The sequence below is a fragment of the Labrys sp. WJW genome (assembly GCF_001676615.1).
GTDB lineage: Bacteria > Pseudomonadota > Alphaproteobacteria > Rhizobiales > Labraceae > Labrys > Labrys sedimenti.
In genome coordinates this window covers 1-56735 of sequence record NZ_LYXZ01000017.1, presented here as the reverse complement: position 1 = coordinate 56735, position 56735 = coordinate 1, and the positions used below count along the sequence as shown (strand labels likewise).

Here is a 56735-nt window from a genome sequence, read left to right as displayed (position 1 = left end):
GACGAGCTTGGCGCCGGCTGCCTTGGCGGCGGCCTCCGCGCCTTCGTTGATCTGGTTGAAGAACAGGGCCTGCTGGTTGATGGTGACCAGGGCGAAGGTGTCGGCCAGGGCGGACACCGATCCGAGGGACAGCGTCAGGGCTGCCGCTGCCGCGCATCCGGCGAGATATTTTGAAAGCCGCATTTCAGTTCCCTTCATGGATGGCCCGTGCCGGGCTCATTCTCAGTTCTGACATCCACATCATTCAAGAGACTTGAATTCATGTCAAGTTACTTGAATGGCGGTTTCAGGGATTCTTGAAACGCCGATGGCGGAGGGCTTTGGAGAGGCTAGAGAAGAAACGCTTCAGTCATCCCCGGCGGGGCCAGAGGCTCCGGGAAGGGGAACCAGAGCAAGGGGCTCCGTTTGCCCCTGGATTCCCTTCCCGCCGCCTTCGGCGGCGCCGGGAATGACAGAAGCGTCTTATTTGCTCCTCGAGGTTTCCTCAGAAAGTGGCGGGCGTGTTGACCCAGAAGATGCTGGCGCGCTCCGTTCCGGTGTTGCGATACCAGTGCGGCAGTTCCGACTTGAACACGAAGGTATCGCCGACGGAGAGCTTGAAGGTGCGCTCGCCGACCATCAGCTCCACGGTTCCGGCCAGCACATAGCCGACCTCCTCGCCCTGATGCTGGATCGGCCCGGCGCTCTCGCCGCCGGCTTCGATGTGGTGAATGTTGCACTGAAGGAGATGGCCGGAGGAATAGGGGATCACCCGTTCCAGCGAGATGCCTTCGCCGCGCCGGAGCGGGTCCAGCGAGATCAGCGGGCGCGTGCCGGCGCGAAAGACGATGCCCTCCTCGCTGTCCGTCTCCTCGAACATCCAGCCGATATTGGTGCCCAGCACCTCGACCAGGCGGTGCAGCATGGGCAGGGAGGGGGAGGCCTTGCCATTCTCGATCTTGGACAGGAGGCTTTCCGAGCAGTCCGCGGCCGTCGCCAGGGCCTTCAGCGTCAGCCCCCTTGTCTGCCGCGCCAGGCGAAGGCGCGTGCCGAGGCGTACCGGATTGGCCTGTTCCAGGGGATCGGGCTGATCGCCGGCGCGCCGTTTGAGATCGATCTTGTTCATTTCGCGATTGCCAGGATGCTGCATTGCCCGAAAGCCTAGCGCGCGATTCTAGGGCACAAGGGCGCGTGCTGTCCACTTCGCTGCCGCAATCGGCGTCGGAACTGCTCGCGCGAGGCTGGGCAGCCGCCACCTCCCATGCTACATCCGCAAGACCTTCGGTGCCCGCTTGCGGGAGAATCGGGAACGCGGTTCGAAGCCGCGACGTGCCCAACGCTGTAAGGGGGACTATCCGGGCAGGTTTCAGGCCACTCGCTCTGCGGGGAAGGCGTCCGGATGGGTGGATCCCAAGTCAGAAGACCGGCCGGAGGCGATAGATCGGCGTGCGCGGACGGCGCGGCGATTGCCATCGTAAGGGGAACAGCGATGGAGCCTTCCAAGCAGGCGCTTGCGCCTTCGGGTCCGTTTTCGCCGGCCGAACGCGAAGCCGTCTATCGCGCCATCTTCACCCGGCGCGACGTCCGCAGCCAGTTCAGTTCGCAACCCGTGCCGGACGACGTCCTCGCCCGCATCCTGTTGGCCGGACATCACGCCCCCTCGGTCGGCTTCATGCAGCCCTGGAGCTTCCTGGTGCTGCGCTGCCCCGAGACCCGCCACAAGGTGCAGGCCCTTTTCGAAGAGGCCAATGCCGAGGCGGTGGCGATGTTCCCGCCCGACAAGCAGGCGCAATATCGTTCGCTGAAGCTGGAAGGCATCGTCGATGCCCCGGTCAATCTGTGCATCACCTGCGATCCCGACCGGGCCGGCCCCGTGGTGCTCGGCCGCACCCATGACATGGCCATGGACCGCTACTCCACCGTCTGCGCTGTGCAGAACATCTGGCTGGCAGCGCGGGCCGAGGGGATCGGGGTGGGCTGGGTCAGCATCGTCGATCCCATGCGCCTGCGCGAGGCGCTGGGCATTCCCGAACGCGTGGTGCCGGTCGCCTATCTGTGTCTTGGCTATGTGCACGAAGCCTATGCCCGGCCGGAGCTGGAGGTGAAGGGCTGGCGCCAGCGTTTGCCGCCGGAGGCCGTACTGAGCTTCGATGGCTGGGACGGGCGGCAGCCCGACCATCCCTTGCTCGCCGCCATGCGGGCCGCTATGGGAGATGCAGCTTCATAGAGCAAAGCGCAAAATGCTTTGGAGTGGCCGGCGCAGATAAGCGCCGTCCCGATCGGATGATACGGGCGATGGATTTCCTGCGTAAGAATGCGATCTGGATCATCGCGCTGCTGATTGCTAGCCTGGTTCTGCTGGAGGGGCCGAGGGCGATCCTGATCGGGGCTTTCGTGGCCGCTGTGGTCGGCCTGTTCTGGCTTTTGCGTGGCAAGGCCCGCAAGCCGGCGGCTGCCCGCCGGCTCGAGGCCGGGCCGAAGGTGGTTCCCCTCCCGCTCGACCGCGGCGCCGATACCGTCCGCCCCCAGGCGCTCGAGCGCGTTTCTCTCAAGACCATCGACGATCCCAGGCTCGCCGCCGTCGTCCTGATGATCCAGCTCGTCCGCACCAATGGCCTGCTGACCCAGGCCGAGCGGGACACCATCCTCGCGCTGATGGCCGATCCGCTCGGTGTCGACGACCGCGAGCGTGTCTATGAGCAAGCCCTGCAACTGACGGATCGCGGCTGGGTGTTCACGCCGGTCGCCGAGGAGTTGGTACCGCTTTTCCGCGCCCGCCTGTCCCTGTCCGAGCGCCAGCAACTCGTCGACATGCTGGGCGAGGTCGCCAATGCCTATGGCGAGGCCAGCGATTTGCAGCGCGAGGCGATCGTCCGGCTGAAGCGGCACCTTCTGGCGCCGGATGCCGCGGCCGGGCGCTCGCTCAATTGAAGTAGAAGGCGTAGCTCGCGACGTCGCCGCCGAAGATGCGGGTGGCCTGTCCCCAGGCCTCGGCGTCCATCACCTTGCCATCGTCGAGGTAGGGCAGGGCACCCGGGCCGGTGATCCACAGCACCAGGTCGAAATTGCCGGGCCGCTCGAACACCCCGGCGAGATTAACGCCCTTGGTGAAGCGCCAATGCGGCATCAAGAGCTTGCCATCCAGCACCTCGTCGACCTGGCCGAGCAGCGCGAGCCATGAATCGATGCGCTCCTGTGTTACTTCCATGGAAGGCAGGACGCCGCTCTTCTGCCGGGGGCCGGGCAGCCATTCGTGGTCGTCGTCGGTTTCCTTGGCGATCAGCGCCCAGGTCTCGCGATTGAGCTGGATCACCGTCTTGAAATGGCCGCGGACTTCCAGCCACATCGCCTTGTCGGCCACCGGCCAGTCGATGGTGTGCACCAGGCTGATCAGGTCGGCGATGGCGTCGGTGTCGCGCTTGCTGGTACCGAACAGGGTCGTGCCCAATCCGTCGCCGTCTTCAGCGCCATTGGCCTTGGCAAGACCGCTGACGGCGCGCGGAAACAGGCTGCCGAAGCCTGCGTCCCAACTGCGCGACATGTCGTGCGACAAGAGGGTCTTGGTCAGGGCCATCAAGAAGTTGCAATAGCCGCGCAGCCATTTGGCGTCCGCCGTGTCGAAGGCGACTATGAAGGGCTTGGGCTTGCCGGCATCGTCGAGGTCGGAGATCGCGGCGCCGATATGGTCGCGCTCGTCGATGATGCCGTCGCCGTTCCAGTCGAAGCGGGTGACGGAGAGATCGACCGTGAGCTTGGCCTCGATGTCGCCGACCTCTGCCAGGGTTTGGTCCGCCTTTTCGAGGTCGGCCACGAAGGTGGTGAGGATGCCGCGAAAATCCTGATAGGTGATGGGCTGCGGATCGGGATTGGTGCTGAAGACGGTACCTGACAGGCCGAGCAGGCGCATTGCCGGGATTTCGGTTGCAAAGCCATATTTGTAGAGGGCTTGCGACAGATGTTCGAGCGCCCGTGCCGTGCGTACCATGCCGAGGCCGAGTCTGGCGTCGGCATTGCCGCTGGCCTTGGTGGCGAGGGCCAGCATTTGCTCGTCCGCCTCGCTGATGCGGCCCTTGCCGAGATAGCTCTGGAACAGGGCCGAGGCCGCATTGTCGGCCCTGGCCGGCGCGAGAGAGACCGCCACCGTCAGCGCGGCGGCCATGGCCCATGTCAGCAGATAGCGCATCGTCATTCCCGTCGGGGCACGGCATACACCGGGAATCGGAGGGAGCCTGCCTGAAAGATCGTTGGATAGGGCATAGGCCGCGAACGCCGCAACGACTTTACGGCGCCGAGGAAAGAGCTCCCTCAGTACAGGTCTCAGTCGAACACACCAGCCACGCTGCCGGTCAGGTCGACGCCATCCTTGAGTACCCGCAGGCGATAGGCGGCAATGGAATAGACCCCGATCAGCCACGAATACATCAGCGGCAGGACGAGCAGCATCATGATCAGGGCTGCGATGCCGCCACCGGGCCCGAATATCCGTGCCAGAACATTCACGACCAGGAGATAGGCGAACCAGATCACCCAGGTGAGGAGCATCATGCCGAACAGAGGCCAGCGATACCCCGCGCTGAGATAGCGGCTGCGGCCGAGTGCGCGGATCGGCCCGACATCCTCGTTGATGCAGATGACGAAGGAAAGCAGATAGGGAAAGACCAGATAGAGCGCGAAAATACCGGCGATCAGCATGGCGACGATGACGAAGCCGGGCGGGGCGCCAATGCCGAAGAAGACCAGGCCGAGCAAGGCGGCAACCAAATAGAGCGCGATATAGGCAAGCAAATAGATCAGCAGCAGGCCGAGGGCTGGCAAGAATCTCTTGGCACCGGCGATACAGGCTGCCAGCACGGGTTTGGCCGGATCGACGTGGCGATCATGGATCAGACGGATCAGTGCACAATAGAAAGCGAGCGACAGGAAACATGCCGCGAGGAGCAAGAGGTAAAATATGCCGATGCTTCTTGCGATGGCCGACTCGACAGCGAGCTGATCGCCATACAAGGCGGACCAGAAGAACGAGCCAAGCAAGCCGAAGAATATGGCGAAGACCGCCAGCTGCAGCAGGAGAGACCAGCCGTAGTTGCGCAGGCTGACGCCGAAGGCATCGGAGATGATCTGCCCGATGCCCAGGGGGCTGCTTCCTGGATGTTCGGATGATGGCGAGGCGACTGACATGAGAGCTCCCCCTTGCTCATGATCAACACAATCGGATCTTCGATCCGGCCGGCACGATTGAAAGGTCAAGGCTCCAACAGAAATGGCTATCCGTTTCGGCAAGTAGAGTGCAATGACGCACGCTATCCTAGCGGCTTCGATTCAGAAACGGAGTCCCGTGCGTCACACCTGATACTGCGGGGAAAACCGATCCATGTCGTCATGGCAAGACGCGTTCGGGCGTCCGAGCCTATCTGTTCCAACGCCTTGTTTGGCTATGCCTTTGCGTTTCTCATGGAATCCGCCAGATCGCAAAAGGTCCTGATGCGGGCCTGGATTGACCTTTGTAGCCCGATCCGCCACAAGGTCCGGCAATCTCTCCTGCCCCATCCGGACAACGCAGCATGGCCGCCGAAGCAAAGTTGAAGAAAGCCGTCGAGCATCATCGCGCAGGCCGGCTCGATGCCGCCGAGGCCGCTTATCGCGAGATCCTGGCCGGTCGCGCCGGGGACTTCAATGCCCTGAACCTGCTCGGCACGCTCCTGCTGCAGCGCGGCGCCAATGACGAGGCCGAGAAGGTGCTTCGCCGGGCGGTCGAGGTCAATCCCGGCAGCGCCGACGCTCAGATGCGGCTGGGGCTCGCCAATCGTGGCCTCGGCAATGAGTCGCGTGCGGAATATTGCTTCCGCTCCTCCCTGAAGCTCGACCCCAAGGCGGCCGATACCCATTATAACTACGGTAATCTGCTGGCTTCGCTCGAGCGCGGTGACGAGGCGCTGCAGGCCTATCTGACCTGTCTGAAGCTCGAGCCGAACCATGTCGAGGCCCATATCGGCCTGGGCGACCTCCTCCTGCACAACCAACGGGCCGAGCCGGCCGCTGCCCATTACCAGCAGGCCGTGGCCTTGAGGCCCTCCTCGCCGGAGGCCCTTGTCGGCCTTGGCCGTTCGGCCCGCGCTCTCGGTAAAACCGAGGAGGCCCGCAAGATTTTCGAAAGACTGGTCGAGCTCGATCCCGAGCATGCCGAGGCCAGGCAGACCCTGGCCGAACTGGGGTAATCGTCGTTCCTCACCCTCCCTTTCAGGGGAGGGTGAGTTCTCATTTTACAGCTCGACAGAACTAGGCCTGTGCCGCCTTGAATTCGCGCCGGCGCGCGTGGAGCAGCGGTTCGGTATAGCCCGATGGCTGCGAGCGGCCCTCGAAGACCAGATCGCATGCCGCCTGGAAGGCTATCCCGTCGAAACCAGGAGCCATCGCACGATAGTGGGGATCGCCGGCGTTCTGGCGATCCACGACCTCCGCCATACGCCGCATGATCTGCCTGACCTCATCTTCGCTCACGATGCCGTGGTGGAGCCAGTTGGCGACATGCTGCGCCGAGATGCGGCAGGTCGCGCGATCCTCCATCAGTCCGACGTCGTTGATGTCAGGCACCTTCGAACACCCGATGCCCTGGTCGATCCAGCGCACCACATAGCCGAGGATGCCCTGCGCATTGTTCTCGACCTCGCGGCGGATCTGCTCGGGCGTCCACTTCTGGTAGCTTGCGACCGGGATTTCGAGGATCGTCTCGACATAGGCCCGCCTGCCGCCTTTCGCCAGCGCGGCCTGCACCGCGAAGACGTCGACCTTGTGGTAATGCAGGGCGTGGAGCGTGGCAGCCGTCGGGCTGGGGACCCAGGCGCAATTGGCGCCCGCCTTGGGATGCTCGATCTTGGCTTCCAGCATGGCCGCCATCTTGTCCGGCATCGCCCACATGCCCTTGCCGATCTGGGCCTTGCCCGAAAAGCCGCATTGCAGGCCGATGTCGACGTTCTGGTTCTCGTAGGCGCCGATCCAGTCCTTGCGCTTGATGAAGTCCTTGCGGCTGAACGGGCCGGCCTCCATCGAGGTATGGATCTCGTCCCCGGTACGATCGAGGAAGCCGGTATTGATGAAGACGATGCGATGCTTCGCCGCCCGAATGCACTCCTTGAGGTTGACGCTGGTGCGGCGTTCCTCGTCCATCACCCCCAGCTTGACGGTATGCTTGGGCAGGCCCAGCACCGCTTCGACATGAGTGAAGACCTCGTCGGCGAAAGCGACCTCGTCGGGACCGTGCATCTTGGGCTTGACGACATAGACCGAGCCGGTGACCGAATTGCGCAGGCCCTCGGACTTTTTCAGGTCATGCATGGCGATCAGCGTGGTCACCATCGCATCCATCAGGCCTTCGAAGATCTCTCCGCCATCCTGGTCGAGGATGGCCGGATTGGTCATGAGATGGCCGACATTGCGCACCAGCATCAGCGCCCGGCCCTTGATCGAGACTTCGCCGCTATTCGGTGCGGTGAAGGTCAAGTCCGGGTTGAGCTTGCGCGTCATTTCGGCACCATCCTTGCGGAAGGTCTCCGTCAGCCCGCCCTGCATCAGCCCCAGCCAGTTGCGATAGGCGACCACCTTGTCCTCGGCATCGACGCAGGCAACCGAATCCTCGCAATCCATGATCGCCGAGATGGCGCTCTCCAGCCGGATGTCGGCAAGGCCTGCCTGGTCGCGGCTGCCGATCGAGTGGGCCCGATTGAAGATCAGCTGGACGTGCAATCCATTGTTGCGAAGGAGCACGGCGTCGGGCGCGCGCGGGTGGCCGCGATAGCCGATGAATTTCTCCGGTTGGAGCAGCGGCAGGTCGTCGACCAGAAGCGCGCCGTTGCGGATATGATAGCGCCGGGCATCCGCATGGCTCGTACCCTCGAGCGGGAAGGCCTCGTCGAGGAAAACCCGCGCCCTTGCCACGACGCGCGCGCCGCGGCCTCGGTTGTAGCTGCCGGCGGGCGGCGGGCCACCGCCTGCGTCGGTGCCGTAGAGGCTGTCATAGAGGCTGCCCCAGCGCGCATTGGCGGCGTTCAGCGCGAAGCGCGCATTGGTGATCGGCACCACGAGCTGGGGACCTGCAACCGTGGCGATCTCGGGATCCACATTCTCGGTCGCGATGGTGAAATTGTCGCCCTCGGGTAAGAGATAGCCGATCTCGGTGAGGAAAGCCTTGTAGGCTTTGCGGTCATGCGGCTGGCCGTGATGGGCGAGGTGCCAGGCATCGATCTGGGCCTGCAGTTCGTCGCGCCGCTGCAAGAGCGCCTTGTTGCGCGGTCCGAAGTCACGGACCAGCGCAGAGAAGCCATCCCAGAAGGTCTGTGCCTCCACTCCCGTGCCGGGCAGTGCTTCCTGCTCCAGAAAGGACGCAAGCTCGGGCGCGACGAGCAGGCCGCCGCGTGCCACGCGTGTGGCCGAGTGTCCGGCTTCAGCCTTATCGTTCATGGTGATCCCTTATCAGTCAGCAATTGTCTTGATCATGGCGAGTCTGGTTGTGGATACGCCAAACATCCCCGGTTGGGTATCGAATTTCCATCTGATGGCAATGCTGAGACGGTCACACTCTCCCAGAGCCAGAACAGCGAGCGTTGCGGCGAAACCGCAGTTTGGCAACGGATTCGAGGAGGGCTTCATCCAGGCTGCCCGCCCTTTTCTCAAGGCTTGCCGGCGCGGCGGGACGCTCGCCGTCGCACATGCCTGGAGTCTCCTTATGGCGTGGGCATTCGTTTGATGCACGACGCGCCGAGCAGCAGGGCGACGAAGAGACCGAAGGCGGCGACCCACATGGCCGTGCTCATGCCGGACAGGGAACTGCCGCCTGCACCGATCACGCCGAACACCGCAACGCCGACCGCGCCTCCGGTCTGGCGGAGGGCGTTGAGAACGCCGGAGGCGATACCGGCACGGGTCTTTTCCACCGTGGCGAGCAGGGCGCCGATCATGGCGGGCACGGCGAGTGCCATGCCGAAGCCGATGAGCAGCAGCGGCCACCAGATATGGGCGTAGCCGGCATCCCCCCGTAGCTGCAGTGCCAGGGCGACGAAACCGAAGGTGTCGATGGCGAGGCCGAGCACGATGGGCAGCCGATTGCCCCAGCGCACGGCCACGCGCCCGGACATGATGTTGGTGATCGCGATGAGGCCGGTCATCGGCAGGAAGGCAAGTCCAGCGCTCAGGGGAGACATGCCGAGCCCATCCTGGAAATACAGGCTGAGCAGGAAGATGGCGCCGTAGAAGCTGACATTGAGCAGGGTGCCGATCAGGGCTGCGGCCGTGAAGATCGGGTTGCGGAACAGGCTGAGCGGCATCATGGGCTCTGCCGTCCGGGCTTCCACCGCCAGGAATAGCGCGCCTGCCAGGAGAAAGACGGCGATGGCGCCGAGAATGGCGGGATGGCTCCAGCCCAGGGGCTCGCCTTCGATGATGGCCGCCGTCAGCGCCACCACGGTCAGGATGCCGAGGATCTGGCCCGGCAGGTCGATGGCGCGCGCATGGCGCTCGGTCGTCTCCTCGGTGAAGCGCAGTGCCATCCACAGTGCGAGCAGGCCGACGGGCAGATTGATCAGGAAGATGCTGCGCCAGCCGAACAGGGCGATGAGCAGGCCGCCGAGCACGGGACCTGCCACCATGGCCAGGCCGCCGACCGAGCCCCAGACACCGATGGCCTTGGCGCGTTCGGACGGGTCGCGATAGGCATGCACCACCAGGGCCAGCGACGGCGGCATCAGCAGGGCGGCGCCGATGCCTTGCAGCACGCGCGCGGCAATCAGGGCGGTGCCGCTCGGCGCAAGGCCGCAGGCGAGCGAGGCGAGGGTGAACAGCGCCAGGCCGAGAAGGTAGAGACGCTTGGCTCCGAAGCGGTCGCCGAGCGCGCCACCGGTGAGGAGCAGGCCGGCGAAGGCGAGGGTATAGCCGTTTACCACCCATTGCAGCCCGGCGACGCCGTCCGCCATCAGGCCACGTATCTGGTCGAGCCCGACATTGACGATGCTGACGTCGAGCTGCACCAGCGCAACACCCAGGCTGAGGGCGGCCAGGCGAGCCGCCGGACGGACCGGCCTTCGCAGGCCGGAACCGGCCGGTTCCGTTGCGGATGCCCAAACCGGCTCGCTTCCGGTCCCGCATGGTTCCGGTACAGCAGGCTGCAGACTGGTCATGATGAAAATCTCTTCTTGAATAATTATCGCGTCGGCGATGTCATTTGAGTATGATATTATTCATACCTAGAAGTGGTTCGATTGGCAATCGACCAATGCGGGATCCAGTCTCCTCAGGGGGCGGATTGCAAGGGAGGCGATAATACTCGACCAGGACGATCACCCCAGCCGGGAGGAGATCACTCTCGGCCCCATCTTGGCAGCGCTTGCCGATCCGCATCGGCGCCGCGTGGTGGCGACGCTCGTGCTCGCCCCCGACGGCACGGAGATCGGCTGCTCGTCCTTCGGCCTGCCGGTGACCAAGGCCACGCGCACCTATCATTTCCGCATGCTGCGCGAGGCGGGCCTGATCGGCATGGTCGACTACGGCAATTGCCGCAAGACCTATCTGCGTCGGGCGGATATCGAGGCGAAATTCCCGGGCTTGCTCGCCTGGGTGGTTGCCGAAGCGGAAGCCGCATCGGGTTGAGAGTTCGCCTTCGAGTGCCGGACAGAGATTTGAGATTTGGTCATCCATGGGCAGCTCCGAGAGCATGATGCTCTTGAGACACCCAATTTTAGCGGCATGAAGACCAGGATGTTTCGGCGGCAGCCGAAACATGCCTGTCGTCAGGGCGAGCCCTTCGCCGTCGGGCAGCCCGGCAGGTCGAACAGGGCGGCGAGCCCGCAGGACGAAGTCAGCATCTTGTCGCCGTTATGGCCCACGCCCTCGACCAGCCACAGGCTGTGGCGGGGCGTGCCGCCGTCACGCTGGCGCATCGCCGAGACATAGGCCTCACCGCGGGCCAGGCGGTAGGGGCCTTGGGCTTCGGCCATGCAGGTCTTGTCGAGCGCGGGGTGGTTGGGATCGGTGTCGGCGGTGCCGAGCAGGTAGATCACGCGCCGGGCGGTATAGGTCCTCTCCAGCGCATCCGGTGAGGGCGAGGCGAGGTAGGACGGGCGGGCCTGCATGCCATATTTCCAGTCGTCGAAGCCCTGGCAGGCGGCGGCGATATCAGGCGTTGGTCGCTCGGCCGAGAAGTAGGCATAGGAAGAGGGATTGGCGACGACATAGCGCACGCCGATGCCTGCGGCGGCCAGCGTGCTTTCGCCCTTGCCGGCGATGGCGTAGCGCTGCACGACCTGCCCGCCACCGGAATGGCCGGCGACCACCACTTCCCGCAAATGCGGGAACAGGCGGCGATCGGCAAGGCGGGCCAGAATGGCATCGAGGGCGGCAAACGAACTCACCGGCTTGGGACCGAGGGCATTCTCGCCCCCCTGCCAGCTCGTCAAAGTCCAGCGCAGGATGCCGGGCGGCAGGTCGAAGGCCTTCGCGTCCACCTTGGCGAGGAATTGCGGCGCGATCATCAGGCTGGTTTGCCCCGCGGTGCCTGCAGCGGCCTGGGCCTTGAGGGCCGAGCGGAAATAGACGTCGGCGTCGCGCAGCCTGCCATGCAGCACCAGGACGGCGCGATCGACCTGCGGCAAAGGCTTGGACCAGTCGGCGGAGACATAGAGCGGCAGTTCGCCGCCACCGGGAACGGCGATGCGACCATCGGCGATGACCTTGACCGGCTTCTCGTTGGGAGCCCGCTCGTCCTGGGCAAGGGCCGGGTTCGGTAGCGCGAGGAACAGGGCCAAGAGCAGGCCGGTCCATCTTGTCATTGCATTCTCCATCGTTGCCGGGAGTATGCTGGGATCGCAGGCATCCCAGCCCATAGGCGCTAACTTAGCGAGTGGAGGCGCCCGAAACGCGGTGTGCCGATCTCCAGATCGGCATCTTCCTGCCAGCAAGCACGGCGTTTCCAAGATGGTCGATCTGGAGATCGACCCACCAAACGAGCATCAAGCCCTGCAAAGCTGGCGCCTATGGGCAGGGATGCTTGCGATCTCAGAACCTGCCATCCCTGGACTACAATCCTCCTGGTTTCGGCCCTCCGGTTGCCCAATCCAGGAGTTCCACCGTGTGCACGATCGGCGTCGTCGTTCCCTGCGCCAGCTGCGTCATGCAGCCGATATTGCCGGCGGCGATGATGTCGGGCCGGGTGGCGGCGATATTGCCGAGCTTGCGCTCGCGCAGGCGCTCCGAGATCTCGGGCTGCAGCATGTTGTAGGTTCCGGCCGAACCGCAGCACAGATGGGCTTCCGCCGCCTCCTTCACCACGAAGCCGGCGCGCTTGAGCAGGGTCTTGGGCGCGGTCTTGATTTGCTGGCCGTGCTGCAGCGAGCAGGCGGCGTGATAGGTGACGGCCTGGCCCGTTGTCACCGTCACCGGCAGCGGCGGCAGGGTCTCCAGATATTCGCTGATGTCCTTGGCGATGGCGGAGACGGCGGCGGCCTTGTCGGCGTAGGCGGGATCGCCGCGCAGCATGAAGCCGTAATCCTTGATGGTGGTGCCGCAGCCCGAGGTGGTGATCAGGATGGCATCGAGCCCTTTTGCCATTTCCGCCGTCCAGGCGTCGATATTGGCCTTGGCATAGGCGAGTGCGGCATTCTCCTTGCCCATATGGTGGACGAGGGCGCCGCAGCAGCCTTCGCCCTTGGGCAGCACAACCTCGATGCCATGGCGATTGAGCAGGCGGATGGCGGCCTCGTTGATGCCGGGGGCCAGCTCCGCCTGGGCGCAGCCGGTCAGCAGGGCGATGCGGCCCTTCCTCGCCGTCTTCGGCGCGAAGCTGCCGGGGCGCGTGGCTGTTGAAGCTGATGGCAGGGAGGCGGGTGCGAGCGCCAGCATGGCGGCAAGGCGCCTGCCCTGGGGCAGCCGCGCCGCCAGGCCTGCGAAGGGGCGGCCGAGCCGCGCCAGCGCCATGCTCCAGCGAAAGGCTCGCCGATTGGGCAGGACCTTGGCCATCAGCGTGCGCAGCAGGGCCTCGCTGGCCGGGCGGCGATAGGTCTTGTCGATGTGGGCTCGGGCATGGTCGACCAGATGCATGTAGTTGACGCCCGAGGGGCAGGTCGTCATGCAGGACAGGCAGGACAGGCAGCGGTCGACATGCTTGACCACCTCTGCCGTGGCCGGCTTGCCGCCTTCGAGCATGTCCTTGATCAGGTAGATGCGCCCGCGCGGGGAATCGAGCTCGTCGCCGAGCAGCACATAGGTCGGGCAGGTGGCGGTACAGAAGCCGCAATGCACGCAGGTGCGCAGGATCTGCTCCGATTCCTTCATATGCGGGTCGGCGAGCTGGGCCGGGGAGAAATTCGTCTGCATGCGTTGATCCGGTCCAGTTATGCCGTCATTGCGAGCGTAGCGAAGCAATCCACAGGCCTGCAAGCACCGTATCTGGGACTGCTGGATTGCTTCGCTGCGCTCGCAATGACGCGACACAGATTGTGTTGTTGCTACTCAATCCAGCCGCCCGGTATTGAGGATGTTGGCGGGGTCGAAGGCCTGCTTCACCCTGGCACTCAGGGCGGCGAGCGGCCCCTCCTGCGCACCGAAATGAAAGGAACCGGCCCGGAAATCGGCGCTGGCCTTGATCAGCATGGCATGACCGCCCTCGGCTTTGGTGGCCGAGACGATCGCCTTGGCGAATTCTGCCGTCTCGGGTGCCAGCAGCCAGATCAGGCCGCCGCCCCAATCGTAGAACAGCCTGATCTCGCCGAGCCAGCGCAGCGAGGCGCCCAGGGCGGCGGCCTTGGAAGGCGCCACTGAGAGACGCCAGATCATGCCGTCCTGCTGGGCCAGCGGCGCGACGTCGGCGATGTCGAACCAGAAGCTGCGGCAATCCTGCTGCCCGAGCGCGGCATGGTCGCCGAAGCGCTTGAGCAGGCTGCCGAGCTGTTCCTGCCGATAGGCGATCGAGCTTTCGAAATTTTCCAGCCGCAGCACCGTCAGGGCCGTGCCGGAGGCAAGATCGGCCGGCACATGCGCGGCCGCCGAAACCTCGAAGGGACTGCCGAGGCCCGCGGACATCAGGGCGACGGCCTGGCCATCGTCGAGGCCCTGCCAGACCAGGCTGGTGCTGGCCTCGGGCTTGGGCAGCACCTTGAAGATCGCCTCGGTCAGGATGCCGAGCGTGCCCCAGGAGCCCGCCATCAGCTTGGTCAGGTCGTATCCGGTGACGTTCTTCATCACCCGTCCGCCATTCTTGATGGTCTCGCCCTTGCCGTTGACGAAGCGCACGCCGATCAGGCTGTCGCGGCAGGCCCCGGTGACGATCCGGCGCGGCCCGGAGAGATTGGCGGCGACCAGGCCGCCGACCGTGGGCTCGTGCGGAGCGGTATCGAGCAGTCGCCGCCAGTCGCCCGGCTCGAAGGGCAGCATCTGGCCGCGGGCGTCGAGGGTTGCGGTGAGCTCCGCCAGGGAGGTGCCGGCCCGAGCACCGATCACCATCTCGGCTGGTTCATAGAGCGTGATGCCGGTGAGGCCCCGCGTCTCCAGGGTGGCGGTGGCGGCCACGGGCCTGCCGATGCCCGCCTTCGAGCCGCCGCCGGTCACGGCGAGGGGAATCTTGTTCCGGAAGGCTTCGCCGACGATGCCGGCCATTTCCGCTTCGCTGGTGGGGGAGAACAGGGTCATGCCGCCCAGCCTCCGGGCTTCATGTCGAGCGGGAAGACCTTGGCCGGGTTGAGCAGCCATTTCGGATCGAAGGCGAGCTTGAGGTCGCGCTGCTGGTCGAGATCGATCTCATTGAACTGTTCGCGCATCAAATCGCGCTTCTCGATGCCGACGCCGTGCTCGCCGGTCAGGCAGCCGCCGGCCTCCACGCACAGGCGCAGGATGTCGAAGCCACAGGCCTCTGCTTTCTCGCGCTGGTCGGCATCATTGACGTTGTAGAGTACCAGGGGATGCAGATTGCCGTCGCCGGCATGAAAGACATTGGCGACGCGCAGGCCATGGCTTTCGGTGATCTCATCGATGCGCTTGAGCACCATCGGCAACTGGCCGGTCGGGATGGTGCCGTCCATGCAGATATAGTCGGCAATGCGGCCGGTGGCACCGAAAGCCGATTTCCGCCCCTTCCAGATCGCGGCGCTTTCGGCTTCCGATTTGGAGATCTTGATCGTGGTGGCGCCATGCTGGCGCGCCATGGTGGAGATCAGGCCGAGCAGCCGGTCGATCTCGGCATCCGAGCCCTCGACCTCGATGATCAACATGGCGCCCGCATCGAGCGGATAGCCGGCATGGGCAAAGCCCTCGGTGATCTCGATGGCGAGCTTGTCCATATATTCGATGGCGACGGGAATGATGCCCGAGGCGATGATGGCGGCGACGCACCGCCCCGCTTCCTCCGGGGTGGCGAAGCCCACCAGCATGGGGCGAGCGCCCTCGGCCGTCGGCAGGATGCGCACCACCGCCTCGGTGACGATGCCGAACTGGCCCTCCGAGCCGATGACGATGCCGAGCAGGTCGTAGCCATCGGCATCCATGGCGTCGCCGCCGATGTCGAGGATCTCGCCCGCCATGGTCACCAGCCTGACGCCGAGGATGTTGTTGGTGGTGACGCCATATTTCAGGCAATGCGCCCCGCCGGAATTCATGGCGATGTTGCCGGCGATGGTGCAGGCGAGCTGGCTGGAGGGATCGGGTGCGTAGAAGAAGCTCTCATGCGCCACGGCACCGGAAATGCCGAGATTGGTGATGCCGGCCTGCACGCGCGCCAGCCGGTCCTCGAAACGCAGCTCCAGCACCTTGCTCATCTTGGAGAGGCCGACGACCACGGCGTCCGCCTGGGGCAGGGCCCCGCCGGCAAGCGAGGTGCCGGCACCGCGCGGGATGACGGGAACGCCCTCCTGGTTGAGGAATTTCAGGATCGCGGCGACTTCCTCGGTGGTCTCGGGCAGCACCACGGCGAGCGGCACCGCGCGATAGGCGGTGAAGGCGTCCGTCTCATAGGCGCGGCGCTCGTCCTCGCTGACGATCAGATTCGCCGCAGGCACTAGCCCGGCCAGCCCGTCGACGATCGCCTGCCGCCGCGCCAGGATGGCAGGGTCGGGAGGCGGCATCGGAATGCCGGTGGTCGATGGGGTGCCTTCAGGCATGGTCGGTTTCCTCCTGCAGCGCCGAATCCCGCACCGCGCCGATGCACTCAGCCCTACCAGGGGCCATTTTTACGGCCTCAAGGTAGTAATCATGCATGTCCTATTGAATTTTTGCCGCCATTATCGCGCGAGCCGCATGAAATTTCGATAGACAATGGCGGCGTTGGCCTCGAAGCCCTCGGCATGGGCGGCGATGTCGGCCTGCAATCGCTCCATGGCGCCTTCGCCATTGCTCCGCTCCAGGGCGGCCTTGTATTCGGGCACGCAACCCCATTGCTGCACGGCGGCGTTTTCCGCCTCGACATGATATTGCATGCCCCAGGCGCGCGGCGCGGCACGAATGGCCTGGACCGGGCAGAGGGGCGAGGAGGCCAGCACGTCGGCGCCCTCGGGTGGCTGGGCCACGCGTACAGAATGCCATTGCAAGGCCCGAAAGCGCGGCGCGAGGCCCTCGAACAGCGGGTCCGCCTGGCCGGCTTGCGTCACATCAACGTCGAAGACGCCGACTTCGGAAGGGATCTGCGGCCCGCAGGTGCCGCCGAGCGCGTCGGCCAGAAGCTGATGGCCGAGGCAGATGCCGAGATAAGGCCTGCCAAGCTCGCGTACCCAGCGACGGATGACGCGCTTCTCCTCCACCAGCCAGGGAAACTGGTCGACGTCCCAGACATCCATGGCGCCACCCATGACCCAGAGCGCGTCATAGGGCTCGAGTGCGGGAATGGTGCTGCCCTCGTCGAGCTCGACCGCATCCCATTCCACGCCGTCGCGGGCGAAGAAGGAGCGGAAAATGCCGGGATGCTCGGAAGCGAGATGCTGGAGGACGAGAATACGCATGGCGGTGTGAAAGCCGTCGCTAAACCAATGGTCAGACCATCCGACAGGCAATCATCGCTTCGTGCAAGCCCTATTATCGCCCGCAAACCCTCATCCCGCCGGCAGGGGACCCGAAACGGGCGCGGTGCGTCGCCGCAGGCCGAGCCAGAGGGCGCCGCCGATCAGAAAGGCGAGGCCGCCGAAAGTCGCCAGGCTCGGCGGATGTGCTGGCACTTCGCTCCAGCGCGGAGACACCACGTCGGCGGTGTTGAACGCCTCGCTGCTGAAGCGGCAGAGCACCAGTGCGGCATTGTTCCGGATCATGTCGAGCCCGACCTTGTCGACGAGCGCGCGCACCTCCGCGCGGTCCCCACGCGTCTGCCTGAGCTCGAGGAGCAGGGCCTGCGTCCCGGCGAGATAGGCGTGGCTGCATTCGTTGAAGGGGCTTTCCTCGTCCTTCAGGCTGCCCGGCACCAGGCCGCGGAAGCAGAAGAAATACTGCCAGTCGACGAAGGCACGCAGCCGGCGCGCGGTTTCGTCGAGGCCGGTCTGGCGATCGGCCACGGCGAGAATCGCGGTCATATTGTCGGCGATGACGGCCATCTGGCCGTGGGTGAGATTGGGAATGGGGATCCCGGCCCCGCTCCCGTCGCCGCCGGAGGACTGGCGATGGGCGTCGGCGGAGGTCACGAACAACAGCACTGCGAGCAGCAGGGCGCCGATCAGACGACAGGCGAAACCAGCTCCTCCGCTCCTTGCGCTGATGCCCGGCATTCCAGCCCCGCCTTTGCTCGATCCTGCCCACGGATATCCGTTTGGGAAGGCAAAGCGCGGCGCGGGCGCTCTGTCAAGCCGGCTCGATAATGCCGAACAGGCTGACGAGCCCCAGCACGCCCATACCGAGCAGGAGTTCCAGGCAGGTCAGGCTGGCCAGCAGCCGCAGGGTCTGGGTGCGGGCGAGGCGGATCCGGGGCACGAGCCAATAGCGGTTGGCCGACGCGGTGGCGATCATCGCAGCGACCAGTCCGATCTTGGCTGCGAGCAGCGCCTGATAGGGCGAAGACCAATCAGCCGGCGGATGCCCGAGCACGAAGGCCGTGTTGGCGATGCCGGTGACGACCACGAGCGAGACGGCGACGTGGCCGGCGGTCGAGAAGCGGCGCAATGCCCGGCCGGCGCTGGCAGAGGGAGGCGCCTCTCCGAGCATGGCCAGGCAGGGCAGAAGCGGGATGAGGGCGCCGAGCCACGCGCCGGCGGCCAGCAGGTGAAGCATGTGATTGCCCCTCTGCAGAAAGCCGGGCCAGCCGCTGAGCATGGCGGCATGGCCGGTCAGGGCCAGGCTGGCGAGCAGCAGGCCTGAACAGCAGGCGATAGCCGGCAGGCGACGTTCGCCGAGAAGGAACGCTGCCGGCAGGCACACCGCGAAGGCCAGCCGCCATTGCCAGGCCCGGCCGAAGCTGCTGTCGGCCAGCACCGAGGCCAGCAGGGACGGATCGAGCGTATCGGCCCAGCCATCGCCGATCTCGCCGGTCTTCAGCATGAGCCAGGCCAGCGTGGTCGCGGCGGCGAGGCCTGCCGCCGCCGTCAGCAAAAATCTCAACCGCACCTCGAGCCGGCCGGCCAGCTCCTTCGGCGCCAGCACGGCGAGAAAGGCGCTGGCGCCGAACAGGACCATCGCGGCGGCATAATGCAGGAAGCGACAGGCCTGGAGGGCGGTTTCGAGATCCATCAGGGCTTCACGTCGAAGGAATAGCTGCCCTTGACCTTGTGGCCGTCCTTGGAGAGGACGTGCCACTGCACCGTGTATTTGCCCGGCGCGAGCTTGGCGGCGACCGGTACGGAGAGGCTGGCCTCGTCATTGCCGGCATGGGCGGCATCGCCGGTCACGATAGCCTTCTGGTCGGGGCCTGTCAGGCTGACGCCCGAGAATTTGAGATCGACGCCTTCGCTGAAATGCAGCTCCAGGTTTGCAGGCGACGCGACTGCGCTGTCGCCGGCCGGGGCCGAGGATTTCAGATGGGCATGGGCGAGGGCCGCGCCGGTCGCTCCGAGGCCGAGGGCCAGGGCGAATGTGAGGGACGAGACCTTGCGGGTGACGGACATGATTGGAACCTTCATGGATTGCTCCGCCCGGAACGGCGGAAGGAAAGGAAGTGGCGTTGGTCGGCCGGGGCGGGGAGCCGCCTCGAACCCGGGGCGCTCGCCGGTCAGGCAAAAGCGCGGCGCAGAGGCGGCACGGAGCGGATGACGAGAAGATCCAGCGCCACCATCGCGACGATGGCAAGGCCGGTGATCGGGAAGGCGAGGCCAACGGCGATGGCGACGATCCACAGGCCTCGATAGATGCCGGGATCGCTGGGATAGGGTGGCACGCCGAGCCTGCCGGTGGGGCGGCGCTTCCACCACATCATCACGCCGGAAACGCTGGCGAGGATGATGGCAAGGCAGGTCGCCAGCATGACGAGCTGGTTGGCAAGGCCCCATTGCTGGCCCTGATGCACGTTGATGCCGAACTCGATCGCCTTGGCGATACCGCCGAAATCCTCGAATTTGAGATCGATGATCGGCTTGCCCGAATATTGGTCGATATGAATGGTGCGCTCCTTGGACAATTCGTCCGGGAAGATCGCCGCGGTGTAGACGCCGTTTTCTTCGGTCGGCAAGGCCATCTCGAAGCCGGGCGCAATGCCGAGGTCGCGCGCGACGGCGACGGCGCGGTCGAGCCCGATCGCATGGGTATAGGGCTGGGCCGATTGGGGCACCGGCGAATTCTCCACCGTCCAGCCCGCCTTGCTGACGACGTCCTGCAGCGGGACGGTGGAACTCGGCGTCTCGTCCCAGAGCTGGGTCGGGTAGCCAAGGCCCGCCTGCGTCGCGAACCCGTTGAGCTGCTTGCCCCAGAAGCCGGCCCAGGGCAGGCCGCTCGCGGCCAGGAAGAAGATCACCAGCCCGGCGAAGGCGCCGGTGACGGCATGAAGGTCGCGCCACCACACCCGGCGTGCCGGCGTGCCGCGGACAGTCACCACGCCGCCGCTCTGGCCGCGGGGCCACCACAGATAGATCCCCGTCGCCACCAATATGAGGGCAAAGCCGCCGATGGCCTCAATCAGCCGGTTGGTGAAGGTGCCGAACAGTTCCAGGCTGTGGATCTTCTTGATCAGCCACATCGGTTCGCGGTCGGCGCGCAGCGTATCCAGCACGGCGCCGCTATAGGGGTCGAGGTAGACGTAATGTTTGCCGCTGTCGTCCTTGTAGGTGACCTTGGCCGAAGATGTGGCGTCGGCAGGTTCGGCATAGGCGGTTGCGGCGGCCTCGGGCCGGCCGTCGAGGGCCCTGTCCACCAGCTCTTCCGGCGACAAGGCCGGCGTGCCGGGATTGGCGACGACGGTTCGATGGGCAAAGAGCGTGTGGTTGATCTCGTCCTTGAACAGATAGAGCGAGCCGGTGACGGCCAGCAGGATCATGAACGGGACGCAGAGGAGGCCGGCATAGAAATGCCAGCGCCAGATCGCGCGCTGCAGCGACAGGCGCGCGGGCGGAGCGACCGCAAGGGTTTCCGCGCCGTGGGAGATGGTCATGGCTGTGTCCTGAATTGCCCTACGCCCGCGCAGGGATGCGCGTGCAGCGTTAGGCCGAAAACAAAAGAGAGGTTGTTCTCAGGTCATGCCACCGGCGGACCGCGCGGCTGGGCGGCTGCGCGATGGAGGGAAGGAGGAATGCGGGTATCCGCCGTCCGGTTGGCGAGAGCTACCGCGACGGCCAGGCGCCGCGGCAGGTCGATACCGGAAGGCGCGGCAGGCCCGCCGAAGCCGGGGCAGAGGATGCAGCACTCGGCCTCATGGCCACGATGATCTGCGGGCGGGCCCGATCCTGCATCGGTGATGCCCATGCCGTTGCCAGCACAGACGATTTCGAGCGCGGCGAGGTTGCGGTCGAGCGTGTCGGCCCGCAATTGCGGCGCCATCAGCACGCCCATCAGCAGGGTGTTGACGAGCAGCGCATAGACGGCGAGGGCCGTGATGGCGGCCTTCGTGATGTCCCTGCCTATGCGCGAAACGTGCACCGTCGCTGGTTCCTGATGGGTCTTATGGAAGCGCGCCCGGTGGAAGCCGGCGCGATGATCATCTTGTCATTGCCGGGCTGGGCCCGGCAAGAAACAACATTGTCGCGATTTTGGACCTGCCGATGCGATCGGTCCGGAAAGCGGCAGGCCTGTTTGTCAATCCCGCAGCGCCGGCAGGTCCTTGTAGAGGGCCAGCGCCTCGGGGTTGGCCAGGGCCTCCTGGTTCTTGACGCTGCGGCCGGCGACGATGTCGCGCACGGCAAGCTCGGTGATCTTGCCGGACTTGGTACGCGGGATGTCGGCGACGGCGATGATCTTGGCCGGCACGTGGCGCGGCGAGGCGCCGGTGCGGATCTGGCGCTTGATGCGATCGACGAGGGTGTCGTCCAGCGCCACGCCCTCGCGCAGGCGTACGAACAGCACGATGCGCACGTCGCCCTGCCAGTCCTGGCCGATGGCGAGCGATTCCAGCACATCCGGGATCTTCTCGACCTGGGCGTAGAGCTCGGCGGTTCCGATGCGCACCCCGCCTGGATTGAGTGTGGCGTCGGAGCGGCCATGGATGACCAGCCCGCCATGGCGGGTCCATTCGGCGAAGTCGCCATGGTGCCAGACATTGTCGAAGCGCTCGAAATAGGCGGCCCGGTATTTGTGGCCGCCTTCATCGTTCCAGAACTTTACCGGCATGGAGGGGAAGGGCCGGGTGCACACCAGCTCACCCTTCTCCTCGCGCACGCTCTGGCCCTCGTCGTTCCAGACGTCGACCGCCATGCCGAGGCCCGCTGCCTGGATCTCGCCCGACCAGACGGGCGAAGTGGGATCGCCCAGCACGAAGCAGGAAACGATATCGGTGCCGCCGGAGATGGAGGCAAGGTGGAGATCGGCCTTCACGTCTTCATAGACCCAGCGGAAGCCTTCCGGCGACAAAGGCGAGCCGGTCGAGGTCATCAGCCTGAGCGTGCTGAGATCATGGGTCTCGCGCGGCGTCAGCCCGGCCTTGTGGGCGGCATCGATATATTTGGCCGAGGTGCCGAACATCACGCCCTTTTCGCGGGTGACGAAATCGAACAGCACGCCGGCTTCAGGATGGAAGGGCGAGCCGTCGAACAGCAGCAGCGTCTCGCCATTGGCGAGGCCTGCGACCAGCCAGTTCCACATCATCCAGCCGCAGGTGGTGAAGTAGAAGCTGCGCTCGCCCGGTCTGAGATCGCATTGCAGGCGGTGTTCCTTGACCAGCTGCAAGAGCGTGCCGCCGGCGCCATGCACGATGCATTTGGGAACGCCGGTGGTGCCGGAGGAATAGAGGATGAACAAGGGCTGGTTGAAGGGGAGAGCCTCGAATGCCACCGGCTTGGCCCGGTAGGGCGCGGTGAGAATGGCCAGCGTCGTGCCTTCCGGGATCTTGGCCGCCACCGCCTCGGCCTCGCCGAGATAGGGTACGACCACCGTCTTGCAGCCGAGCTCGGCGGCGATGGCGATCACCTTGGGACCGTTGTCGATGCGCTTGCCGGCATACCAGTAGCCGTCGATGGCGAAGAAAAGCTTGGGCGCGATCTGGCCGAAGCGGTCGAGTACGCCGCGCTCGCCGAAATCGGGCGAGCAAGAGGAGAAGATCGCGCCGATCGAGGCTGCTGCCAGCATGATCGCCACCGTCTCGGGCCGGTTAGGCATCATGGCGGCAACGCGGTCGCCCACCTGCACGCCCTCGGCCCGCATCGCCTGCTGCAGCCGGGAGACGAGGTCGGTGAGCTCGCGCCAGCTCAAGGTGAGGCTGGCCTTGTCCTCACCCTGGAAGATCAGGGCGGGTTCGTCGTCGCTGCGCGGCAGCAGGTTCTCCGCGAAGTTCAGCCTGGCGTCCGGAAAGAAGCGGGCCTCGAGCATGTCGTCGAGATCGCTGGCGAGACGCTCGCCTTTCTCGCCCTTGATGCCGCTGTCATCCCAGATCAGGTTCCAGAAATCGGCAGCGCTTTCGACCGACCAGCGGTGCAGGTCGCGATAGGTCTTGAGGGAAAGGCCGTGCCGGGCGTTCGCAGCCGCGATGAAGGCTGCAACCTGCGTCCCAGCGACACGCGCGGGCGAGGGGACCCACAAGGGCTTGTCATCGGCCGGCTCGGCAGACCCCTTGGTGGCCTCCGCCGGCGCCTCGCCGGACGTGGGGTTCTTGCGGTCCTTGGCGGTCTTGCCGGCGGTTTCCTTGGCAGTGGCTTGGGCAGTGGTTTCCTTGGCCATGTCCTGGGCTGTTTCCCTTTGCTTCGGCGCTTCCCTTTGCAGAGTTTCCGGCATTGCCGCATCGCTCTTCGCAACTGCAGTATGACGATTTCGCGCTCTAAGGAAGAGGGTAATGCACCAACGCGTCTCAACCGGGATCTGCGCTTCGGTTCGAAAGCGGCCGGTCATCCGGACGATTGCAGCCCCTTGGAAAGGCCGAAGCCTTTGCCGGCGCTCTGCTATAAGACCGTCTCGTGCGTGAGGGAGCGGGGGTGATGGAGATCTGGACGGAACTCGACAGCCTGGTGACGGCGAATGGCGACCAGATCGCCTTGCGCCGGCGCGGCGATCTCTTCGACATCCGCTTCAACGGCTGGGAACTGATGTCGAACCAGGATCCCCGCTCGGAGATCGTACTGGCCGAGACCGTCTGCCGCCATCTTGATACAGCAGCGCCGCGCATCCTGATCGGCGGCCTCGGCTTGGGCTATACGCTGAGGGCGACGCTCGATGCCGCCGGTCCGCAGGCACGCATTCTCGTCAGCGAACTCCTGCCCGAGATCGTCGCCTGGAACCGGGGCGTGCTCGCCCCGCTCGCCGGCCACCCGCTTGCCGACCCGTGCGTCGAGGTCCGCACCGGCAGCGTTGCCGAGATCATCGCCGCCGAGCCCGGCGGCTTCGACGCCATCCTGCTCGATACCGACAATGGCCCCGATTATGTCGTGCACGCGCCGAACCACTGGCTCTATTCGGGCGAGGGAATTGCCCGCATCGCCGGCGCTCTCGCGCCAGGTGGCGTTGCCGGCCTGTGGTCGGCCACCCAATCGGAAGCCTTCGAGGCCAATCTGATTGCCTCGGGGCTGCCCTGGCGGCGCGAACGAGTATCGCTGGGGGAGCCGGGACAGGAGCCGTTTCATATGGTCTATCTGATCGGGGGGCCCGCAGGATAACAGCCGAGAGATTTCACGGAAGGTTGGGCGCCGGCCTCTTCCGGCTTTCTTAACCATGACGGCCCATGGTAGGGGGACTGGAGGCACGCGATTGTATCGTACCCGTCATGGCTGGCGACCGCCGCTTTTCCCGCATGGCGGCTTTGCCACAACCAAGCCTCGCTTTTACCATGATGGACTGCCATTTATAATGGATCGAGTTTGTGATTCAGCTCCGTCGCCCGGGCGCATGGCAGAGGTCACCAACCACCTTTTGATCGAGCGAGGCGCGGAAACGGCATGAAGCGTATTGGGCTATCCCTGGCCGCTATCGCCGCTGCGCTCATCGCACTGGTGCTTACCGTGCCATGGCTGACGCCGGAAAGCGTGCTGCGCGATACCTTCACCCGTGAGATCGTCGTTCTGACCGGCCGCACGCCTGTCATCGAGGGGCAGGTGCATCTGGCCTGGGCGCCGCTGCCGACGCTGATGATCGAGAAGGTGACCATTCCCGCCGCCGAAGGCCTGCCGCCGCTGCTGGTGGCCGACAAGATGCAGGGCACGCTGCGCCTGGCGTCTCTGGTGATCGGGCGCATCGAGATCTCGGGCCTGATGCTCAAGCGCGCCAGCATCGGCCTCACCGCCGGCAAGAATGGTATTCGCTCGTGGGACTTCAAGGAGGGCGTGCTGGCCGAGGCCGCAGCCGGGCGCTTCGACAAGCCGATGCCGGTCAAGACCATCCGGCTCATCGATGGCACCATCCGTTATGACGACAGCGCGCTCGGCCGGGCCACCTCCGTTTCGGTCGACGACGTCACGTTTGCCTGGGCCGGTCGCAGCGACGCGATGTCGGCGGCCGGCGTGATCAATTGGCGCAACCGCGAGGCCGAGATTGCCGTCGCACTCGCCGATCCCGCCAGCTTGATCGCAGGCGGCAAGTCGGACATGCGGGCGCGCATCAAGGGCGATACGCTCAACCTCGCCGCCAGCGGCACGCTGGATGGGGCGGGGCGGCTGGACGGCAAGGTCTCGGCCAGCGGCACTTCGCTGCGCGACACGCTGCGCTGGTTCGGATTTGGCCTGCCGGCCGGGCGCAGCCTTGCCGCCTATGACCTGCAGTCGCCTCTTACGCTCGATCACAGTGCCATTTCCCTCAACGAGGTGCAGCTCTCGCTCGACGGCAACGAGGCCGAAGGCTCGCTCACTGTCGAATTCGGCAAGGAGCGTCCCAAGGTCAGTGGCACGCTTGCCGCCGATGCGCTCGACCTCAGCGCCTATTCCAATGAACTCCAGCTTGCCGATGGCCGGCCACGTAAATGGCGTGCCGATCATATCAGCATCAACAGCCTGCTGGTCAGCGACCTCGATCTGCGCATCTCGGCTGGCGAAACTACCATCGACAAGGTCCGTCTCGGCCGTGCCGCGGCAACCGTTTCCACCCGCAACGGTCAGCTCGAACTCGCCCTCAGCGAGGCCGTCGCCTATGGCGGCACGCTCAAGGGCAATATCGCGCTCAAGCCTTCCGACAAGATGACCGAACTCGCCGCCGCCGCCAGCTTCGAAGGCGTCGACATGGGCAGCGCACTCGGCGATCTCTTCGGCTTCCGGCGACTGGAAGGAACCGGCACGGGGACGATAACCGTAAGCGGCACCGGTGCTTCTATCGCTGATCTGTCGCGCTCGCTGCAGGGGAGAGCCGATATCAGCGTTGCCGGCGGCTCCCTGGTCGGCATCGATCTCGCCAGCCTGATGCAGAAGATCAAACGGCGGCCGCTCGCGGCGCGTTTCGAATCTTCCTATGGCGGCCGCACCACCTTCGACCTCGCCAAGGCCGGCTTCAAGATCACGGACGGCATGGCCAAGACCGCCGACTGCCGCATGGAGAACGGATCCCTTTCGGTTTCGCTGACCGGGGATGCCAATATCGCCCTGCGCAGCCTCGACATGGCCGGGGTGGCCAATTGGAATGACTCCGATGTCGCCAACCCCTTCCGGCTGCCCTTCCGCGTTTATGGGGGCTGGGAGGTCCCGGTGATCGAGCCCGACACCGAGGCCTTGATCCGTCAATCGGGTGCCGCCGCGCCGCTGCTGCGCAGCTTCATCCAGCCGGGCCGTGACGTCACGCAGGACACCGGCAAGGCTCCGCCGGCCTCGGCGGCGCAGTAGGGCGGTTTAGCGTCCGCTTTCACCGGCCTGCGAGCGTTCCAGCACGGCAAAGAAGATCACCGTGAGAGCGAGCACGATCACCAGGAGCACGAAGGCTGCCGCCGCTCCCTCATTGAGCGACAGGCCGAGAAAGGCCCGGCGATAGGCGAAGAAGCTCAGCACCTCCGTGGCATTGCCGGGGCCGCCTTTTGTGAGCACATAGGGCAGGTCATAGGTGCGGAATTCGTTGATCAGCTGGATGATGATGGTGATGGCCGCCACCGGCCGCAGCATAGGCAGGGTGATATAGAAGAATTGCTGCCATGCCCGCGCGCCGTCGACCTCGGCAGCCTCGTAGGGGTCGCGCGGCAGGGCGGCGAGGCCAGCGGCCAGGATCAGCACAACGAAGGACATCTGCTGCCAGATGTCGATGGCCGCCATCGTCCACAACGCCATGCCCGGCGTGCCCAGCCAGTCGAGCCGGGGCAGGCCGAAGCTCTCCATCAGATGGTTGGCGATGCCGAGATTGGGCTGCAGCAGCATGCGCCAGATCAGGGCGACCGAAATCGGCGACATTGCCATCGGGATGGTGAGGATGGCGAAGTAGACCGGCTTCATGTGCACGGTGCGGTTGAGCATCAGGGCGATGCCGAGGCCAATAACGAACTCGCCGATCACGGTGATGGCCGAATAGCGTACCGTAAGCCAGAGGGCGTTCCAGAACAGCGGGTCGGCCAGCATCGATGCGAAGTTCTTGAAACCCACCAGCGGCATCAGGCTGGGCTTGATCAGCGTCATCGACGAGATCGACAGGATGCAGGCATAGACCAGCGGAAAGCCCATCACGATGGCGAGCAGCACGAGGCCCGGCAGGGCGAAAGCCCATCCGATCCGCCATTCCCGGCTGCGTCCTGCCAATCCCATCACGCTCATCTGTTGCACCGCTGGTTTCTAGGGCAGAACCGGCGCGGCCCGAAGACCGCGCCGGGGCAAATTCACTTGTCGAGCAGTTGCTGCAAGCCGTCCGAGGCTGCCTTCAGCGCCGCCTCGGAGGTCGCCTGGCCGCCGGCAGCGAGCGAGAGCTGCGTGCCGAGCACGTCTTCGTACTGGGCCGAATAGGTGAAGATCGGGAAGGACTTGCCGCTCGCCACCACGGATTCGGCCGTTGCGTAGAAGGGGTACTTCTTCAGCACCTCGGCATCCTTGTAGACGTCGGAGCGCACGGGTGCGTGGCCCTGCAAGGCGCGCTTCACCGAGATCTCCTTGCTCTGCACCCACTGGATGAAGGTCCAGGCCGCTTCCTGCTCCTCCGGCGTGGTGTTCTTGGGAATACCCCAGCCCCAGCCGCCACTCTCGCCATGGCCGCCGGGCATCACCGCAAGGCCGACCTTGCCGGCGACAGTCGGGCATTTGGCGGCATCGTCCATTTGCGGCAGCATCCACCAATAGGTCACCATGGAGAAGGCCGCGCCCGAGCACATCAGCCGCATGGTGTCGTCGAGCGTGGCCGAGGTCGCGCCCTGCTGGGCGCCGTTCTGGATGTTGTCGACATAGAGGTCGAGCGCCTTCTTGGCCTCCGGCGTGTTCAGAGAGGCCTTGCCGGAGGCGTCGCGATAGGCACCGCCCGCCGAGAACAGGTAGTTGGAGAATTCCATGCTGTTGGGATCGCCGCGCTGGCCCTGCATCGCCGCGCCGGCGACCTTGGCGTTGGCCTTCATGAATTTGGAGATCGCGACATAATCCTCCAGCGAGGTGGGCAGAGCGAGTTCCTTGCCGGTGGCACTCTTATAGGCAGCCTTCAGCTTCTCGTCGGCGAGAAGGTCCTTCCGATAGAGCAGACCCATCGAATAATTGTACATCGGCACTAGGTTGAGCTTGTCCTGGCTGCCGCCGAGCAGCTCGATGGTGGAGGGGATGAAGGCTCCGAGGTCGTATTTGCTCTTCTCGGCCAGAGGCTTGAGATCCAACAGCCAGTTCGCCGCCGGGAACTCGCCGGCCCAGAGGAAGTCGACTTCGAGCAGATTGTAATAGCTTTGCGGCCCCGTGAGCTGGGCGACCAGCTTGTCGTGCATGTCGGGATAGCCGATCTTCTCGAACTCGACCTTAATGCCGGTCTTCTGCTCGAATTCCGGCAGCAGTGCTTCGATGATCTTGGTCTCCGGCACGTCCTCCATCAAAGCGCGCAGGGTGACCGTCTCGGCGGCGGCCGACGACAGCGACGCCCCCAGCAGCATCGCCGTGCCGGCAGCCGCCAGCAGGGTTCTTTTCAAGCGGTTCTCGTTCCAGATCATGGCTCTATCCCTCTCTCATAATGCGCGGCTTTGTCGCCGCTCTGCGTATTGCCAGCCTATTTGACGCTGCCGAAGGTCAGTCCCTGGACGATGAAGCGCTGGATGAAGCGCGAGGCGACCACCAAAGGCAGGATGGCGAGGATGACGCCGGCCGAGACCTTGGCGATCTGCACACCGTTGGAGGTCTGCAGCGCGGCGAGCGCCACCGGTATGGTTGCCGTGGTCGGGCCGCTCAGCACCAGGGCGAACAGGAATTCGTTCCAGGCCAGGATGAAGCCGAGCACGCCGGCGGCGGCGATGCCGGGCAGCGACACCGGTAGCACGATGCGCCAGAACGCGCCCCAGGCTGTGGCGCCGTCGGTCATGGCGGCCCATTCGAGATCGATCGGCACGCCTTCGAAGAAACCCATCAGGATCCAGGTCAGGAAGGGCAGGTTGAGGGCGGCATAGACGATGATCAGCCCGGTCAGCGAGTTGGAGAGTTCCAGGCTGCGGAACAGCGTGAAGGTCGGCAGCACCAGCGCCACCGGCGGCAGCATCTGGGTGGCCAGCACGATGAAACGCGCCCAGCGCCCGCCGGTACGGAAGCGGGCGAAGGCATAGCCGGTGGTGGCCGCGAAGGGCAGGGCGACCAGCACCGAACCGAGGGCAACGACCAGGCTGTTGAGATAGGAGCCGCCGAAGCGGCTGGAGATCAGCGCCGCGTAGTTCTCGGTGGTGAAGGCCGGCATCAGCTCGCTGCTGTAGGAAAGCTGCTCGGGCAGGAAGCTGGTCCGGAGCACCCAGAGCGGCGGCAGCAGGATGAGGGCGCAGACGAGGACGAGGCCGAAATGCAGGCCGAAGCGCCGGCGGAAGGGGATGGTCTCGCTGTCGCTGCGCATCGTCGTCAGGCTCCTCCCGTCAGCGCCGGTCTGGCGATCACCTGCTCGGTTTCGGGATCGAACAGGTGCATCGGCAGCGCGTCGACATAGAGCTCGACGGTCGAGCCGATCGGCGCCGTGAAGTTCCGCCCGAGCCTCGCAGCAATCTCCAGCGGCTTGTCGCCGGTGCCGCCTGCGCCCGCGATCTGGCCTATCAGGATGTTCTCGGCGCCGAGGGCCTCGATGGCGACGACGCGGATCGCGATTTTCTGCCAGTCGGGATGCTGCGGGGTTTCGTAGAAGTCCTCGGCCCGGATGCCGAGGATCACCCGGCGCCCGGCCTGGCCGCCATAGACGTGGTTATGGCGGGCCGGCACGCTCAGCCTTGCACCGGCATCCGTCACCACCGCGAGGCCTTCGGCGGGCGCGGCTTCGAGCCTGGCCGGGATCAGGTTCATCGGCGGCGTCGCCAGGAAGCGGGCAACGAAGGTGTTGGCCGGATTGGCATAGACTTCGAGCGGCCGCCCGGCCTGGACCAGCCGGCCCTCGCGCATGATGCAGATGCGATCGCCCATCGTCATCGCCTCGACCTGGTCATGGGTGACATGCACGATGGTGCGGCCGAGGCGGCGATGGAGCTTGATGAGTTCGAGTCTCATCTCGGCCCGAAGCTGGGCATCGAGGTTGGAGAGCGGCTCGTCGAGCAGGAAGGCGGCGGGCTCGCGCACGATGGCCCGTCCCAAGGCGACGCGCTGGCGCTGGCCGCCCGACAGCGCCGCCGGCTTGCGGCCGAGCAGGTTCTGCAGGCCGAGCAACTGTGCGGCATCGGCGATCTTGGCATCGATGGTGGCGGCGTCGACGCCGCGCATCTTCAGGCCGAACGCCATGTTCTGGCGCACGCTCATATGCGGATAGAGGGCGTAGCTCTGGAACACCACGGCGATGTTGCGGTCGCGCGGGGCGACGCGGGTCATGCTCTTGCCGCCGATACGCAGCTCGCCGGAGGAAATGCCTTCGAGCCCGGCAATCATGCGCAGCGTGGTCGATTTCCCGCAGCCTGAAGGGCCGAGAAAAATGACGAATTCGCCGTCCGGGATGGTCAGGTCAACGTCGCGCACGCCATAGGCGCCATTGGCGTAGAGCTTGGAAACGTGGTCGAGTTCGATGGACGCCATGGTGCTTCCTAGCGCGCTGGCAGAGAGGCGAGCGTCGAAATGTGGAAAAGAACAGAATCAAACATGATCAATAACGGTTTCCATCGCCAGTGTTCAGTTTCCCCATGGCGGACCAACTCGTCATCCTTCCGCATGATTACGACAATTCTGATAAGAATGACAATAATCACTAAAAAAGAGGCGGATATGGTCCCTATTTTTTTGGGTTGGACTCAAATGCGCCTACGGAAAGGCCTGCCGATTCCGTCGACTGAACAGCATGCTATTCAACAAAATATAACATCGCAAGAGCGATTGTGTTAGAAAATGTTTGATTTGAATCTTTTAATTGACAGGTGCCCCGAGGGGCGTGCCGGGCACGGCGCACATGCCAGGAAGGCGCAAATGAGAAGACCCCCGCCCCGTGGACGGGGCGAGGGCCTGAAGCTTTCAGACAATTGGTCGGGGCAGGTCAGCCAGCGGCGGCCAGCCGTTCCGCGCGCTCGCGCTCCCTTTCGGCCCGGCTGGTATAGATGGCGGCGGCCACCACGCCGAGGGCGACCACGGCCAGCATCAGGGTGCAGGCGGCGTTGATCATCGGCGTCACGCCCAGGCGTACGGAGGAATAAATACGCATCGGCAACGTGTTCCAGCCCGGCCCCGAGGTGAAGCTGGCCAGGACCAGATCGTCGAGCGACAGGGTGAAAGCCAGCATCCAGCCCGAGATCACCGCCGGTGCGATGATCGGCAGGGTGATCAGGAAGAAGGCCTTGAAGGGGCGGCAGCCCAGATCCAGTGCCGCCTCCTCGATCGAGCGATCGAAGCTGACCAGGCGCGACTGCACCACCACCGTGACGAAGCACATGGTGAGCGTGACATGGGCGATGGTGATGGTCCAGAAGCCGCGGTCCATGCCGAGCGAAATGAAGAATAGCAACAGCGACAGGCCGATGATGATCTCAGGCATCACCAGCGGCGCATAGACCATGGCGGAAAAGGTCATGCGGCCGGGGAACCGGCCCATGCGGATCAGCACCACGGCGGCAAGCGTGCCGAGGATGGTGGCGATGGTGGCGGAGACGGTTGCGACGATCACCGTGATCTTCGCCGCATTCATGAAGGCTTCGTCGCGGAAGAGTTCGGTGTACCAGCGTGTCGACCAGCCGCCCCAAACCGTCACCAGCTTGGAGTCATTGAAGGAATAGACCACCAGGACGACGATCGGCAAATAGAGGAAGGCAAGGCCGAGGGCGACCGACGTCATGTTGAACCAGGAAGAACCTTGTTTCATCGGTCGGTCTCCAGCGCCTTGGCTTGGCTATGCTGATAATAGGTGATCGGCACGACCAGGATGATCAACAGGATCACGGCGACGGCGGAGGCCGCCGGCCAGTCGCGGTTGGAGAAGAACAGGTCCCACATCTGCTTGCCGATCATCAGCGTGGACGAGCCGCCGAGTAGGTCGGGGATGACGAATTCGCCCACCGCCGGGATGAAGCAGAGCATGCAGCCGGCGATCACGCCGGGCAGGGAGAGCGGGAACGTCACCAGCCAGAAGGCCTTGATCGGCTTGCAACCCAGATCCGCCGAGGCTTCCAGCAAAGTGTGATCCATCTTCTCCAGGGTCGAATAGAGCGGCAGGATCATGAAGGGCAGGTAGGAATAGACGATACCGATGAAGATCGCCCAATTGGTGTTGATGATCTGCAGGGGCTCGGAGATGATGCCGAGCTTGATCAGCGCCAGGTTGAGCAGGCCCTCGGGCTTGAGAATGCCGACCCAGGCATAGACGCGGATCAGGAACGAGGTCCAGAACGGCAGGATCACCAGCATCAGCAGGATGGGGCGCAGGCTCTTGGGTGCGCGTGCCATGCCATAGGCGACCGGATAGCCGACGATCAGCAGGAGGATAGTGGAGATGAAGGCGATCACCACGCTGGACAGATACGCCTTGAGATAAAGCGTGTCACCGTCCTCGCCCCAGATGTTGAACATCGTCCAGTAATTGTCGAAGTTCAGCTCGGAGACGAAGCCCTGAATGCTCTGCCAGGTCCCGTCGAAGTCGAAAACCGGCAGATAGGGCGGCTGGCCGAGCGCCGTCTGGCTGAGCGAGATTTTCAGCACCATCAGGAAGGGCAGGGCGAAGAAGATCGTCAGCCACAGATAGGGAACGGCGATCACCCCGGTGCGTCCGGAGAAGAAGCCCTTGCGGGTCTTGTCAGCCATGCCGCCCTCCTATTTGGTCAGGACGACGCCGGCATCCGGCGCAAAGCTGACATGGACCTTGTCTTCCCAGGTGATCGGGCGCTCGACGAAGCGGCTCATATTGGCCTGCGACACCCGGATGCGCTGGCCGGTGCCGGTGACGTCGACCAGATAATTGGTCCAGTCGCCGAGATAGCCGATGTCGAACACCTCGCCCACCAGCGAATTGCCTGGCGTGGCGGGCGCATCGAGCGAGATGCGCATCTTCTCGGGCCGGATGGCCAGGAAGACGTTCTGGCCGAGGGAGCAGCGTTCGGCGCTGTCGACGCTGAAAGCCTGGTTGCTCGACGAGGTGATGGTGAGCGAACTGCCGTTCTGCGACGAAACCTTGCCCTCGAGGATGTTGATGTTGCCGATGAAGTCGGCGACATAGCGCGAATTGGGCTGCTCGTAGATCTCGCCGGGCGGAGCGACCTGTACCAGCTTGCCATGGTCCATCACGGCGATGCGGTCCGACATCGTCATCGCCTCTTCCTGGTCATGCGTGACGATGACGAAGGTGATGCCGAGTTCGACCTGGATGTCCATCAGCTCGAATTGGGTTTCCTCGCGCAGTTTCTTGTCGAGGGCGCCGAGCGGCTCGTCGAGCAGCAGCACCTTGGGCTGCTTGGCAACGGCACGGGCCAGGGCGACGCGCTGGCGCTGGCCGCCCGAGAGCTGGTGCGGCTTGCGGGTGGCAAACTTCTCCAGCTTGACCAGCTTCAGCATCTGGCTGACGCGGGTCTCGATCTCCGCCTTGGGCATCTTGTCCATCTTGAGGCCGAAGGCGATGTTGTCGGCTACGCTCATATGCGGAAACAGCGCGTAGGACTGGAACATCATGTTGACCGGCCGCTCATAGGGCGGCACGCCGGCCAGATCCTTGCCCGCCAGGGTGATGCGCCCCGATGTCGGCTGCTCGAAGCCGGCCAGCATGCGCATCAAGGTGGTCTTGCCGCAGCCCGAGGGGCCGAGCAGGGAGAAGAATTCGCGCGGATGGATATCGAGCGAAACCTCATTCACTGCCACGAAATCGCCGAAGCGCTTGGTGACGTTCTCGAAGCGGATGAGGGGAACTTCTTTTGGATCGGCCCAGGGCTGGAATTTGCGGCGAACGCCGCCGATCGCCTTCTGCGATTTCACGGGCGCCGTGGCGCCGCCCCCGCCTGTATCAGACATGGTATCCCATCTGTTTGTGGTGATTGGTTCCAGCCTAAACCGGGAAGTCGGCGGCGGTCTACAGGGGAAATGCAATTCTGCGCAAAAATGTGATCACATTTTTTGTGATCACATTTTTTGGCCGTTCCGATTGACTTTTACATGCCGCTAAAGGCAGTGTGGCGCCAGCGTCGGTCCACCGATGCCTCTTTTGCGCGTCTTCCCCGATGCGCGGCGCGTGCGCCTCCGCCCTCCTAAACCAAGGGCCCGAACCGGAGGTTAGTCGCGTGATGGCTTCCTAGGCAGAGTTTCCCGGCAAGGCCCTCGGATGGGCCTTGCCGGGAAACTCTGCAAATATTTGATATCTTGCAGATTTCTCTCGATCGGGCCGCTGGCTCGATCGAGAGAAATCTGCCTGGTGGGCCGTCAAACAGGTCGCCGGCGCGTGTTTCGGGTCGCCGCTCCGCACTTCCTGCGGGGTGGAAGCCGCATGTGTGCGACGATGAGCAAAAAGAAGAAGTCAGACAAGCCCGAGCATTCTGGCGTGCCGGATATCGAATCCGCGCGCGGCATCTCCGGTGTCGAAAGCGCGAAGGACTGGTTCCGGGCGCGGGACATCGAAGAGATCGAGTGTCTGGTTCCCGACCAGGGCGGGGTGGCCCGCGGCAAGATCATGCCGGTGTCGAAGTTCCTGACCTCCCCGGTGATGAACCTGCCGCTTTCGATCTTCTACCAGTGCATTACCGGTGAATATCCGGCCTATGACGGGCTGGTGGACGCGGTGGAAGCCGATACCGACATGTTCATGCAGCCGGACTGGTCGACCCTGACCTCGGTGCCCTGGGCGATGGACCCGACCGCGCAGGTCATCCACGACGCCGTGACCCGCGACGGCCGCCCCGTCGAGCAGGCGCCGCGCCAGGTGCTGCGCCGCGTCCGCGAGCTCTATCGCAAGAGGGGTTGGCAGCCCGTGGTGGCGCCGGAGATCGAGTTCTATCTCGTCGAGCCCAACACCGATCCGGATTATCCGCTGAAACCCCCGATCGGCCGCTCGGGCCGCCCGGAACTCGGTCGGCAGGGCTATTCGATCTCGGCCGTCAACGAATTCGACGCCCTGTTCGAGGACATCTACAAATATTCCGAGCATCAGGGCCTTGAGATCGACACGCTGATCCACGAGGACGGCGTGGCGCAGATGGAGATCAATCTGCGTCATGGCGACCCGCTGGAACTGGCCGACCAGGTCTTCCTGTTCAAGCGCACCATCCGCGAAGCCTCGCTGCAGCACAAGATCTACGCCACCTTCATGGCCAAGCCCATGTCGGGCGAGCCGGGCTCGGCGCTGCACATCCACCAGTCGATCGTCGATGCCGAGAGCGGCCAGAACATCTTCTCCGATCCGGAGACCGGCGGGCCGACCCCGCTGTTCTTCTCCTTCCTGGCCGGCCAGCAGAAATATCTGCCGGCGATCATGTGCATGCTGGCACCCTATGTGAACTCCTATCGCCGGCTGACGCGCGATTCCATGGCGCCGATCAACGTGCAGTGGGGCTATGACAACCGCACGGCCGGCCTGCGGGTGCCGCCCTCCGGGCCCGATGCGCGGCGCGTCGAGAACCGGGTACCTTCCTCGGATGCCAATCCCTACCTCGCCATCGCCGCCAGCCTCGCCGCAGGCTATCTCGGCATGAGCGAGGAACTCGAGGCAACTCCGCCGATCGAGTCGGATGCCAAGAACCGCGATTTCGAGCTGCCCCAGAGCCTGCTCGAGGCGGTCGCGGAAATGGATGAGAGCGAGGCGATCCGGCAGGTGATGGGCTCGTCCTTCGTCACCGCCTATGCCGCGATCAAGCGCCAGGAGCACGAGACCTTCATGAAGGTGATCAGTCCCTGGGAACGCGAGCATCTGCTCCTGAACGTGTAGTATTTCTGAGAGCGCGGACATCCCGTCCGCTCTTTCTTCCCCAAGCACAATATTTCCAAGAGCGGACAGGATGTCCGCGCTCCCAACATCATGACCGACAATACCGGCCATCCGGCCAATTCCTATTATACGGCGACGGCCCGCAAGCTTCCCGCCCAGCCTCGGCTTCTGGGTGAGGAGCGGGCCGATGTCTGCATCGTCGGCGCCGGCTATACCGGGCTTGGCGCCGCGCTGGCCTTCGCGGAAAAAGGGCTTTCGGTGATCCTGCTCGAGGCCGCCGAGATCGGCTCGGGGGCCTCGGGGCGCAATGGCGGCCAGGTTCATTCCGGCCAGCGCCGCGACCAGGACTATCTGGAGAAATTGGTCGGCCTGGACGGCGCCAAGGCGCTATGGCGGATGGCCGAGGACGCCAAGGCCCATCTCAAGGGCCTGATTGCCCGGCACCGGATCGCCTGCGACTACAAGCAAGGCATTCTGATCGCCGACCACAAGCCGTCTTATGTGGCGATGTCGCACGCCTATGCCGAAAAGCTCAGGACTGTCTACGGCTATGACAAGGTCGAGGCGATCGGCAAGGCCGAGCTCGATGCCATCCTTGGCGCGAGCGGCTATCATGGCGGCTTCGTCGATCACGATGGCGGCCACCTCCACCCCCTGAACCTGGCTTTGGGGCTGGGGGCGGCGGCACTTGATGCCGGGGTCCGGGTCTTCGAGCGTTCGCGTGCGGTCAGCTATCGGGCGGAGGGGGCGAAGGCGGTGATCCGCACGTCGCAAGGCAGCGTTTCCGCCGACTGGCTGATCCTCGCCGGCGACGGCTATCTCTCGGGGCTCGACGCCTATACCGAGGCTCGGGTGATGCCGATCAACAATTTCATCCTGGCGACCGAGCCTTTCTCGGACAATGAAGCCAGGGCCTTGATCGCCAACGACTATGCCGTCGCCGACAGTCGCTTCGTGGTGAACTACTATCGCCTGTCGGCGGACCGGCGCCTGCTCTTCGGCGGTGGCGAGAACTATCGCTCGGGCTTCCCCTCGGACATGAAGGCCTTCGTGCGCAAGCGCATGCTCAAGGTCTTCCCGCAACTCGAAAACAAGCGCATCGACTATGCCTGGGGCGGCACGCTGGGCATCACCACCACGCGCCTGCCTTTCGTGCGGCGGCTGGCGCCGAACGTGCTGACGGCTTCGGGTTATTCAGGGCAGGGCGTGATGCTCGCGCCCTATTTCGGCAAGATCCTGGCGGATGTCACCGCCGCCAGCCTTGGCGAGTTCGATCGCCTCGCCGCCCTGCCGACGCCGCCGTTCCCGGGCGGACGCCTGTTGCGCTGGCCGACCCTGGTGGCCGGCATGAGCTATTACGCGCTAAGGGACCGGCTCTGAACCCACGCTAAACGCGCTCGAGCGGGGAGCTTGCCTGCGTGGGCTCCCCATTCTGAAGCGTCTTTGCGATTCTCGTCGAGCCAATTCTCAAGGACGCTTTCGCCGGTTGGGTTCGCGCGAGCAGGCTGCCCGGCATCCGGCTTGCAAGATCCAGGAAAAAATCACACTCTCCCGCTGCTTCGGAAGTCTTCTGTGCCACGATGCGGGATGCTTCCTTTCTATACGCAATCAAGACAACGTCATTTTACAATATTGTCAAAGCGGGATGGAAAGCACCATGGTTTCCTATTTGGATTATTATGAGCCTGGATCGAGTATGCGCCGGATTTTGTCTGCGCGATTGATCGGATGGGCTGTCAGGACTTCATTTGTCGTGGGGACATTGACCTTGGCCGCGGTCCCGGCAAGTGCGGGAGGTGTCGAGCCCTGGATCACGACATGGGCGGCCACGCCTGCTCCGCGCTGGGCAGAAGAACTGCCGGCCCCCTTCGACGTGCCGGAAGTGCTGGGAGACCAGACCGTCCGCCAGATCGCCCGCATCAGCGTTGGGGGCGAGCAAATACGTATCGTCATCTCCAACGAGTTCGGCACGCGCCCGGTAACCATCGGTTCGGCCAGCGTGGCCCTGTCCAAGGGCGGCAGCGCCGTGGATGAGGGGTCCGTCAAGGCCTTGACCTTCGGTGGCAAGCCATCGGCCGTGATCCCGCCCGGTGCTCCCCTGGTCAGCGACCCCGTGGACCTCACGGTCAAGGCCCTGTCGAGCCTGGCCGTCAGCTTCTACCTGCCCAAGCGTGCCGGCATCACCTCGGTCCATTGGGACGGCGTGCAGACCGGCTATGTCTCCGGTCCGGGAGACAAGACCAAGGAGGCCGATTTCGCACCCGCCAGCACCAACAAATCGCGCCTGCTGCTCAGCCGCATCCTGACCACGGCCAAGCCGGAGTCGAAGGCGATCGTGTTCTTCGGCGATTCCATCACCGACGGGGCCTGCTCCACGCCGGACAAGAACAATCGCTGGCCCGACCATGTCGCCGAGCGCCTGCAGGCCGAGGGCCATGCCGATGTCGCCGTGGTCAACGAGGCCTATTCGGGCAATCGCGTGCTCTCCAACGGCATGGGAACCAATGCCCTCAGCCGCTTCGACATGTCGGTGTTGAGCCATCCGCGGGTTTCGACCGTGGTGATGATGATGGGCATCAACGATATCGGCTGGCCGGGCAAGGACGCCATCACCCCGGCTGATCCCGAGCCCACGGCCGAAGACGTGATCGCCGGCTACAAGCAGATCATCGACCGGGCCCACGCCCATGGCATCCGTTTCGTCGGCGTGACCCTCACGCCCTTCGTCGACACCTTCAAGGGGCTGCCGACCTCCGGCTACTACACGCCGGAGAAGGAGAAGATCCGCCAGGAGGTCAATGCCTGGATCCGGACCAACAAGATGGCGGACGGGCTGATCGATTTCGACAAGGTGCTCGAGGATCCCGCCAAGCCCGACAACATCAATCCCGCCTATGATTGCGGCGACCACCTGCATCCCAACGACGCCGGCTATCAGGCCATGGCCAAGGCGGTCGATCTCGGCGTGCTGGTGCCCAAGCCGTAGCAGGGCAAACGGCATCCCCGGCGTCGGCCCTGCGCCAGGGATGCTCCATGGAGTTCGACAGATGGCGTCAGGCCAATCGGCGGTCGAGTTCGAGAAGGGTGCGCAGCAGCACCGCGGCGCCGTCGGCGCATTGCCGGGGCGATGAATATTCCCGCTCGTTGTGGGAGAGCCCGTCGCGGGATGGGATGAAGATCATCGCCGTCGGCGCGAGGGTCGCCATGTGGGCGGCGTCGTGGCCGGCGCCGGAGGCGATGTCGCGGCAGGACAGCCCACAATCGGCAGCCGCCTGGCGGACAGCTTCGATGCAGGCGGGATCGAAGGCCACCGGCTTCTTGGCCCAGATCCGCTCGATGCGGCTGTCGGCCTGGCCGGCAACGGCCTGCCGCAGTGCCGCTTCCATGGCGTCCAGCCCGGCTTCGCTGGGATGGCGCATGTCGATCTGCAGGCTGACCTGGCCCGGGACGACATTGCGGGAGTTCGGGAAGGTATCGGCATGGCCCACCGTCAGTACGCCGGGAGCGTGGGCACGGCCGATCGCCTCGACATCGAGGATGAGCCGGGCGGCGGCGGTCAACGCATCGCGGCGGTTCGCCATCGGGGTCGAGCCGGCATGGGACTCGGTGCCCTCGATCACCACGTCGAACCAGCGCAGGCCCTGCACGCCGGTGACGGCGCCGATCGCGATGCCTTCCGCTTCCAGAACAGGTCCCTGTTCGATGTGGAGTTCGACATAGGCGACGGGAGCCTGCCTGTCGACGTGGCTGCCGCGATAGCCGATGGCTTCGAGGGCCTGGCCAACGCTGATGCCGGCGTGGTCGCGGACCGCGAGCGCCTCGTCGAGCGCGGTGGCGCCGGCATGCACGCCCGAGCCGAACATGGCCGGGGAAAAGCGCGAGCCTTCCTCATTGGTCCAGTTCACCACGGTCAGCGGGTGTTCGGTGACGAGGCCTGAGCTCTTCAGGGCACGAAGAACGGCGAGCCCGGCCAGCACGCCGAGGATGCCGTCATAGCGCCCGCCGCCCGGCTGGGTGTCGAGATGGCTGCCGGTCATGATGGCGGGCAGGGCGGGATTGCGCCCGGGATAGCAGGCGAACAGGTTGCCGATCGGATCGACGCCCACGTTGCAGCCAAGCTCGAGGCAGCAGGCCGTGAACCAGTCCCGGACAGCCTTGTCTTCCGGCGTGAGCGTCAGGCGGGAGACGCCGCCATTTCCGGCGCCGCCGAAATGCGCGGTGGCCTCGATGTCGGCGTTGAGCTGTGCCGCATCGATGCGAGGCATCGAGCCCGGCCGGCTGGCGAGAGGCTGGTCCATCATTCCGCCTTGGCGGTTTCTTGCAGCTTGTAGCGGAAATTGCAGTGGCTGGAACCGTCCATGATGGTCTGCGTACGCTCCAGCGTGATGCGCGGATCATAGCCGGTGCAGAACACCCCGTCGCGGTTGCAGGACAAGAGGTGCCCGATCTTGCCCAGCCCCATTTCCTTGTAGGTCTCGGCATAGCGGCAGCGATGGACGTTGTAGTCGAACTCGGTGTCGGTGGCCTTGACCACTTCGATCACCAGCGCGTCGTCCTGGGTCCACAGCGCCTGCAGATCCTGGAAGCTGCGCAAATCGGTGCCACCCGGGGTCTTGGCGGCAAAGCTGCGCCCGGCCGCGATGGCGGCCTTGCGAATGGCGGAATCCAGGATCGATTGCGCCACCTCCTCGCCGAGGCGCTCGCGCATTTCCTCGTAGATGGGGGCGATGATGCCGGCTTCGATCCGGCGGCGGGCGAGAATGCCGATCTCGCCCTCCATGACCGCCTTTGCATTGTCTTCCCGGCCGGACTCTCCTGCCTGGCTCATGGTCTGCCTCCTGCTCGCTGATCGATCATGCTGCCAGTTGGGCAGCGTCCGGGCCGGAGGCAAGCGAAAAATCGACGGCGGCTGCCGCGTGGATCGCCGTGGAGTCGAAGCCGGGCAGGGTCAGGCCATCGGGGGAGAGGATCAGGCAGATCTCGGTGCAGCCAAGGATGACGCTGTCGGCACCGGCAGCCTTGGCCTGCTCGATCAGGGCTTCCAGCTTGCGGCGCGAGGCTTCCTCGACCCGTCCGGCGCAAAGCTCGGAGAAGATGATGTCGTGCACCACGCTCCGGCCGCCGGCATCGGGCACCATCACCTCGATGCCGTGCTCGCGCATGCGCTCGGCATAGAAGCCGTGTTCCATGGTGTAACGGGTGGCGAGCAGGAGAGGGCGGCTGCGGCCGGCCGCCGTCAGCGCCTTGGCGGTTTCGTCGATGATGTCGATCAGCGGGCAGGCGATCGCCGCCTGCACCGGATCGGCGACCAGATGCATGGTGTTGGTGCAGATCAGCACACAGCCGGCACCGGCATTCTGGAGATCGCGCGCCACGCTCGCCAGCCGTTCGGCGGCCGCATCCCAGTGCCCGGCCTTCTGCATGTCGACGATGTCCTGGAAATTCACCGAATGCAGCATGACCTCGGCCGAATGCAACTCGCCGCGCCGGGCGCGCACTGCCTCGTTGATCAGCTTGTAATAAATCGCCGAGCTCTCGAAGCTCATGCCGCCGATCAGGCCGATTTTCCGCATGTCCATCTCCCGTCCCAGGGCTTGGTTTCCATGTCGGAATAATGCCTCGAAACCCGCGAAAATAGATTGCATTGTTTGGGCGCCGTGGCTGCTATTTTAACAAAAATATTGCGATATTTTCATACATACGCAAAAATCTTGCGCGATAAAGATGGATGCGCAGAGAAATCATGAAGCTCGATCAGCGCGACAAGCAGATCCTGGCAATGCTCCAGCTTCAGGCGGATCATCCGCTCGCCGATCTCGCCGAGAAGACCCATTTGTCGCCTTCGGCCTGCTGGCGGCGCATCAAGCGGCTGGAGGAGGAGGGCTACATCCTCCGGCGCGCGGCCCTGCTCGACCGCAGGAAAGTGGGAGTGCCGACCACCGTCTATGTCATGATCCGCACCGCGAACCATTCGCTCGACTGGCTGGAGCGCTTTCGGGCTCTCGTCGCCGATACGCCGGAGATCGTCGAGATGCATCGGCTCACCGGGGATATCGACTATCTGCTCAAGATCGTGCTGCCCGATGTAGAGAGCCTCGACCTGGTCTACAAGAAGCTGGTGGCCAAGCTGCAGTTCAACGACATCTCCTCCTACATCTCGATGGAGATGTTCAAGGACACCACGGTGCTGCCGCTCACCAATGCCTGACGGCAGGCCTCAGGCCAGGGGGATGAGCGCCTTCAGCCGCGCCATCCGCCGGCCGAACAGGGAGGGATCGCCGAGGGCGCGTGCCGTGACCAGCGCACCCTGGATGCCGGCGACGATATCCTCGGCAAGTGCGTCGGCGAGATCAGGCGCCTTGCCGAGGCGCCGCAGTGCCCCCGCCAGGGCGTCGCGCCATTCGGCGAAATAGGCGTTGATGGCGTCGGCAAAACGGTCGCGCACATCCGACAGGGCGAACACGCCGACGATGCAGACCCGCCCGCCCGAGTGGAAATAGCGGTCCGTCGCCTCGAACATGGCAGAGATCGCGGCAGCCGGATCCGTCGTGGCGCGCAGCGGTTCGAAGACATGGCTGCGGAACCAGCCGTCGATATGATCGAGCACGGCAGCCGCCATCTCCTCCTTCCCGCCCGGGAAGAAGTTGTAGAGACTGCCCTTACCCAAGCCCGTCCGCTGGCCGATGAGGGCGAGGCTAGCGCCCTCATAGCCATGGCTGCGGAAGACCTCGGTGAGAGCCGGGATGATGTCGGCGCGCTCGCGAATTGTCTTCATCTAAAGGCCGAGATCGTTGAGACCCGGGTGGTCGGCGGGGCGGGGAGCGGAGCGATCCCAGTGGAACTTGCGCTCGCTCTCGGCGATCGGCAGGTCGTTGATGGAGGCGTGGCGCACGGCCATCAGGCCGTTCTCATCGAACTCCCAGTTCTCGTTGCCATAGGAGCGGAACCAGTTGCCCTCGGCGTCGTGCCACTCATAGGCAAAGCGCACGCCGATGCGGTTGTCGCCATAGGCCCACAATTCCTTGATCAGGCGATAATCCTGCTCGCGCTGCCATTTGCGGGTGAGGAAGGCCACGATCTCGGGCCGCCCCCTGAGGAACTCCGAGCGGTTCCGCCAGCGGCTGTCTGGCGTGTAGGCGAGCGAAACGCGCTCGGGATTGCAGCTGTTCCAGCCATCCTCGGCGGCACGGATCTTCTGGATCGCGGCTTCACGGGTGAAGGGGGGAAGCGGCGGGCGTTGTTCGGGCATGACGACATCCTCTTTGTACCGATCGTTCCATCATGGACCGATCGGTACAGGAGTCAAGCCCTTCCTTGGAGCGCAGACATCTCAGCGACATGCAGGCATGTCGCTGAGATGTCCGCGCTCCGCCTCACGCCTTCTGCGGCAAAGTCAGCCCATATTTGCTGCCGAGTTCGACGAAAGCCTCTTCGCTGACCGGGTCGACGGGCACGCCGTTGCGTGCCCGCTCTTCCTCTACCGCCCATTCGCGGTCGCCCGGCGCCATCGGCTTGCCGGTCGCGCCTTCGGCCGGCACGGCGGCGCGGATATTGGCGAGATAGCGCGTCATGATCGCACCGTAGATCTCGGGGGCGATGAAGGCCGAGGGGTTGATGGCGAGGGCAAAGCCGCCCATGTCGCGCGGGGCGCCGGTCGAAGGCTGGCCATACATCGGCACCAGTTCGGTGGAGAGCGCCATGCCGGTGAGGGGGGCAGACAGGATCTCCACCAGCCCGGCGAGCGCCGCGCCCTTGAAGCCCTGCTCGCCGCCCACCGGCGAGAGCACGCGGGCAGCTTCCGGATCGGTGGTGTCGACGCCCTTCTCGTCCACGGCCACGCCTCGCGGCAGAGTGAGGCCGAGCGAACGATAGAGCAGCACGCGGTTTTGCGGAATTGCGCTGGTCGCCATGTCCATCAGCCAGGGGCGCTGGCCCGGCACCGGTGCGCCGATGGCGATCGGGCTGGTGCCGTGGAAGGCGTCGCGCCCGTCGAACAGCCGCACGGCCGCGTCGGAATTGGCGGTGAGCAGGCCGATGAAGCCCTGCTCGGCCGCCCACATCGGATAGGCGCCGGCGGCGCCCATATGGGAGGAACGCCGGATGGTGACCGCGCCGATGCCCTGCGTCCTGGCGATATCGACGGCCACTTCCATGGCCCGGTAGCAGGCCAGGTGTCCGATGGCACCATCGGCATCGAGAACGGCGGTGGCGCCTTCGCCGCGCTGCACTTCGAGTTGGGGATGGCCGTTGATCTCGCCACTGGCCAGCACCGAGAGGTAATAGGGCAGCAGCCGGACGCCATGGCTGTCCACGCCTAGGCGCGAGGCATGCATCATGGCGCGGGTAGCGGCCTGTGCCGAGGGCGCATCGGCCCCACCGGCCAGGAGGGCGGATTCGAGAAAGGCTTCGAGGCTGCTACTCGTATAACGCTGCGGTTCGCTCATCGGTCACGCTCTGTCTTCGGATAATCATCCCGGTTATCGGGATCGATCTGGTCGGCTTCTTCGCCGGGAATGGCATAAACGCCCTTCAGCCAGCGCGACAGATCGATGTCGGCGCAGCGCTTGGAGCAGAAGGGCTTGCTGGCCTCGACACTGGGCTTGCCGCAGATCGGGCATTTGCGCTTGACCAGGGGGGTAGGTACGGGGTCGCTCATATCTCGTCCCTCCAGGTGCCGCGAACCGGGAAGCCTGCGCCTTCGAGCAGGCTCACCGTCTCGTAGAGCGGCAGGCCGACGACATTGGTGTAGGACCCGACGAGTCGCAGCACGAATACACCGGCCAGGCCCTGGATGGCGTATCCGCCCGCCTTGCCGTGCCATTCGTTGGAGTCGAGATAGGCATTGAGTTCGTCTAGCGACAGATGCTTGAAGCGTACTCGCGTTTCCACCAGCCGGGTCCGGATGGTGCCGTGCGGATCGGCGACGGCGACGCCCGTCATCACGATATGGCTGCGGCCCGACAGCAGGCTGAGGCAGGCTTCGGCATCCTCGCGCGTTTCGGCCTTGGGCAGGATGCGCCCGGTGCAGGCCACCACCGTATCGGCCGACACCGTATAGGCGCCGGCGAGATCGGAGCGGCTTGCAAGGGTCGTCAGGGCGGTTTCGAGCTTGCCCCTGGCGAGGCGCTGCACCAGCATGCGCGCCGCCTCGCCGCGCCTGGGCGTTTCATCGATATCGGTGGGCAGCAACGCATCCGGTTCGCAGCCTGCCTGCTCGAGCAGGGCATGGCGGCGCGGGCTGGCGGAAGCGAGCACGAGCTTGGGACGTTCAGTCATGACAGGCGCAATAGCAGGATTCGTCGTGTTTGGACCAGAGTCGGCTGAGAAATAGAACCGGCCCCGTTGGATCGCGGCCTGCCTCCAGGAGGAGGGCATCCTTCGAGAGGCGCCGCCGGCTTGCAAAAAGTTCCGTAGGGAACACAAGTTGAGGTCGCATCTATATTAAGGCGCCCGGCAACTATAAATGCCGTGCTATGTATTTCATTGCGAGGGGCCGAGGACAATTTGCGCGGCATGTCAACATGCCCGAATGACCTCCAATGATTTCGATTGAATCGTGAATGGGGAAGGGGCTGGCATGCAGCATAGAGGTTGTATCGCTTTGGCGGCGGCGAGTATTGCTCTGCTCGCGGGCGGGAGTGCGAGAAGCGAGGTCATCGGCCGTTACGACATGGGGCAATGGGTGATCGAAGCCAATGCCAGCAATGGCCGCTTTGAATATTGTGCTTCCAGCGGCAAGTATTCGAGGGGCGCGGCGGTGCATTTCCTGCTGACGCGGGAAGCGGCCTGGGGCATGGTCATCGAGAATCCCAACTGGAACTGGGTCAGGGATTCGCGAGGCGATGTGACCTATTGGGTCGACAATTACCGTTCGCGTGCCAGCGGCGCCAAAGCCACGGCGCCGACCCGGCTGCTGATTCCGCTGGCCGATTCCACGCAGCTCTTCCAGGAGATCCGGGCCGGTCGGGTTCTCTATTTCCAGCCTCGCGGCAACAAGTCTTTCTCGGTTACCCTGAATGGTACGTCGTCGGCCCTGAGTGCGCTGATGCAATGCGTGACACGCTACCGCTAGATCGTCGAGAAGACGCGTCCGGCTTCGACGCGTCTTCGCCATTCAAGGCTGGCGGCGAAACGTGGCGCTACCGTTTCGCCTATTGCCCCTCAGGATAGTCGGCACCCTCGGTCACTGCCGCCCAGGCGTCGAAGTCCTGTGCGAGCTGGGACAGCTTGATGCGGGCGCCTTCGAGAGCTGCCTTGCCGAGCAGCAGCCGCAGGGGCGGATTCTCGGCCTCGACGGCCTTGACGATCGCCTGGGCGGCGCGAACCGGATCGCCCGGCTGCTTGCCGCTATTGCCCCGGATCTGGCCCTGACGAACGCCCGCCGTTTCGCGATAGGCCGCGATGGTCTGCGGTGCCTCGTTGGCGGAACGGCCCGCCCAGTCGGTCCGGAACGGGCCGGGTTCGACGATCAGCACCTTGAGGCCCAGGGGCGCGACTTCCTGCGACAGCGATTCCGACAGGGCTTCGACCGCGAATTTGGTGGCGGTGTAGAAGCTGACGGAGGGCGGGGCGCGCAGGCCGCCGATCGAGGAGATGTTGACGATGGTGCCCGAACGCTGCTGGCGCATTGCCGGCAGCACCGCGCGCGTCATCGCCGTCAGGCCCCAGACATTGATGTCGAACATCTTGTGGACTTCGGCCATGTCACTCTCTTCGAGCGAACCGAAATAGCCGATGCCGGCATTGTTCACCAGGACGTCGATGCGGCCGAACCGGTCCAGCGCCACGGCCAAGGCAGCATCGATATCGGCCTGTTTCGTCACGTCGAGCTTGAGCACCAATGCCGTATCGCCGAACTCCATGACGAAGTCCTCGAGTTGGGCGGGATTACGGGCGGTGACGACGGTCGGATAGCCCAGCGAAAGCGTGTGGCGCGCCAGTTCGCGGCCAAAGCCGGTGGAGCAGCCGGTGATGAACCAGACGGGCTTTGCAATTTCTGACATGACAATCTCTTTGGAAAGCAAAGGTAAGGCATCTTACATAGAACCAACACTCTTGCTCAATAACCGGGGTAAAAACATACAGGCCGTATAGCCTGCCTGATGAATAGCCGGCTCTTTATCGCGTTTTTCAGCCTGGTCGGGCCAGCGTGATCTCCCGCCTTTCGGCATTGGCTCGGCTAGCGGCATCGAGGCAGGCGATCAGCTGGCGTGCATAGGGTCCATCGACGGGAACCGGCGCGCTTGCCTCGATGGCGGCTGCCATGGCCCGCCATTCGGCCTCGACCGCGCGCTGCATCCAGTCCGGATCGGCGGAATGGGCGATCGGCGTCCAGCTGCCGCTGCGCCCGATCGAAACGCCGTTTTCGAAATCGATGCGCAGGGTGCCGCCCTCGCAGACGAGGTCCATGGCGAAGCTCACGGCGCCGTCGCGATAGCCGATGCTGGCGACCTGGCCGATGCGCCCGTCCGTGAAGCGCAGCAGCATCAAGGCACTGTCATCGGCTTCCTGCTGGTGGAACCAGGTGCCGGAGAGGGCGCTCACCCCGGCGACTTCACCACCCATCAGCCAGACGAGGCGATCGAGGGCATGGATGCCGGCCGTCATCAGCATGCCGCCGCCCGTCGCATGGGAGAGATGCCAGGGGCGCCGATTGGCTTCCATCCACAATTTGATCATCCAGCTCGAGCCGAGCACCGGCCGGCCGAGCGTGCCGCCGTCGAGGATCTCCCGGGCGACGAGGCAGGGGCGGGCGAAATGCATGACATGGCCGACCATCAGCCGGATATCGGCCTGTCGCGCGGCAGCATTGATGGCGTCGCATTCGGCGAGTGTCGGTGCCATCGGTTTTTCCAGGAGGATGTGCTTGCCGGCCCGGGCCGCGGCCACCGCCATTTCAGCGTGGAGATGATGAGGGGTGGCAATGACGACGGCGTCGACCGCGGGGTCGTCGAGCAAGGCGCGCCAATCGGTGTGGGCATTGCCGCCATGTTCGTGGGCGAACACCCGGGCGGCTGCGGCGTCTTCCCGGCATATGGCCGCGACACGAAGGCCCCGCGTCGCCGCAATCGCCCTGGCATGAACCGCACCGAAATGGCCGGCCCCGATGATGCCGATACCGATCATGCCATCGCCCTCCGATAGGCCTCGTCGATCAGCGTCATGGCCCGCCAATAGTCTTCGATGCCGACGAGAGGGGCTTCGCCGCGTGCCAGCCGGGCCAGCGTATCCGCCATGAAGGCCTTGTAGCGCTCACCGGGCAGCAGGGGCGGTTCCCCGCGCACGGCCGCATCGTCGAGCGTCGTGGTGCTGCAATGATCTCCGCGGTCGACGAGATAGGCGTTTGCACTGGAGACACGCCATTCGAAGTCGCCGCCCCGTGCCATCGAGGCATAGGTATAGCCGGCCTCCACCGTGACGATCAGTCCCCGGTCGCTGCGCAGGGTGAGGACGGCGTAGTCTTCGACGGCCTCGCCATGGAGATGGCCGAGAGAGGCGGAAACCAGTTCCAGCCCGTCATGCCCCGCCAGGGCCAGCGCGGCCTCGACGCCATGGATGCCGAGATTGCGCAGGGCGCCGCCGCCGCTGGTCTGCGGTGTCAGTAGCCAGGGCACGCCGTCGATCCGGTAGCGCTCCGGCGGTCCGTTCACGATGCGGAACTGGGCGTGGGAAAGCCCGCCGAGCCGGCCGGCGGCGGCGAGTTCGGCAATACGCGGCCAGATCGGGCTGCAGCGATTGGGAAGCGGCACGGCGATGAAGGCGCCCCGCCGGCCGCGATCCCTGAGCGGTTCGAGTTCGCCTGCCGTTAGTGCCGCGGGCTTTTCCAGCATCACGGCAAGCCCCGCATCGACAAGCGAGATTGCGCGCTCGACCAGACCCGTTGGCCTGCCCATCAGCACCACCAGGTCCGGCCGGGCCCTGGCCAAGGCCTCGGGAGAGGCGTGGGTCTCGAGGCCGTTTTCCCGGGCAAAGCGCGCCGCGACGTCGGCATCCTCGTCCCACACCCCGGTGATGGTTGCCCCGGCCTGGTGGGCGGCCTCCCGGTGCATGGCCGCATGCCAATGTCCGACGCCGGCCAGGGCGATGCGCATGGCCATTTCCTCCACGGTTCAAAGATTGACTTGACAGATATCCTACAAGTCAATCACTATCAAGCCACGGACAACGAGGGCTGGTGGCTGTGGATGTGGCAGGGGCAGGCAAGGTGAAGTCGATCAAGCCGCTCGACCGGCCGCCGCTCCTGCATGTCTCCGTGCAGGAGAGCCTGAAGAGCTATATCGCCGACAACCAGCTTGGACCCGGCACGGCTCTGCCACCGGAAAGCTTCCTCGCCCAGCAATTGGGCGTCAGCCGCAATTCGGTGCGCGAGGCGATCAAGGCGCTGGAGTCGGTTGGTATCCTGGAGACGCGCCGCGGCATCGGCGTCTTCGTCAAGGCCTTTTCCTTCGCGCCGCTGCTCGACAATCTCGCTTATGGCCTGGGTGGGGCCCTGCGCGAGGTCGAGGAGGTGCTCGAGATTCGCCGTGTGCTCGAGGTCGGCCTGATCGCCAAGACGGTCGCGCTGATCGGTGAGGACGACATCGAGGAATTGCGCCAGACGGTCGAGCAGATGCGGCAGGCTGCCGAGCGCAACCAGAGCTTTGCCGCCGAGGACCAGCGTTTCCACAATCTGCTGTTCCGCTGCCAGGACAATCGCATGCTGACCAGCCTGATCGATGTGTTCTGGCTCGCCTTCTACAAGGCATCGGATTTCGTCAACCTGGCCAATATCGATCCGATGGCCACCTGGCAGGACCATTACGACATCTATGCCGCCGTGGCGGCGCGGGACGTCGAGGCCGCTCGCAGCCGGCTCGACCAGCATTATGACGGCATCGCCCGCCTGCTCGCGACCAGGAAGACAGCGCCGACGCCCGACTGAGAGGCCTGCGGCACGACCAGACAAGAAGAGACGAGGGGAGAAATCATGGCACTGAGGAAGATCGCGCTCGCGCTTTTGGCCGCGACGATCATGGCAATGCCCGCTGTCAAGTCAGCCCGGGCTGCGGATGGCACGGCGATAACCGGGGCCTTCGATGTCGGTCCGGGCGGGTTCCAGGGCAATTTCAACCCGCTGGCCGCCACCGGCGGCTTCACCTGGCTCAATCTCTATTTCGAGCCTCTGGTGATCTATGACGGCAAGCTGGAGAAGATCGAAGGGGCGCTCGCCACCAAATTCGAGGTCGGCGCCGACCGGCTTTCCTACAGCTTCACCCTGGCCGACACCAAATGGCACGACGGCCAGCCCTTCACCCCGGCCGACGTGAAATTCACCATCGAGACCGCCAGGAACGGCGCCACCGGTTCGGTCTTTGCCGCCCGCCTCAGCGCGATCCAGGCGGTCGAGACCCCCGACGCCCATACGGTGGTGCTGAAGCTGTCGGCCCCGAATGCCGGCCTGCTCGACACGCTGACCCAGTTGATGATGTTGCCCCAGCACGCGCTCAAGGATATTCCGGCGGAGACGCTCGCCAAGAACCCCTGGTGGTCGAAGACGCCCGTCGGCACCGGCCCCTTCAAGTTTTCGCGCTATGTCACCGACCAATATGTCGAGCTTGCCGCCAATGACGATTATCGCGGCGGCAAGCCGGTGACGGGCCGCATCATCAACCGCTATTTCGCCAACACGGCGGCGGCGGTAGCAGCCCTGCGCGCCGGGGAGATCAGCTTCAGCTATGTGGAAGCCGACGACGCCGCCTCCTTCAAGGGCAACGATGCCTATCGCGTCATCGACGGCAATTCCTTCGTGGTCAATTATCTCGGCTTCAACCAGGAGGCGCCCCTGTGGAAGGACCTCAAGGTGCGCCAGGCCGTGATGCACGCCATCAATCGCGACGCGATCGTCCAGAGCCTCTATGGCGGGGCCGCCAAGGCAGCCAATTGCGGCTATGTCGCCGACCGGCTCCAGCCCGCCGGCCTCGATCCCTATGGCTATGATCCCGAAAAGGCCAAGCAATTGCTGGCCGAGGCGGGCTGGGACAAGATCAATGGCGACAAGCCGATTACCCTGCTGACCTATTACAACACACCGCAGGCCACCAACGTGCTTGCCGCCGTGCAGGCCATGCTGTCCCAGGTCGGCATCAATGTGGTGCCGCGCGCCGTCGATACGCCGACCTATAACGGCACCATCTATGCCCAGAAGCCGGATTGGTCGCAGTTCCCGCTCGTCTATGCCGGCCTGCGCAACGGCCCGGATCCCGGCGGCCTCAATATGGGCCTTAACGAAAAGCAGATCCCGCCGCAGGGCGCCAATTTCCTGCGCATCAAGATGCCAGCGGTGACACAAGCCTTCGATGCGGCGCTGAACGAATCCGACGATGCCAAGCAGGCCGAGCGCTACCAGGCCGTCTGCAAGGCGATGAATGCCGATCTACCCTGGGCGACGCTCTGGGTCGCCAATCGCTATGGCGTGGCATCGAGCAAGCTCAAGAACTTCGTATGGCTGCCGGCGCCTGGTGGTGGGCCCTATGCGGCGCATCCGGAGAAATGGGCGGTGGAATAGGGAGGCGCGACAAACCTTCTCCCCGTGCGGGAGAAGGTGCCCCGAAGGGGCGGATGAGGGGGAGAAACGCCACTTAGCAAGGCATCTGCTTGCACCTCTCATCCGTCATTGCTTCGCAATGCCACCTTCTCCCGCGAGGGGAGAAGGTTAGCCGCGCCTGTCTGATCGCGCCCACCATGAGGAACGCCATGCTGCGCTATTACCTCAACCGCCTGCTGGTCGGGGCGGCGATGCTCGTCGCTTTGAGCCTCCTGGTCTTCGTACTGCTGCGCCTGGCGCCTGGCGATCCGATCGATGCCTATATCAATCCGAATGTCGCGATGTCGCAGGAGGACATGGCGGCGGTGCGCAGCCGGCTCGGCCTCGACCAGCCTTTGCCGGTGCAATATGCAGCCTGGCTCGCCAGCGCGGCCAGGGGAGACCTCGGCTTTTCGCTGCAGCGCAACGGCGACACGGTGCTCGGCCTCATCGGCGAGCGTCTCGGGCCGACACTGCTGCTGATGGGAGCAGGGCTGGCGATCGCCATCGTCGTCGGCATCGCCACCGGCATTCTCGGCGCCGTCAGGCGCAACTCGTCGACGGATGTGGGCCTGTCGATCGCCGCCTTCTTCGGCATCTCCAGTCCCGCCTTCCTGACGGCCCTGGTCGGCCTCTACGTCTTCTCGGTGCTGCTGCGCTGGGCGCCGTCGGGCGGCATGCTCACCCCGGGCGCGCCCTTCTCGGTGGCGGACCTCTTGCGCCACCTCATCCTGCCGGCTCTCCTGCTCTCGATCGGCCATGCCGCGCTGATCATGCGCTATATGCGCGCCTCGCTGCTGGAGGTGCTCAACCAGGACTATGTGCGCACGGCCCGCGCCAAGGGCGTCAAGGAATTCTGGGTCATCGTCAAGCATGCGCTGCGCAACGCTCTGCTGCCGGTGGTCACGCTGATCGGCTCCACCATCGGCATTGCCGTGGGCGGCGCGATCTTCCTGGAAAGCGTGTTCAACTGGCCCGGCATGGGGCTGCTGCTCGTCAATGCGGTGTCGACGCGTGACTATCCGGTGATCATGGGCGCGACTCTGGTGGTGGGCGCCTGCGTCATCGTCGTCAACATCCTCACCGACGTCGCCTATGCGGCCGTCGATCCGCGCATCAAGGTTGCCTGAGATGGCGCTTTCGACACAGCTTCGGTCCCGTGGCAACGGTCCGCTCGCGCGGGCGATGAGGCGCTTTGCCGCCAACAACGTCACGCTTGTGGGCCTTGCCATCCTGCTGGTCATGCTGGCGCTGGTGGTCTTCCATCCCTGGCTGCTGCGCTACAAGCCCAACGACATCGACCTCCTGGCCATCAACAAGGGGCCCAGCGCCGCCCACTGGTTCGGCACGGATGGTGTCGGGCGCGACATTCTCGCGCGCGTCCTGCGCGGCGGCCGCATCTCCCTGCTGGTGGCAGGCAGCTCGGTGGTGATCTCGCTGGTCATCGGTTATCTCGTCGGAGCGCTCGCCGCCATGGCGGGGCGTGTCGCCGATGCGGTGATCATGCGCCTGGTCGATCTCGCCATGACGCTGCCGCCGGTGATCCTGCTCCTGGTGATCGCCTCGATCACCGGCGCGGGCATCCTCTCCACCATCGCGGTGATCTCGCTGCTGTCCTGGCCGGTGCTAGCACGCATGGTGCGGGCGCGGCTGATGGAACTGCGCGAGCGCGACTTCGTCATCGCCGCGCGCGGCATGGGTGCCTCGCTCGGCCACCTGCTCTGGCGCCATGGCCTGCCCAACACCATCGACATCCTCGTCGTCTATGCCGCGCTGCAATTTGCCGCCGCCATCCTGCTGGAAGCGGGCCTCTCCTTCCTCGGCCTCGGCATCCCGCCGCCGGAAGCGAGCTGGGGCAACATGCTGAACGCCGCCCGCAGCACCGTCGTGCTGGAGCAATACCCCTGGCAATGGCTGTTCGCCGGCGCTGCCCTCGTCCTCACCGTGCTCGCCATCAATTTCGTCGGCGATGGCCTGCGCGATGCCTTCGATCCTCGTTCCGAACTCAACTGACTGCAGAGAAGGTTCTCCATGTCTTCCGCATCCCCCCTGTTCCACGGCGTCGTGCCGCCGGTCGTCACGCCCCTGACCGCCGATCTCCAAGTGGACTATCCCTCCTTCGCGCGGGTGATCGAGCACCTGATCGCCGGCGGCGTGCATGCCCTGTTCGTGCTGGGATCGACCAGCGAGGTCGTCTTCCACGACGAGGCCACGCGCCGGAAGGTGCTGGAATTTGCGGTCGAGACCGTCAATGGCCGGGTGCCGGTGCTGGCCGGCGTCGTCGATCCCACCACCGATCGCGTCATCGCCCATGCCAGGACGGCGCAGTCGATCGGGGTGAGTGCGGTGGTCGCCACCGCGCCCTTCTATGCCCGCACCAGCGCGCCGGAGGTGATCGATCATTTCCGCTATCTGCGGGAAGCGATCGACGTGCCGGTGGTCGCCTACGACATCCCGGTCTGCGTGCATTTCAAGCTCGATCGCCACACCGTGGTGACGCTGGCCCGCGAGGGCAGCATCGTCGGCCTGAAGGATTCCAGCGGCGACGACGGCAATTTCCGCTATGCCCTGATGGACCTTGCCGATCGTCCCGAGATCATGATGATGACCGGCTCGGAGATCGTCTGTGACAGCGCCCTGCTGATGGGGGCCCACGGCATCGTGCCCGGCCTCGCCAATGTCGATCCTGCCGGCTATGTCCGGCTCTACGACCTCTGCCGCAAGGGGGACTGGGCAGGCGCGCGCCAGGAGCAGGAGCGCCTCTGCCGCCTGTTCGAGATGGTCTGGGTCGCCGCGCCGCGCGTCAGCGCCGGCTCGGCCGGCGTCGGCGCCTTCAAGACGGCGATGCGCCGGCTCGGCATCATCGAGACCAATGAGATGGCGCGTCCGCAGCGGGCGCTGAACGAAACCGAGGCGGCCACGATCGAGACGATCCTGCGCCAGACCGGCCTGTTGGGCTGAGCATGGCAATGGCCGCGCAGCCGATCCTCGCCATCGAGGGCCTGAACACGGTGTTTCGCGTCAGCGGGCGCGAAGTGCCGGCCGTGTCGGATCTCGACCTCGCGATCGGTGTCGGCGAAACACTGGCGCTGGTGGGCGAGTCCGGCTCCGGCAAATCGGTGACCGGCCAGTCCATCATGGGATTGCTGCCGGGCAGGATCGCGCGGGTGGCCGGCGGCAGCATGCGCTTCCGCGGCAGGAGCGGTGCCCTGCGCGATCTCACGACGCTCGATGCCGAAGAGCGACGGCGCATCCGCGGCAACGAGATCAGCATGATCTTCCAGGAGCCGATGACCAGCCTCAACCCGGTCTACACCATCGGGGACCAGATCGCCGAGCCCATCCGTGTGCACAAGGGCCAGCCGCACAAGGCGGCCATGGCTGCCGCCGTCGGGCTGCTCGACAAGGTGGGCATTCCCGATCCCGCCCGGCGGGCCCGCCAATATCCGCACGAGCTCTCCGGCGGCATGCGCCAGCGCGCCACCATCGCCATGGCGCTCGCCTGCGATCCGGTATTGTTGTTCGCCGACGAGCCGACCACGGCGCTCGACGTCACCATCCAGGCCCAGATCCTCGACCTCCTGCAGCGCCTGCAGGCGGAGAACGGCATGGGCGTGCTGTTCGTCACCCATAATCTCGGTGTCGTCGCCGAAATCGCCCACCGCGTTGCCGTGATGTATGCCGGCCGCATCGTCGAGCAGGGGCCCGTTCGCGAGGTCTTCCGGCGTCCGCGGCATCCCTACACCAAGGGCCTGCTCGCTTCGGTGCCGCGACTGGGCGAGGCGACCCGGCTCAAGAAGGCCGGCGGGCGCCTCGCCGCCATCCCCGGCGCCGTGCCGAGCCTCGCCGCCATGCCGCAAGGGTGCGCCTTCGCCGCCCGCTGCTCCCTGGCACTGCCGGCTTGCCGGGAAGCCATGCCCGCTCTGGCGGAAGTCGGGCCTGATCATGCCAGCCGCTGCATCCGTTCGCAGGAGTTGTGAGATGGAGACGTCCCCTTCCGGATCACCGCTTCTCAGCGTGCGCGGCCTCGCCAAGCAGTATGGCGGCGGCTTCGGCCGCGCCGCGCCCGTCCGGGTGCTCGACGACATTTCCTTCGAGGTGAAGCGGGGCGAGGTCGTCGGGCTGGTCGGCGAGTCCGGTTCGGGCAAGACCACGATCGGGCGCTCGATCCTGCGGCTGATCGAACCGAGCGCCGGCGAGATCATGTTCGACGGCAGCGACATCGCGCGCCTGTCGCCCGGGGATCTGCGCCGCCAGCGCCGGCGCATGCAATATATCTTCCAGGACCCCTTCGCCAGCCTGTCGCCGCGCATGACCATTGGCGAGATCCTGACCGAGGGACTGAACATCCAGGCGATCGGCACGCGCCGCGAACGCCAGGACAAGGCCCGCGCCGCCCTCGAAGCCGTCGAGCTGCCGCCCGATGCCCTCGACCGCTACGCCTACGAATTCTCCGGCGGCCAGCGCCAGCGCATCGGCATTGCCAGGGCGCTGATCCTGCAGCCGGACCTGATCGTGGCCGACGAACCGGTTTCGGCCCTCGACGTTTCGATCCAAGCCCAGATCGTCAATCTCCTGCGCGACCTCCAGGCCCGTCTCGGCCTGACCATGCTGTTCATCTCGCATGATCTCGCCGTGGTGGAGTTCATCGCCGATCGCGTCATCGTGCTCTATCTCGGCCGCATCATGGAGATCGCCCCCTGCGACCGGCTCTACGAGGCGCCCAGGCATCCCTATACACGGGCGCTGCTATCGGCGATCCCAGAGCCGGATCCCGACCGGCCGCGTGCGCGCCAGATCCTGAAGGGCGACATTCCCAGTGTCGCCAATCCGCCGTCGGGCTGCGTCTTCCGGACCCGCTGCCCCCACGCCATCCAGGCCTGCGCCCGTGAGATCCCGCAGCTCGAGGAAGTCGAGCCCGGCCATTTCAAGGCCTGCATCCGACAGGACATCAGCCTATGACCCTTCGCGGCAACTGGGCCACGTTGTTGCTGCCGATCACACCGGACGATGCCATCGATTTCGGCGGCCTCGGCGAGGAGATCGACATCCTGATCGCTGATGGCGTCGACGGCATCTATTCCAACGGCACGGCCGGCGAATTCCACAACCAGACCGAAGCCGAATATGAGGCGATCCAGGCTTTGCTGGCCGAAAAATGCCGGGCGGCCGGTATGCCCTTCGTGATCGGCGCCTGCCAGGGCGATCCCCGCCAGTCGCTGGAACGGGTGCGGCGGGCGGGGGGGCTACAGCCGGCGGCGATCCAGGGCATCCT

Annotated in this window: 54 protein-coding genes and 1 riboswitch (1 of these 55 running past the window's edge); of the genes, 19 read left to right on the top strand and 35 right to left on the bottom strand. The window is 65.0% G+C overall.

The window, feature by feature from the left end; all coding sequences use genetic code 11:
• Together BA190_RS11665 and BA190_RS11660 are read right to left on the bottom strand one after the other, a co-directional pair.
• Positions 1-183, bottom strand: partial view of a substrate-binding domain-containing protein gene (locus BA190_RS11665; protein ID WP_068286622.1) — the beginning only. Its footprint begins 759 nt before the window's first position; 183 of the gene's 942 nt are visible here — the first part of the coding sequence; its start codon is at positions 181-183; the stop codon falls past the left edge of the window.
• 301 nt (positions 184-484) lie between these two features.
• Positions 485-1105 carry a cupin domain-containing protein gene (locus tag BA190_RS11660; protein WP_068286621.1) on the bottom strand — a complete coding sequence of 207 codons (621 nt, stop codon included), beginning with the start codon at positions 1103-1105 and terminating at the stop codon, positions 485-487.
• A gap of 139 nt (positions 1106-1244) precedes the next feature.
• Positions 1245-1426, top strand: a riboswitch (cobalamin riboswitch).
• 42 nt (positions 1427-1468) lie between these two features.
• On the opposite strand from BA190_RS11660, the gene bluB reads away from it, so the two are divergent.
• Together bluB and BA190_RS11650 are read left to right on the top strand one after the other, a co-directional pair.
• Positions 1469-2206: a 5,6-dimethylbenzimidazole synthase gene (gene bluB / locus BA190_RS11655; protein ID WP_068286619.1), complete on the top strand. Its 738-nt coding sequence runs from the start codon at positions 1469-1471 to the stop codon at positions 2204-2206.
• A gap of 68 nt (positions 2207-2274) precedes the next feature.
• Positions 2275-2910: a TerB family tellurite resistance protein gene (locus BA190_RS11650; RefSeq protein ID WP_156771487.1), complete on the top strand. Its 636-nt coding sequence runs from the start codon at positions 2275-2277 to the stop codon at positions 2908-2910.
• Here BA190_RS11650 and BA190_RS11645 read toward each other — a convergent pair.
• Together BA190_RS11645 and BA190_RS11640 are read right to left on the bottom strand one after the other, a co-directional pair.
• The gene (locus BA190_RS11645) at positions 2903-4162 is read right to left on the bottom strand and encodes a hypothetical protein (RefSeq protein WP_068286616.1); all 1260 of its coding nucleotides are present in this window, start codon (positions 4160-4162) and stop codon (positions 2903-2905) included. The genes BA190_RS11650 and BA190_RS11645 overlap by 8 nt on opposite strands.
• A gap of 134 nt (positions 4163-4296) precedes the next feature.
• The gene (locus tag BA190_RS11640) at positions 4297-5157 is read right to left on the bottom strand and encodes a DUF975 family protein (RefSeq protein WP_068286614.1); all 861 of its coding nucleotides are present in this window, start codon (positions 5155-5157) and stop codon (positions 4297-4299) included.
• A gap of 383 nt (positions 5158-5540) precedes the next feature.
• Between BA190_RS11640 and BA190_RS11635 the strand changes: the two genes are divergently transcribed.
• Positions 5541-6194, top strand: a complete 654-nt coding sequence (locus tag BA190_RS11635; RefSeq protein ID WP_068286611.1) for a tetratricopeptide repeat protein — start codon at positions 5541-5543, stop codon at positions 6192-6194.
• Between the two features lie 61 nt (positions 6195-6255).
• Here BA190_RS11635 and BA190_RS11630 read toward each other — a convergent pair whose 3' ends face one another.
• Both BA190_RS11630 and BA190_RS11625 read right to left on the bottom strand, forming a co-directional pair.
• Complete coding sequence (locus BA190_RS11630) at positions 6256-8433, bottom strand: malate synthase G (RefSeq protein WP_068286608.1); 2178 nt, start codon at positions 8431-8433, stop codon at positions 6256-6258.
• A gap of 263 nt (positions 8434-8696) precedes the next feature.
• Positions 8697-10145, bottom strand: coding sequence for a DHA2 family efflux MFS transporter permease subunit (locus BA190_RS11625; protein ID WP_082979667.1), 1449 nt, complete (start codon positions 10143-10145; stop codon positions 8697-8699).
• A 196-nt stretch (positions 10146-10341) separates the two neighbouring features.
• Between BA190_RS11625 and BA190_RS11620 the strand changes: the two genes are divergently transcribed.
• Positions 10342-10614 carry an ArsR family transcriptional regulator gene (locus BA190_RS11620; RefSeq protein ID WP_245314682.1) on the top strand — a complete coding sequence of 91 codons (273 nt, stop codon included), beginning with the start codon at positions 10342-10344 and terminating at the stop codon, positions 10612-10614.
• Positions 10615-10754: 140 nt separating this feature from the next.
• Here the strand turns inward: BA190_RS11620 and BA190_RS11615 are convergent, their stop codons facing one another.
• The 11 genes from BA190_RS11615 to BA190_RS11565 form a co-directional block, all read right to left on the bottom strand.
• Entirely contained in the window at positions 10755-11792 is a 1038-nt protein-coding gene (locus BA190_RS11615; RefSeq protein WP_082979666.1) for an alpha/beta hydrolase, read from the bottom strand.
• Positions 11793-12039: 247 nt separating this feature from the next.
• Positions 12040-13335, bottom strand: a complete 1296-nt coding sequence (gene glcF / locus BA190_RS11610; RefSeq protein ID WP_068286601.1) for a glycolate oxidase subunit GlcF — start codon at positions 13333-13335, stop codon at positions 12040-12042.
• A 135-nt stretch (positions 13336-13470) separates the two neighbouring features.
• The gene (glcE, locus tag BA190_RS11605) at positions 13471-14646 is read right to left on the bottom strand and encodes a glycolate oxidase subunit GlcE (RefSeq protein ID WP_068286599.1); all 1176 of its coding nucleotides are present in this window, start codon (positions 14644-14646) and stop codon (positions 13471-13473) included.
• The gene (locus BA190_RS11600) at positions 14643-16109 is read right to left on the bottom strand and encodes an FAD-linked oxidase C-terminal domain-containing protein (protein WP_202908458.1); all 1467 of its coding nucleotides are present in this window, start codon (positions 16107-16109) and stop codon (positions 14643-14645) included. The genes glcE and BA190_RS11600 overlap by 4 nt, the downstream gene beginning before the upstream one ends.
• A 120-nt stretch (positions 16110-16229) precedes the next feature.
• Positions 16230-16943 carry a type 1 glutamine amidotransferase gene (locus BA190_RS11595; protein WP_068286596.1) on the bottom strand — a complete coding sequence of 238 codons (714 nt, stop codon included), beginning with the start codon at positions 16941-16943 and terminating at the stop codon, positions 16230-16232.
• Positions 16944-17033: 90 nt separating this feature from the next.
• Entirely contained in the window at positions 17034-17696 is a 663-nt protein-coding gene (locus BA190_RS11590; RefSeq protein WP_082979665.1) for a hypothetical protein, read from the bottom strand.
• 73 nt (positions 17697-17769) lie between these two features.
• Positions 17770-18651: a copper homeostasis membrane protein CopD gene (gene copD, locus BA190_RS11585; protein ID WP_068286592.1), complete on the bottom strand. Its 882-nt coding sequence runs from the start codon at positions 18649-18651 to the stop codon at positions 17770-17772.
• Positions 18651-19040 carry a copper homeostasis periplasmic binding protein CopC gene (copC, locus tag BA190_RS11580; RefSeq protein ID WP_245314681.1) on the bottom strand — a complete coding sequence of 130 codons (390 nt, stop codon included), beginning with the start codon at positions 19038-19040 and terminating at the stop codon, positions 18651-18653. The genes copD and copC overlap by 1 nt, the downstream gene beginning before the upstream one ends.
• An 89-nt stretch (positions 19041-19129) precedes the next feature.
• Positions 19130-20500: a PepSY domain-containing protein gene (locus tag BA190_RS11575; RefSeq protein ID WP_068286588.1), complete on the bottom strand. Its 1371-nt coding sequence runs from the start codon at positions 20498-20500 to the stop codon at positions 19130-19132.
• 83 nt (positions 20501-20583) lie between these two features.
• On the bottom strand, positions 20584-20985 hold the full coding sequence (locus BA190_RS11570; protein ID WP_068286580.1) for a DUF2946 family protein: 402 nt from the start codon (positions 20983-20985) through the stop codon (positions 20584-20586).
• A 156-nt stretch (positions 20986-21141) separates the two neighbouring features.
• On the bottom strand, positions 21142-23214 hold the full coding sequence (locus BA190_RS11565) for an acetoacetate--CoA ligase (protein WP_082979664.1): 2073 nt from the start codon (positions 23212-23214) through the stop codon (positions 21142-21144).
• A gap of 254 nt (positions 23215-23468) precedes the next feature.
• Here BA190_RS11565 and BA190_RS11560 point away from each other — a divergent pair, with 254 nt between their 5' ends.
• Together BA190_RS11560 and BA190_RS11555 are read left to right on the top strand one after the other, a co-directional pair.
• Complete coding sequence (locus tag BA190_RS11560; protein WP_068286577.1) at positions 23469-24143, top strand: hypothetical protein; 675 nt, start codon at positions 23469-23471, stop codon at positions 24141-24143.
• Between the two features lie 279 nt (positions 24144-24422).
• A complete protein-coding gene (locus BA190_RS11555; protein WP_068286572.1) occupies positions 24423-26288 on the top strand; it encodes an AsmA family protein in 1866 nt (621 codons plus the stop codon).
• Between the two features lie 6 nt (positions 26289-26294).
• Here the strand turns inward: BA190_RS11555 and BA190_RS11550 are convergent, their stop codons facing one another.
• The 7 genes from BA190_RS11550 to BA190_RS11520 form a co-directional block, all read right to left on the bottom strand.
• The gene (locus BA190_RS11550; protein WP_068286568.1) at positions 26295-27200 is read right to left on the bottom strand and encodes a carbohydrate ABC transporter permease; all 906 of its coding nucleotides are present in this window, start codon (positions 27198-27200) and stop codon (positions 26295-26297) included.
• Between the two features lie 62 nt (positions 27201-27262).
• Positions 27263-28558, bottom strand: coding sequence for an extracellular solute-binding protein (locus BA190_RS11545; RefSeq protein WP_068286565.1), 1296 nt, complete (start codon positions 28556-28558; stop codon positions 27263-27265).
• 56 nt (positions 28559-28614) lie between these two features.
• Positions 28615-29439, bottom strand: a complete 825-nt coding sequence (locus BA190_RS11540; protein WP_068286562.1) for a carbohydrate ABC transporter permease — start codon at positions 29437-29439, stop codon at positions 28615-28617.
• A gap of 5 nt (positions 29440-29444) precedes the next feature.
• Positions 29445-30593, bottom strand: coding sequence for an ABC transporter ATP-binding protein (locus BA190_RS11535; protein ID WP_068286559.1), 1149 nt, complete (start codon positions 30591-30593; stop codon positions 29445-29447).
• A 451-nt stretch (positions 30594-31044) separates the two neighbouring features.
• Positions 31045-31863: an ABC transporter permease gene (locus tag BA190_RS11530; RefSeq protein ID WP_068286557.1), complete on the bottom strand. Its 819-nt coding sequence runs from the start codon at positions 31861-31863 to the stop codon at positions 31045-31047.
• Positions 31860-32798, bottom strand: a complete 939-nt coding sequence (locus BA190_RS11525; RefSeq protein WP_068286554.1) for an ABC transporter permease subunit — start codon at positions 32796-32798, stop codon at positions 31860-31862. The genes BA190_RS11530 and BA190_RS11525 overlap by 4 nt, the downstream gene beginning before the upstream one ends.
• Before the next feature lie 9 nt (positions 32799-32807).
• Positions 32808-33995 carry an ABC transporter ATP-binding protein gene (locus BA190_RS11520; RefSeq protein ID WP_068286551.1) on the bottom strand — a complete coding sequence of 396 codons (1188 nt, stop codon included), beginning with the start codon at positions 33993-33995 and terminating at the stop codon, positions 32808-32810.
• Between the two features lie 469 nt (positions 33996-34464).
• On the opposite strand from BA190_RS11520, the gene BA190_RS11515 reads away from it, so the two are divergent.
• From BA190_RS11515 to BA190_RS11505, 3 genes are all read left to right on the top strand, one after another.
• Positions 34465-35898: a glutamine synthetase family protein gene (locus BA190_RS11515; protein ID WP_202908457.1), complete on the top strand. Its 1434-nt coding sequence runs from the start codon at positions 34465-34467 to the stop codon at positions 35896-35898.
• Between the two features lie 90 nt (positions 35899-35988).
• The gene (locus BA190_RS11510; protein WP_068286545.1) at positions 35989-37278 is read left to right on the top strand and encodes an FAD-binding oxidoreductase; all 1290 of its coding nucleotides are present in this window, start codon (positions 35989-35991) and stop codon (positions 37276-37278) included.
• Positions 37279-37666: 388 nt separating this feature from the next.
• Complete coding sequence (locus BA190_RS11505) at positions 37667-38884, top strand: SGNH/GDSL hydrolase family protein (RefSeq protein ID WP_245314679.1); 1218 nt, start codon at positions 37667-37669, stop codon at positions 38882-38884.
• 67 nt (positions 38885-38951) lie between these two features.
• Here the strand turns inward: BA190_RS11505 and BA190_RS11500 are convergent, their stop codons facing one another.
• Genes BA190_RS11500 through BA190_RS11490 form a run of 3 tightly spaced genes read right to left on the bottom strand, consistent with a single transcriptional unit; the run spans position 38952 to position 41477 of the window.
• The gene (locus tag BA190_RS11500) at positions 38952-40199 is read right to left on the bottom strand and encodes a Zn-dependent hydrolase (protein ID WP_371260314.1); all 1248 of its coding nucleotides are present in this window, start codon (positions 40197-40199) and stop codon (positions 38952-38954) included.
• Positions 40196-40726 (bottom strand): L-2-amino-thiazoline-4-carboxylic acid hydrolase, encoded by a 531-nt coding sequence (locus tag BA190_RS11495; RefSeq protein WP_068286539.1) that lies wholly within the window; start codon positions 40724-40726, stop codon positions 40196-40198. Before BA190_RS11495 ends, BA190_RS11500 begins: the two co-directional genes overlap by 4 nt.
• A gap of 25 nt (positions 40727-40751) precedes the next feature.
• Positions 40752-41477 carry an aspartate/glutamate racemase family protein gene (locus BA190_RS11490; RefSeq protein WP_068286535.1) on the bottom strand — a complete coding sequence of 242 codons (726 nt, stop codon included), beginning with the start codon at positions 41475-41477 and terminating at the stop codon, positions 40752-40754.
• Between the two features lie 164 nt (positions 41478-41641).
• On the opposite strand from BA190_RS11490, the gene BA190_RS11485 reads away from it, so the two are divergent.
• A complete protein-coding gene (locus tag BA190_RS11485) occupies positions 41642-42106 on the top strand; it encodes an Lrp/AsnC family transcriptional regulator (RefSeq protein WP_068286529.1) in 465 nt (154 codons plus the stop codon).
• Between the two features lie 9 nt (positions 42107-42115).
• Here the strand turns inward: BA190_RS11485 and BA190_RS11480 are convergent, their stop codons facing one another.
• The 5 genes from BA190_RS11480 to BA190_RS11460 form a co-directional block, all read right to left on the bottom strand.
• Entirely contained in the window at positions 42116-42673 is a 558-nt protein-coding gene (locus BA190_RS11480) for a TetR/AcrR family transcriptional regulator (protein ID WP_068286527.1), read from the bottom strand.
• Complete coding sequence (locus BA190_RS11475; RefSeq protein WP_068286526.1) at positions 42674-43147, bottom strand: nuclear transport factor 2 family protein; 474 nt, start codon at positions 43145-43147, stop codon at positions 42674-42676.
• A gap of 124 nt (positions 43148-43271) precedes the next feature.
• Entirely contained in the window at positions 43272-44342 is a 1071-nt protein-coding gene (locus BA190_RS11470) for an Ldh family oxidoreductase (protein WP_068286522.1), read from the bottom strand.
• A complete protein-coding gene (gene yacG, locus BA190_RS11465; RefSeq protein WP_068286520.1) occupies positions 44339-44554 on the bottom strand; it encodes a DNA gyrase inhibitor YacG in 216 nt (71 codons plus the stop codon). Before yacG ends, BA190_RS11470 begins: the two co-directional genes overlap by 4 nt.
• Positions 44551-45174, bottom strand: a complete 624-nt coding sequence (locus tag BA190_RS11460) for a Maf family nucleotide pyrophosphatase (RefSeq protein WP_068286517.1) — start codon at positions 45172-45174, stop codon at positions 44551-44553. Before BA190_RS11460 ends, yacG begins: the two co-directional genes overlap by 4 nt.
• A 301-nt stretch (positions 45175-45475) precedes the next feature.
• Here BA190_RS11460 and BA190_RS11455 point away from each other — a divergent pair, with 301 nt between their 5' ends.
• Positions 45476-45970 carry a hypothetical protein gene (locus BA190_RS11455; protein WP_156771486.1) on the top strand — a complete coding sequence of 165 codons (495 nt, stop codon included), beginning with the start codon at positions 45476-45478 and terminating at the stop codon, positions 45968-45970.
• 79 nt (positions 45971-46049) lie between these two features.
• Here the strand turns inward: BA190_RS11455 and BA190_RS11450 are convergent, their stop codons facing one another.
• The 3 genes from BA190_RS11450 to BA190_RS11440 form a co-directional block, all read right to left on the bottom strand.
• Complete coding sequence (locus BA190_RS11450; protein WP_068286510.1) at positions 46050-46901, bottom strand: oxidoreductase; 852 nt, start codon at positions 46899-46901, stop codon at positions 46050-46052.
• A 127-nt stretch (positions 46902-47028) separates the two neighbouring features.
• Positions 47029-48024, bottom strand: coding sequence for a Gfo/Idh/MocA family protein (locus BA190_RS11445; RefSeq protein WP_068286507.1), 996 nt, complete (start codon positions 48022-48024; stop codon positions 47029-47031).
• Positions 48021-48989 (bottom strand): Gfo/Idh/MocA family protein, encoded by a 969-nt coding sequence (locus BA190_RS11440; RefSeq protein WP_068286504.1) that lies wholly within the window; start codon positions 48987-48989, stop codon positions 48021-48023. The genes BA190_RS11445 and BA190_RS11440 overlap by 4 nt, the downstream gene beginning before the upstream one ends.
• Before the next feature lie 89 nt (positions 48990-49078).
• Between BA190_RS11440 and BA190_RS11435 the strand changes: the two genes are divergently transcribed.
• From BA190_RS11435 to BA190_RS11400, 8 genes are all read left to right on the top strand, one after another.
• Positions 49079-49819: a FadR/GntR family transcriptional regulator gene (locus BA190_RS11435; RefSeq protein ID WP_245314686.1), complete on the top strand. Its 741-nt coding sequence runs from the start codon at positions 49079-49081 to the stop codon at positions 49817-49819.
• Between the two features lie 45 nt (positions 49820-49864).
• Positions 49865-51442 (top strand): ABC transporter substrate-binding protein, encoded by a 1578-nt coding sequence (locus BA190_RS11430; protein ID WP_068286502.1) that lies wholly within the window; start codon positions 49865-49867, stop codon positions 51440-51442.
• A gap of 188 nt (positions 51443-51630) precedes the next feature.
• A complete protein-coding gene (locus BA190_RS11425) occupies positions 51631-52590 on the top strand; it encodes an ABC transporter permease (protein WP_068286499.1) in 960 nt (319 codons plus the stop codon).
• Position 52591: 1 nt separating this feature from the next.
• Complete coding sequence (locus tag BA190_RS11420) at positions 52592-53473, top strand: ABC transporter permease (protein ID WP_068286493.1); 882 nt, start codon at positions 52592-52594, stop codon at positions 53471-53473.
• Positions 53474-53491: 18 nt separating this feature from the next.
• Positions 53492-54421, top strand: coding sequence for a dihydrodipicolinate synthase family protein (locus BA190_RS11415; protein WP_068286490.1), 930 nt, complete (start codon positions 53492-53494; stop codon positions 54419-54421).
• A 2-nt stretch (positions 54422-54423) separates the two neighbouring features.
• A complete protein-coding gene (locus BA190_RS11410) occupies positions 54424-55440 on the top strand; it encodes an ABC transporter ATP-binding protein (RefSeq protein WP_068286486.1) in 1017 nt (338 codons plus the stop codon).
• A 1-nt stretch (position 55441) separates the two neighbouring features.
• The gene (locus tag BA190_RS11405; RefSeq protein WP_068286483.1) at positions 55442-56422 is read left to right on the top strand and encodes an ABC transporter ATP-binding protein; all 981 of its coding nucleotides are present in this window, start codon (positions 55442-55444) and stop codon (positions 56420-56422) included.
• A partial coding sequence (locus tag BA190_RS11400) for a dihydrodipicolinate synthase family protein (protein ID WP_202908456.1) occupies positions 56419-56735 on the top strand: 317 nt, incomplete at its 3' end. The genes BA190_RS11405 and BA190_RS11400, both read left to right, overlap by 4 nt.

Bases quoted from the DNA above. Each gene is read 5' to 3' on its own strand.
- BA190_RS11660 (WP_068286621.1), bottom strand. From the start codon at position 1,105: ATGAACAAGATCGATCTCAAACGGCGCGCCGGCGATCAGCCCGATCCC.
- bluB (WP_068286619.1), top strand. From the start codon at position 1,469: ATGGAGCCTTCCAAGCAGGCGCTTGCGCCTTCGGGTCCGTTTTCGCCG.
- BA190_RS11650 (WP_156771487.1), top strand. From the start codon at position 2,275: ATGGATTTCCTGCGTAAGAATGCGATCTGGATCATCGCGCTGCTGATT.
- BA190_RS11645 (WP_068286616.1), bottom strand. From the start codon at position 4,162: ATGCGCTATCTGCTGACATGGGCCATGGCCGCCGCGCTGACGGTGGCG.
- BA190_RS11640 (WP_068286614.1), bottom strand. From the start codon at position 5,157: ATGTCAGTCGCCTCGCCATCATCCGAACATCCAGGAAGCAGCCCCCTG.
- BA190_RS11635 (WP_068286611.1), top strand. From the start codon at position 5,541: ATGGCCGCCGAAGCAAAGTTGAAGAAAGCCGTCGAGCATCATCGCGCA.
- BA190_RS11630 (WP_068286608.1), bottom strand. From the start codon at position 8,433: ATGAACGATAAGGCTGAAGCCGGACACTCGGCCACACGCGTGGCACGC.
- BA190_RS11625 (WP_082979667.1), bottom strand. From the start codon at position 10,145: ATGACCAGTCTGCAGCCTGCTGTACCGGAACCATGCGGGACCGGAAGC.
- BA190_RS11615 (WP_082979666.1), bottom strand. From the start codon at position 11,792: ATGACAAGATGGACCGGCCTGCTCTTGGCCCTGTTCCTCGCGCTACCG.
- glcF (WP_068286601.1), bottom strand. From the start codon at position 13,335: ATGCAGACGAATTTCTCCCCGGCCCAGCTCGCCGACCCGCATATGAAG.
- glcE (WP_068286599.1), bottom strand. From the start codon at position 14,646: ATGACCCTGTTCTCCCCCACCAGCGAAGCGGAAATGGCCGGCATCGTC.
- BA190_RS11600 (WP_202908458.1), bottom strand. From the start codon at position 16,109: ATGCCTGAAGGCACCCCATCGACCACCGGCATTCCGATGCCGCCTCCC.
- BA190_RS11595 (WP_068286596.1), bottom strand. From the start codon at position 16,943: ATGCGTATTCTCGTCCTCCAGCATCTCGCTTCCGAGCATCCCGGCATT.
- BA190_RS11590 (WP_082979665.1), bottom strand. From the start codon at position 17,696: ATGCCGGGCATCAGCGCAAGGAGCGGAGGAGCTGGTTTCGCCTGTCGT.
- copD (WP_068286592.1), bottom strand. From the start codon at position 18,651: ATGGATCTCGAAACCGCCCTCCAGGCCTGTCGCTTCCTGCATTATGCC.
- copC (WP_245314681.1), bottom strand. From the start codon at position 19,040: ATGAAGGTTCCAATCATGTCCGTCACCCGCAAGGTCTCGTCCCTCACA.
- BA190_RS11575 (WP_068286588.1), bottom strand. From the start codon at position 20,500: ATGACCATCTCCCACGGCGCGGAAACCCTTGCGGTCGCTCCGCCCGCG.
- BA190_RS11565 (WP_082979664.1), bottom strand. From the start codon at position 23,214: ATGGCCAAGGAAACCACTGCCCAAGCCACTGCCAAGGAAACCGCCGGC.
- BA190_RS11560 (WP_068286577.1), top strand. From the start codon at position 23,469: ATGGAGATCTGGACGGAACTCGACAGCCTGGTGACGGCGAATGGCGAC.
- BA190_RS11555 (WP_068286572.1), top strand. From the start codon at position 24,423: ATGAAGCGTATTGGGCTATCCCTGGCCGCTATCGCCGCTGCGCTCATC.
- BA190_RS11550 (WP_068286568.1), bottom strand. From the start codon at position 27,200: ATGAGCGTGATGGGATTGGCAGGACGCAGCCGGGAATGGCGGATCGGA.
- BA190_RS11545 (WP_068286565.1), bottom strand. From the start codon at position 28,558: ATGATCTGGAACGAGAACCGCTTGAAAAGAACCCTGCTGGCGGCTGCC.
- BA190_RS11540 (WP_068286562.1), bottom strand. From the start codon at position 29,439: ATGCGCAGCGACAGCGAGACCATCCCCTTCCGCCGGCGCTTCGGCCTG.
- BA190_RS11535 (WP_068286559.1), bottom strand. From the start codon at position 30,593: ATGGCGTCCATCGAACTCGACCACGTTTCCAAGCTCTACGCCAATGGC.
- BA190_RS11530 (WP_068286557.1), bottom strand. From the start codon at position 31,863: ATGAAACAAGGTTCTTCCTGGTTCAACATGACGTCGGTCGCCCTCGGC.
- BA190_RS11525 (WP_068286554.1), bottom strand. From the start codon at position 32,798: ATGGCTGACAAGACCCGCAAGGGCTTCTTCTCCGGACGCACCGGGGTG.
- BA190_RS11520 (WP_068286551.1), bottom strand. From the start codon at position 33,995: ATGTCTGATACAGGCGGGGGCGGCGCCACGGCGCCCGTGAAATCGCAG.
- BA190_RS11515 (WP_202908457.1), top strand. From the start codon at position 34,465: ATGTGTGCGACGATGAGCAAAAAGAAGAAGTCAGACAAGCCCGAGCAT.
- BA190_RS11510 (WP_068286545.1), top strand. From the start codon at position 35,989: ATGACCGACAATACCGGCCATCCGGCCAATTCCTATTATACGGCGACG.
- BA190_RS11500 (WP_371260314.1), bottom strand. From the start codon at position 40,199: ATGATGGACCAGCCTCTCGCCAGCCGGCCGGGCTCGATGCCTCGCATC.
- BA190_RS11495 (WP_068286539.1), bottom strand. From the start codon at position 40,726: ATGAGCCAGGCAGGAGAGTCCGGCCGGGAAGACAATGCAAAGGCGGTC.
- BA190_RS11490 (WP_068286535.1), bottom strand. From the start codon at position 41,477: ATGGACATGCGGAAAATCGGCCTGATCGGCGGCATGAGCTTCGAGAGC.
- BA190_RS11485 (WP_068286529.1), top strand. From the start codon at position 41,642: ATGAAGCTCGATCAGCGCGACAAGCAGATCCTGGCAATGCTCCAGCTT.
- BA190_RS11480 (WP_068286527.1), bottom strand. From the start codon at position 42,673: ATGAAGACAATTCGCGAGCGCGCCGACATCATCCCGGCTCTCACCGAG.
- BA190_RS11475 (WP_068286526.1), bottom strand. From the start codon at position 43,147: ATGCCCGAACAACGCCCGCCGCTTCCCCCCTTCACCCGTGAAGCCGCG.
- BA190_RS11470 (WP_068286522.1), bottom strand. From the start codon at position 44,342: ATGAGCGAACCGCAGCGTTATACGAGTAGCAGCCTCGAAGCCTTTCTC.
- yacG (WP_068286520.1), bottom strand. From the start codon at position 44,554: ATGAGCGACCCCGTACCTACCCCCCTGGTCAAGCGCAAATGCCCGATC.
- BA190_RS11460 (WP_068286517.1), bottom strand. From the start codon at position 45,174: ATGACTGAACGTCCCAAGCTCGTGCTCGCTTCCGCCAGCCCGCGCCGC.
- BA190_RS11455 (WP_156771486.1), top strand. From the start codon at position 45,476: ATGCAGCATAGAGGTTGTATCGCTTTGGCGGCGGCGAGTATTGCTCTG.
- BA190_RS11450 (WP_068286510.1), bottom strand. From the start codon at position 46,901: ATGTCAGAAATTGCAAAGCCCGTCTGGTTCATCACCGGCTGCTCCACC.
- BA190_RS11445 (WP_068286507.1), bottom strand. From the start codon at position 48,024: ATGATCGGTATCGGCATCATCGGGGCCGGCCATTTCGGTGCGGTTCAT.
- BA190_RS11440 (WP_068286504.1), bottom strand. From the start codon at position 48,989: ATGCGCATCGCCCTGGCCGGCGTCGGACATTGGCATGCGGCCATGCAC.
- BA190_RS11430 (WP_068286502.1), top strand. From the start codon at position 49,865: ATGGCACTGAGGAAGATCGCGCTCGCGCTTTTGGCCGCGACGATCATG.
- BA190_RS11425 (WP_068286499.1), top strand. From the start codon at position 51,631: ATGCTGCGCTATTACCTCAACCGCCTGCTGGTCGGGGCGGCGATGCTC.
- BA190_RS11420 (WP_068286493.1), top strand. From the start codon at position 52,592: ATGGCGCTTTCGACACAGCTTCGGTCCCGTGGCAACGGTCCGCTCGCG.
- BA190_RS11415 (WP_068286490.1), top strand. From the start codon at position 53,492: ATGTCTTCCGCATCCCCCCTGTTCCACGGCGTCGTGCCGCCGGTCGTC.
- BA190_RS11410 (WP_068286486.1), top strand. From the start codon at position 54,424: ATGGCAATGGCCGCGCAGCCGATCCTCGCCATCGAGGGCCTGAACACG.
- BA190_RS11405 (WP_068286483.1), top strand. From the start codon at position 55,442: ATGGAGACGTCCCCTTCCGGATCACCGCTTCTCAGCGTGCGCGGCCTC.